Below are 56,777 nucleotides of genomic sequence, written 5' to 3' on the forward strand. Positions count from 1 at the left end.
GCGGCGACGTTGTCCAGCGGGTCCTCGTCCGGTCCGGTGCCGATCACGACGCCGACCAGCTCCTGGTCGACGGCCTGGGTGGCCGGGATCGTGAACCTGACCTCGGCCTCGCCGTCCGGCCCGAGCGTGCCGACCGGGCACTCCGGCAGGCAGCCGAACGCCGAACCGACGACCCGCACGTCCGTCAGCGTCGAGCCGGAACTGTTGAGCAGGTTGAAGGTCACGGCCACCTCGTCGCCGCCGACGAACGACGGCTGCGGGCTCGCCGACACCTTGAGCGAGAGCGATCCGGTGCGTTCCAGGACCTTCACGGTGACCTGGGACGTGAGCGCGCCGACCGCGGCGGTCACCACGTGCTCGCCGGCGGTGACACCGGTGGCCTCACCCGTCACGGCTTTCCGTTCACCGGGTGCGATCGTGCCGAGGTCAGCGCTCGCCGGGCCGCCTCCCAGACCTGGTGGCACGGTCACGGTCACCGTCGCGGGAGCCGGTGCGAAACCGGAGTTCGTGACAGCGACCTCGATGGTCGTCTTGCCGTTGAACGGAACCTCGGCCGGTGTCGCGGTGGTGGTCACCGCGAGCCGCGGAAGTCGTTGCACGGCGGGCTGGCTGCCGTTGCGGGTGAGGATCTGCGGGGTGCCGTTCACCACGGGCACGGTCCACAGATCCGCCGGCAGCTCCGAGTTCGAGGCCTGGAAGACGATCCTCGTGCCATCAGGCAGCCAGGCCGGGCTGCGCGGGCTGCCGATGTTCGCACCGCTCTGCACGACCACGCGGCCGCCGGTGCCGTCCGGGTTGACCACGCAGATGCGCTCGTCCTGGGTGATGGCAAGGCTCTTGCCGTCCGGTGACCACGCCGGGTCCTGGCTGAAGCTGTCGCGGCAGGGCTCCGCGAGGCGCCTGGACAGGTTGACCTGCGCGGAGTTGTCCGCCGCGACGAGCCAGACCTCGGGGCCCTCCGGTTCTTCTTCCGAGCGGACGGTGATGATCGCGGTGTCGGTGCCGGTGTTGCCCTGGGCGTCGGTCGCGGTGCAGGTGACCGTCGTGAAGCCGATCGGGAACTTCGTGCCGGACTGCGGTGTGCACGTCGGCGTGAGCGGCTGGCCCTGGCTGCCGGTCGCGGTGGCCTGGTAGGTGACCGTCGCACCGGAGTCGTTCGGTGTGGCCACCGCGGTCACGTCGTCCACGCGCACCAACGGTTTCACGAGGTCGCTGACCCGGACGGTGACGGTCTGGACGTGGCCGGGCCGGGGCTCGGTCTCGTTGTTGAGCAGGAACTCGATGGTGCATTTGAGAGTGCTGCCCGGCGTGGCGTTCGGCGCGACCGTGAACCTCTCGGCGAACTTCACGTCCTGACCGCTCGGGCCGGTGACCGGTCCGGGCGGTGTGAGCACGACACTGAGCCCCGGATCGCAGGTCGCTCTTGGGGCGACCTTGACGTCCAGGTCCTTGATGCCGTCGAGGACAGCGGTGCTGATCTCGCCCGGCTTGTGCTCGTCGAACGTCTGCAGCGAGCCGTCGGTGGCGTCGACGAACTTCCTGGCCTGCCCGAACTGGTTCAGGCCGCCGCTGTCGATGCCGACGAACCGGATGTTCTTGGCGTTCAACGCATCGATCGCACCCTGGACGGTGTCGGTCTTGTCCGGGGGCGTGACGTTCTCCGCGGTGCCCTCGTCGCCGATCACCACGACGACCCGGCTGGAGTCGGGCCGGAAGTCGAACTCGCCGGTCGCGGTCTTGATCAGCGCGTGGGCCCAGACCTCGGTCGACTCCTCGTTCCGGATGACGTTGACGTCCTTCTGCCAGTTGCCGACGGTGTCGGTGAGCTGGACGTGCCGGGTGAAGGTGCGCCCCGCGTTCTGCCAGCCGGCGTAGGACGCGATGCCGAACTGGGTCTCCGGCTGGAGCTTGGCGACCTCGGCGATGACGTCGGTGAGCGTCCTCTTGACGCTGTCGAGCTCACCGCTCATCGAGCCGCTGATGTCGATGAGGATCACGACGTCCGGCTTCGGCGGGATGCGCGGGGTCTTCACGACCTGCTCGAGGTCGAACGTGCTGCCCTGCCGGGCCGGGCGGTCGGTGTCGGGCTGCAGCGGCGGAGGCGGCAGGGTGATGTTGCTGGAACTGCGCCTGATCGCGATGGTCTTGCCGTCCGGTGACCAGTCCGGCTGGGTGTCGTCCGCGATGAGGTGCTCCGGGACCTCGATCTCGCCCAGTCTCACGCCGTCGGACACGCGGTAGATCTCGACGACGGAGTCGGAGCCGTCGCCGTTCGGGATCGAGGTGACGAGCGCGATCATCGTGCCGTCCGGGGACCACGCGGGTTGCGACTGCCTCAGTTCTTCCGTGTTGAGGCGCCTGGCGTTGGTGCCGTCGGCGTTCGCGATCATGACGTGCCGGTCGTCGACGTACGCGAGCTTGGTGCCGTCCAGCGAGAACGCCGGATCCCTTTGCAGGCGCGCGTTGTTCGTCAGGTTCGTGCGCGTGTTCCCGGTGCTGTCCACCTTGAAGATGTCGTCGTTGCTGGTGAAGCCGATGTTGAACGGCTCGGGTTGCGGTGTCGGCTGGGCCTGGGCGACCGGAACCGGTGTGGCGAGCAATGCCACGAGCAACAACGGAAGTGCGCGCACGGTCAATTCACCTGCTTCTCGAACAGTTCGATCTCGCTGATCACCGTGTCCGTGCTCTCGGTCGACGGGTAGGTGCCCGCGATGAGGATCTGGACCTGCCGGACGCCGTCGCCGTCCTTGATGGCGTGTTGCTGCTGCTCCGGCTTGTCGATGAGCTTGATGTCGTCGGTCTTGCCGGTGTCGAACACCAGCGTCAGGCGCTGCGGCCGCGCGGTGCCCAGGAACTTCTTCCCGTCGCCGCTGTGGATGATCATCCGCCGCAGGTCGGTGGCGTGGTCGAACGTGATGGTGAGCGCCGCGGTGTTCGGGTCGGTCTGGGCCGCCCAGAACGTGCTGGGGTCGTTGTCCATGGCCAGGCCCGCCGGGTGGTCGGGAAGCTCCCGCGTGGCCGAGATCGAGCTCTGCCGCACGGGCACGGGGTCGCCGAAGAGGCCGGCGACGGAGTCCTTGACCCCGATCACCTCGGTGTTGACGTTGCTGCGGAACCCTTCCGAGAACCCGTACAAGGTGGCGAACAGCAGCACGGCGAGCGCCAGCACCCAGCGGAAGGCCCTGCCGATGCCCTGACGGACCTGCGCCGCCCGGCTCGTGCGGCGGGGACGGCTGCCGCGTTCCCTGACCTTCGGGCCTCTCGTCGGCAGCCAGCGCTTCCACCAGGGACGTTTCTGCGTGACCGCGTCGTGCAGCGAGTGGCCGCAGACGCCGCAGAACTTCCTGGTGGGCACGTTGCCGGAGCCGCACTGGCCGCAGATCAGGTCACCGGGCTGGACCTGGCGTCTGGCGGTCTGCTGTGGACGGTGGTGCTGGGGTGGTTGCTGCGGAGCCGCGTCCGGGCGAACGGGCCCTGCCTGCACCTGGGCGCCGGTCCACTTCAGGAAGTCGCCGCAGTTGCCGCAGAACTCGGCGTTCGGCGCGTTGTGCTCCCCGCAGGTCTGACAGACGATCATGTGGTCACCTCGATGGTCGTGGCGACGTGGGCGGGCACCATCCGGCGCACCGCCGCGGTGATGCGCGCGCGGTCGACCGCGTCCGGGTTCGTCACCCTGATGCGGATCAGCACGTGCGCTGGTGAGCTGCCCGGGATCTGGCCCTGCGGGCGTTGTGAGACGCTCGTGCCGCCGCTGTCCGCGATGTCGACGCGGCCGCCGGTGAGGAGCCAGACGTGTTCGGCCAGGCCCCTTCTGGTGCCGCGGAACCGGTGCAGCCGCACGGCTCTGGCGACGAGCTCGCGACGTTGGGTGGCGGACCAGCTCTCGTCCAGGTCCAGCGCCACCCAGCCTGCCAGCCAGTCCACGAAGTCCGCCGGGGCCAAGCGCGGGTCGAGGTAGGCGGCGAAGCAGTCGAGGACGGTGAAGATCGGGGCGAGGACCTCGTCGAGGGCCTGGGTGAAGCGCTGGGTGAAGTCGTCGTCGACGTAGACCGCGGGCATGCGCTCGCCGAGTGGGTGCGGCGAGATGAGGTCGTCTACCGCACTACGCATCTCCGCACCTCGCCTCCGGCCGCCCGCTCGCGCCACTCATCGCCTGCCCCCTCATCACTCAGCTCCTCGCCACCCGAACCTGATGCCCGTATGAGAAGGCCAAGCCGTTCGGCGGCAAATCCACCCGCTGCACCGCCTGCCCCCGCTCCCCGGTCAGCAGATTCGCCGCGAACAACCGCACGTCCTCCACCAGCTCGACGCCCGGAATCCTTTGCAACACCGCGTAAACCTCCCCCGAATGCACCGGCCGCCCGAACGGCCAGCCCTCGCCGTCCGCACCTCCGCGGATCGGATCGAGGTAGTCCCCCAACGCGTCCATCGCCCTCGCGCGGACCGCCTCCGACGGCGTTCCCGTGCGAGCTTTGAGGTCCGCCACCACCGTGATCCCCTGGTAGAACGGCGGCTCCACACTCACCCTCGCACCAACGCACCTGCGGGCGTCGAGATGAGCGGCGATTCGTTCCAACGTCTCCTGATCGACCTGGAAGGCCTGGAAGTTCGGCTCCTCGTGCTCCGGAACCGCCGGCACCACCAGCACCCGTACGCCGTCGTCCCCCGGCGCGCACCGCACGCGCGCGACCTCCGGAGCGGCCTCTCGCGCGAGGATCTCGTAGTCCTCGGCCGTCACCGCCCGATCCCGCGTCCGCAGCGACAGCGGGCCTCTCAGCGCCGCGTCCTCCACCGACTCGCCGGCGACACCACCCCGGCCGGGCTTGCGGTTCGTCACGTTGCTCACGAACGGAACCGGGTCCCGTTGCACGGTCACGAGGTTGCGGGCGACGTTGCCGCGCAGCCCGCCACCCGTGCGGTACTCGGGCACCCGGATCGCCGCCGATTTCGCCGGCACTGCGCCGTAATGCCGCAGCGTCCCGCCCTGCTGGCGGACCGCCGGACCGAAGATGATCTGGCCCTCGATGTTGTCCAGCAGGAAGTGCCGGTCCTCCGGACCCGACTCGACGAAGGTCGGCACCTCGGTCCAGGTGTCCCAGCCGGCCGGGGTCGCGACCTCGACGGTGATCGGCGCGCCCGCGACGACCGGGGTGCGGGCGAGCGGGAAACGTTGGCCGGCAACGCCTTCCGAGACCCCGAGCGTTTCGTCCTTGACCACGTCGGCGTGCACGGCCTCGGTGGTGCCGCCGATGGTCGACGCCGTGACGTCGCGGATCTTCGGCGAGCGCTGGTAGAAGGGCTGACCCTGCCACAGTTCGGCGGCCCGGCACCGCAGCCAGCCTGCGCGCTGGCGGACCAGGATCGACGTGGTGTGGCCGGGCGGGACGTGCACGACGACGTCGCCGGCGGAGTTGAAGCCGCCATTGGTGAAGTGGTCGACCTCGCACGCGACCCAGCCCTCGCCGGTCCACGCCTCCCACACCCACGGCGGGTCGGCGGGGTTGATGCCCGAGCCCATCGGTTCGCAGTCGAAGCGCAGCAGCACCGCGCAACCGGGAACCGCTTGAGACAGCCCGAAGAGCACGGCGTCGCCGGCCGCTGGTTGCTCGCTGAACGCCTGCGGCTCCTTCGCGGCCTTGAGGTCGTCGGTGCGGTCGACGGGCTGGCCGTCCGCCGCGGCCGTGGCCAGGTGCGCGAGCTCGCAGGGCACGATCTTGAGCGGGCGGTCGACCGTGAAGACGACCGGGTCCTCGACACCCTTGCGCTGGGTCGCGACCTGGTTCCCCTGCGGCACCTCGACCGGAGCGTCCTGGGGTGCCGACAGCCAGTACGTGACGTCGACGCGGGCGGCGGTCGGTGCGAACAGCTCGACGCCGATGAGGTCGAGGAACTTGAGGTAGTGCAGCTGCGGCACGCGGTTCACCCGGTACATCAGCTCGTCGACCATGTGCGCGAACGCCTCGATCAGCGTGACGCCGGGGTCGGACACGTTGTGGTCCGTCCACTCCGGACAGTGCTGCTGGACGCGGCGCTTGGCCTCGTCGACGAGCTGCTGGAACCTCCGGTCGTCGAGGTTCGGCAAGGGAAGCGGCATCACGCACCGTCCTCGTGCGGCGGTATGACGTAGAACGGGAAGACGAGGTTGCGCGGGTCGTTGGTGTTGCGCAGGGTGTAGCGGATGTCGATCAGCAGGGTGCCGTTGTCGGCCTCGGCGAAGTCGATGATCACGTCGGTGAGGTCGATGCGCGGTTCCCAGCGCTCCAGCGACTGCCGCACCTCGTAGGCGATCTGCCCGGCCGTCGAGGAGTCGGCGGGCGCGAACACCAGGTCGTGGATCGCGCAGCCGAACTCGGGCCGCATCGGGCGTTCTCCCGGCGCGGTCGCGAGGATCAGCCGGATGCTCTCCACGATCTCGCGGTCGCCGTCGACGAGCGCCACCGAGCCCGTCGCGTCGGTGCGGACGGGAAAGCTGAGACCCCTGCCGATGAAGTCCATCACCCTCCTATCAGGACGGTCGGGCAGCCGGGCGGCAGGATCGGCGCGCCACAACCGCTCATGTCACCGACGCGCGCCGCGGGTTTGCCGCCGATCAGCACGGTCGGGCAGCCCGGGGGGATGATCGGCGTCGGAGGGTGCACGGCGGGCGGCGGGAACGAGCACGTGTGCATGTTCCCGACCGTCGCGGCGGGCAGACCGCCGATGAGCACGGTCGGGACACCGGGCGGCATGACGACGCCGGGGTGCCCGGTCATGTCTCCGACTCTTGCTGCGGGTGGCATGATGTCGTTCCTCTAGTTGATCTTGACGATGGAACCCTTGACGGTGAGAACACCGCTGGAGGTCACCTCGGTCTGCGCCTGGCCCGCGATCTTCACCTGGGCGCCTTCGGCTTTCAGTTCGGTCTGCGCCTTCACGGTCACCTTCTGGCCCTTGAGCTCCAGCGGCCCGGTGCCGGCGTCGACGGTGATGCCGTTCTGCGCCTTGACGTTGATGGTCTTGCCGCTGGTGATCTCGACGTTCTGCGACTTCTGGTCGAGCTTGACGACGAACTTCCCGTCACCGCTGGAGATCACGATTCCGTCGTCCTCGACGAACTCGACCTTGTGGCCCTTGCGACTCACGAACCCCCTGGCCGCGATCTCGCCGTTGGCGCCGTCGACCGGTGGCTTGCTCAGCTTCGGCGGCTTGTCCTTGCCGTTGTAGAGGCCGCCGAGCACGTACGGTGCGTCGAACTCGCCGTGCTCGAACCCGACCAGCACCTCGTCGCCGACCTCGGGAATGATCAGCGTGCCCCGGTCGGGCCCCGCGCCCTGTTGCACGGTCCTGGCCCACACGCTGGTCAGATCCGCCGACAACCAGGGGAACTTGACCTGAACCCGCCCGAGTTGCTTGGGGTCCTTGGCGTTCGTGACGACGGCGGGCACGAGTCCGTTGAGCGGCTTGGTGGTTGTGCCGTGGACGAGTCCGTAGAGCGAGCGTTCCTGCTTGCCCGACACCGTGAACTCCGTGGTGTAGCCGGTGTGTTCGGCGAACAGGTGTCTGGTGCTGGTCAGCGTGTACTTGCCCTGGAAGGGTTCGCCGACGTTCGCCAGCGTCACCGCCGTGCCCGCCTTGAGCTCGGGGTTTCCCCTTGCCACACCGGAGAGTTCGGCGCAGGAGCCGCCGAGCTGCGCGGCCAGTGCCTCCGCCGCGGTCTTGGCCTCGGCGTGCGTGCGGTAGGGCAGGCCGGCTTCGAGGTGGGGCGGCGCCTTGAACTTGGCCGCGAGCTCCTTCGGGTTCGCCTGCGGCACCTCCGTGCCCGCGGTGTTCGGCGTGGCGGTGGCGACGACCTCCTGCTTGTTCTCGAAGTCCCAGCCCCTGACCTGGACCTCCGGCACCTGGCCCGCGGTCGTGATGCCGGCCCGGAGCGCCACGAGGGTGCTGTGCATTTCCAGGACGAGCGGGTTCGACTTGGCCTTGGCGTTGGGTTTCGGTGCTGCGGTGGGTGGCTCCGGCAGTTTGAACTCGAGCTTGCCGTCCTTCACCGCGATCTGCGCGCCGACGGTCTTCGCCAGGCGGCTCAGGAACTCCCAGTCGCTGACGTTGTCCTGGCTGAGCTGGGTGTCCGGCCGGCCGCCGAAGCCCGGCACGTTGTCGATCGTGCCGGTCTTGATGTTCGCGCGTTCGGCGACCTTCTTGACGACGTCGCTGACCGTCATGTTCGGGTAGACCGCGACCCGCTTGCCGCGGAACAGCCGGTGCGCCTCGTCGTAGCCTCTGACTTCGGTGAACGTGCCCTGCCCGTCGAGCTCGACGCCGACGGCCGTGATCTCCCCGCTCATCAACGGTTTCGGCCCGCCGGGATCGGCCGTCTGGACCTTGATGGACGCTTTCGCGCCGATCTTGAAGCCACCCTTGGTGAGCACGACGTGGCCGGGATCGCGGAACCGCAGCACGAACATGTCCGGCAGGTTCCGGCTGTCGTCGACGAAGGCGTAGGTCAGCAGCAGCTTGACGTCGGCCGGTAGGGGTTGGTTCTCGACCTCGACGACGAGGTTGTTGGCGAAGCTCTCGTTAGCCATGCTGGATCTCCTCCAACGCCGGCACGAGGACGGTCGCACCGAGCTTGAGCCGCATCGGGTCGTCGATGTCGTTGGCCTCGGCGATGTGGCGCCACAGCTCCGGGTTGCCGTACGCCTGGTACGCCAAGGACTGCAGGCTGTCGCCGGCCGTGAGCGTGTGCGCGTCTCTCGCCGCCAGCGCGCCACTGGTCGGGTTCTGCCCGCCCGGTTCGCCACTCACCTCTTCGAGGTTGACCGTGCACACCGCCCGGACCGGCATGCCGCCGGGAGTGAAGAGCGTGTACTTGGCCGTGACGCTGGAGACGTAGCTCGGGAACCCGGTCGTGGTGCCCCACTTGAAGATGACCCACGGCGGACTGCCCTTGCCGTTCGTCCTGGAGTCCTTTGTGGGCACTGTCAGGTTGAACAGCTGCTCGACCATCTTGATCGTGGCGTCGCCCATGGTGTCCGTGGAGTCGATGAAGATCTCCAACGAGAGCTTCGCCGGCTCGGCCCCCTTGAACTCCGGCACCCCGCTCTTGGCCGCGTTGGGCTGAGCCTGCCGCTGCCACTTGGCGTTCTTGGCGAGCGTGAGCTCCTTGGGGTTGAACTGAAACTTGATCTTGTCCAGCTCCGCGCCCGGCTTCTGCAACCCACCCGGCTTGGGCGGCTCGTACGCCGTGATGACGGCGTGCTCCATCTTCTTGGCCGCGGTGCTCGCCCCCGCGCTGGTGAACGTGACAGTCATCGCGCGTCCAAGAACCCGTGGTGCGCCAGCTCAAGCGTCTCGGTCGCCACCTTGCTCTGCTCGGCACTGAGCTGCGGCCCGGTCCACCTGACCGGCACGACCTCAGCCAGCGACCAGCTCGCGATCGTCGTTCCTTCCAGCGTTTTGGCCTCGATGACGGCCGTTCGTCTTTTGATCCCCGCCGCCATGCCCGCGATCCAGCTCGTGATCTTCTGGCTGTCCCTGGTGACCGGCCTCGTGAGCTTCACGTTGGGGTACTTGATGCGCGTGGGCAACTGCCACACCATCCCGTTGTTGCCGCCCTCTTCACGCTGCTCGATGACGAACTCGCACCCGAGCCCCTCACAGCTGTTGAACGACCCCAGGTCGTCCTTGTCCACCTGCACGCTGAAGCAGACGGCAACGGCTTCCTCTGGCGCGGTCATGGCATGTCCTCACAGGTCGGTGAGCGCACCGCGGCGCTCACGGTCGAGCCACAGGTCGGCCTTGAGCCGTCGCAGCAGCGGGTCGTACAACTTCCGGAGGAGCTCTTCTGGGTTCTGCGCCGGTGCCTGCTGCGGCTGCGGCCCGGGTTGCGGCGGCTCGGGCTGGGCTTCGGCGCGCTGGACGGGTGCTTCGACGCGCTGGACGATCGGCGCTTCTGGCGTCTGTTGAACGGGTTCCGGGGTGCGGGCGACCAGAGGCAGCCTTCCGGCTTGGTGAAAGGTGGTGTGCGGGAGTGCAGGGGGCGTGAGGAGGGCCAGGGATCGCTGGGCGACCGCTTCCGGGCCTGGCGCGCTTCCTGTGGGGAAGGACATTGCCGAGCCGAAGTCGGAACGGGTTGCCGAACCGAGGCCGCTGGAACGCGCCAACAGACCACCGCTGAAGGGCGTCGTCGCGCCGCCGCCGGAAGGTCCCGGCAGGCCGCCGTTGGAGGGGGCTGAAAAGCCGCTGCCGGAAGGCGCCGTCGGTTGGGCGCCGGCACCCGACGCGAGGTTGCTCGGACCGGTCGCGGAGGCGTGGTCGGAGACCAGCTGGACGATCGGAGGGGAGGATCCGACGAGCCGTTGTGCAACGGGTTCGCCGAAACCGGCACTGGTGAGGGTGGTTCCGCCTGGCCGTTCGAAGGCTTCGGCGCCGGATGCGTGTGGCGTGGCGGTTCCGGGCCGCGCCACAACCGGAAGGTCTGGACCCGCACCGACCAACCGCTGTGCGGCGGACTCGCTGCGGCCGTCGCCAACCAGGCGCTGCACGGCGGACTCGTCCGAGCCTGAGCCGACCGTCCTCTGCACGGCAGGACCGTCACCGACCAGCCGCTGCACGACAGACTCACCGAAGCCGTTAGCTACCAGCCGTTGTACGGCGGGCTGGTCCGCACCGGAGCCGACCAGTCTCTGCACGTCGGGCCCCTCACCGACCGTGCTCTGCGCGGTGGACCCGCCGAGGCCGTGGCCGAGGAGCCCCTGCATGGCTGGACCGTCACCAACCAGCCGCTGCACGACGGGCCCGCTGGAGCCGTCACCAACCAGCCGTTGTGCGACAGGTCCACCGGAGCCGGCATCGACCAGCCGTTGTGCCGCGGGTTCGCCGAGGCCCGAACCAGTCGGGTCAGGAGACGGTGCGCCGAAGCCGGCAGCAGCCAGCCCGGACGGGGTGCCGAGGTCGGATCCGATCTGCTCACCAGGCACGGGAACGCCGCTGCCCACGGAGTCGGGCCGCGCCACGATCGGCAAACTGGGCGCGGCACCGACCAACCTCTGCGCCGTCGGAGAGGCGTCGGACTCCACCGCTCTCTGCACCGCAGGGCTGCTGGCCTCGATTGCCCGCTGCACCACCGGACCACCGTTCTCGATCGCCCGCTGCACCACCGGACCACCGGTCTCGATCGCCCGCTGCACCACCGGACCACCGTTCTTGGCCGCCCTCTGCATCGCCGGACCGCCGGTCTCGACCTCCCGCGGCACCACCGGACCCGCGGCCTCCACCGCGCGCTGAGCGACTGGACCGCCCGTTTCCCCCGCGCTCTGCAGTCCTGGACTGCCGGTGCCGCGTGGCCCGCGCACGACCGGCATAGCGGCCTGCCGCGCCACCTCCCCACCGAAGTCCACGGAACGCTGCACCGCATCAGCTCCGGCCTTCGAGGCACCGAGTCCACCGGACGCACCGACAGTGGACTCGCCAGCCTGTGGGCCTGAGCCGATCGCTGACCCGGCGAGGTCCGGCTCGGCGACGTCCAAGACCGTCACCGGCTCGGCGGAACCCGCTACCGGAGCCGACTCGTCGGCCGAGCTCGGACCGCTGGTCGCCGCGTCGGCTGAGCTCGGCGAGTTGCCGCCTCCGGCGGCGTCGGCTGAAGTCGGCTCGTTGAAGGCGGCCGGGGTCGGTTCGGCGGGTGCGGGGCCGGATTCGAGGCCGTGCCGCACCACCGGCATCCCCAGTCCCGGGGTCCGCGCAGCTGCGCTGTCCGCGAGCCGTTGAACCGCCGGCGAACCCGACCTCGCGGTCGAATCGGAACGGGCACCGGCCGTCAAGTCGGAGAACGGTCCCGCAGTCGTGCCAGGGTCCACAGCCCGCCGCGGCACAGACGTCGCGGAGGCACCGGGGTCGCTCGATCGCTGCAGCACCGGCGAAATCGGCTCGCCGAGGCCCAGCCTTCTCTGCCTCACGGGTGGGTCCGGAGAGACAGAAACCTCAGGCGCCGGAGCCTCGACGGCCTCCCCAACGGGAGCAGGCACGGGAGCGGCCTCCGGCTCAGCAGGCTCCACGAGCTCCACGGGATCAGCGACACTGCGCGACACCACGACAGAAGGCTCTACCGCCCGACGCGACACCACCGGACCGTCAGCGGAAGTGGAGGGCGCCTCCCACTCCGTCCGCCGGCCGTCAGACGGAACAGAAGTCGCCATGTCCGCGATCGAGCCGGAAGGCTCCAACGGCCCCACGGCATGCGCGAGCGGAGCGAGGAACGAAGGGTTCTGCCAGGCGGAGAGCTGGGACGAGAAGCCCGACACCGGATTCACCAGCGGATGCGGAGCGATCACCCGTTGGACAGGAGGCAACGTCCGCCAGTCAGCCCGCACAACGGGCAGAGGAACGGCAGCACGCCGTCGAAAGGGCCACACAGCAACGTCACCTCCCCGAACCAGAACCAAACCCAGGACCAAACCCAGAGCCAGAACCAGCCGAAACCCGAGTGTTGATGCGACCGATCTCCGACACGTACCGCAACCGCTCGGAGTGCTCCAAGTCCAAAATGGAGTCGAGCGACCAGTGGAAGTGGTAGGCGACGTACGCGACCTCCGAGTAGAGCCGGTCCGGCGCGTACGTCACGATTCCCCCAGGCGCCCACCCGCGATGTCGACCTCGAACCCGTGCCCGCAAGAGGGACACAACACACCGGACCGCGTGTGCCCCTCACTGTTGACCCGGCGATACATGTCCTGCAGGAACGCCAGATCAGAAGCGAACAGGTTCTCGATGATCCCCGCATGAACATCGGTGACATCACCAAGACGAACAACGACCCGCCCCAGCAACACCACCGTCAAGAACGCGGCGTTCTCGCGAACCCGGTCGTCCCGCAACGGAATCAGCTCATCGCGAGCAGTCGCCAACCGCATCACCCCGGACCGGTGCACGACACCAGAAGCGTCCACGTAACCGCGAGGAAGCTCGAAGGCGAACTCGGTCTGCATGACAGCAGCAGCAGAGCGTTTCACTCGACGTCCATTTCCTCATAGGTCACAACGAGCTTCTCGGTCAGCACCGAGGTGTCGCCGGCCTTCAAGGAGCCGATCTCCAACGACTTCGGCCACGCGTGCATGATCTTGTAGCGCTTGATGGGCTGGCCCTCGTAGTCGTAGACGACGACCACGCCGTTCTTGCGGGCGGCGCCCATCTTGCCGAACTGGGCGTCCTTCACCCACTTCTCGAAGGAGTTGTCGCCGGTCAGGCCTCGGGTGAACGTCACCTCGCCCGCCTTCTTGCGGCCGGGCAGCTTCTTCACGACGTACTTGCCGTCGGCCATGTTCTGCTTGAGCTCGATGACGTCCTGTTCCATCTTCAGGCCGGACACCTCGGAGATCTGCTTGATCGTGATGCCGTCGACCTCCAGGCCGAACGAGTGACCGACCGACGTGTCGAGATCGGGGAGTGCCATGTCGATGAACCGCCTTTACTCGTTGACCAGACTGGTGCCGCCCGAGATCTGGGCGAGCCGGAAGATGACGAACTCCGCGGGCTTCACCGGCGCCACGCCGACTTCGCACACGACCTGGCCGAGGTCGATGCCCTCCGCCGGGTTGGTCTCGCGGTCGCACTTGACGTAGAACGCCTCGTCCGGCGTGAGCCCGAACAACGCTCCCTTGCGCCACTCCATGACCAGGAACGCCGAAATGGTCCGGCGAATCCGCGCCCACAGAGCGTCGTCGTTCGGCTCGAACACGACCCACTGCGTACCGTCCATGATGGACTCTTCGAGGTAGTTGAAGAGCCGCCGCACGTTCAGGTAACGCCAGGCCGGATCTGACGACAACGTCCGCGCACCCCACACGCGAATCCCGCGACCGGTGAAGGCGCGGATGCAGTTCACGCCGATCGGGTTCAGCAGCTCCTGCTCGGCCTTGGTCAGCTGCGTCTGCAACGCCACGGCACCGCGCACGGTCTCGTTCGCCGGCGCCTTGTGCACGCCGCGCGAGGCGTCAGTCCGCGCCCACACACCGGCCATGTGGCCAGATGGCGGGACGAAGACGTTGTCGGACGAAGCGGGGTCGTAGACCTTGATCCACGGGTAGTACAAGGTCGCGTACTTCGAGTCGTAGCCCGCCTCGACCTGCTTCCAGTTCTTCACCTGGTCCGGTGAGAGGTCCGGCGGCGGGTCGAGGATCGCCATGCGGTCACCCATGAGCTCGCAGTGCGCGATCATCGCCGTCTGCACGGTCTTCACGGCCTCCAGCGTGATCAGCCCGCGCTGGTAGGAGCTCATCAGGTCGGGCACCGAGACCATCGTGATCTCGTCGATCGCTTCCAGGCCACCGAAACCGGTGCGGTCCGCGACGTCGCCCACGTAGTCGTCGGCCACCACCTTGCGCGGCACCGGCGGCGGCGTGGGAGCCTCGCGCAACGCCACGGAAGCCTTGTCCGGACGGGCGGACACGGCCCCGGAGACCTCCTCCAGCGTGATCACCTTGGAAGCGGCGTTCACGACGGTGACGGCGTTCTCCTTGCCGCGCTTGACCGAGACCTGGTGCGTCTCGACGACCTTGCCGTTGTCCTTGACCAGCAACGAGAAGCGGTCGTCCGGCTGGTTCTCCCCCGCCGGGTCGCCGACCTCGACGGACAACGAGCCCGCACCGAGCTCGCGGGCCGAGACCCGGTAGCCGCCCAGCTGTGCCTGCGCACCGGCGGGCAGAGCCTTCGTGGCCTTCTCACCACCGACGCGGACGACGTAGCAGTTGGTGCCACCGTTGAGGAAGTAGCCGTAGACGGCCAGCGGCAGGTAGCAGCCCTCGGCGAAGTCGCCGAACTTCTCGGTGTACTGCGCCCAGTTCGACACCAGCGTCGGAGTGTTGTACTCACCCTTGGCCGCGAACCCGACGAACGCGGCGACGGCGGTGCCCACGCCCTCGATCGGACGAGCACCTGCCTCCACCTCCTCGACGTACACGCCCGGCGAGAGATAGGTGGGCATCGACGGCCTCCCAAGTCGTACGGAACCCTGTGTCACACATGCTGCGATGACCTGGGAAAACCGAACACGACCGCGCGACGGTGCCGGAGGGAGCCGGTGACTGCCCGAAAGGGCAGCCACCCCTGAGGGGGATTTCCCACCCGTTCACCAAACCGCCAGCCAACGATCACCGCACGAGTCTCATTTGAGCCCTACCCTTCGCGACGGCCCACGTCCGCCCACCACTCCGAGGACAGGCATGTCACGTCGCAGGGCTCCGTTAGCCGTGCTCACCACGGTCGTCGTCACGGCGGCCACCCTCACCGCCTCCACGGCCGCGCAAGCAGCCACCACCACCTTCACCCCTGTCGCCGACACCTACGTCGACAACGCCGCCACCGGCACGAACTACGGCACGTCCGGCCAGCTCGGCATCGACAACTCGTCGGTCAAGCGGACGTTCCTCAAGTTCACCGTCTCCGGGATCAGCGGCACGGTCAGCAACGTCAAGCTGCGCGTCCACACCGACGACGTCGCCGGTGCGGAAAGCCCGAACGGCGGCACGTTCCGGTCCACGTCCAACGTCAGCTGGACGGAAACCGGTGTCACCTGGAACAACCAGCCCGCGATCGACGGCGCGACGCTCGGTTCGCTCGGGTCGGTCGTGCGCAACGCCTGGTACGAGGTCGACGTCACCAGCTACGTCACGGGCAACGGCACGTTCAGCATCGGCGTCACGTCGAGCAGCTCGGACGGCGCCGACTACGACTCGCGGGAGAGCGGTTCCAGCACCGCACCGCAGCTCGTGGTCACCAGCGGCACCACGCCACCGCCCGGCGATCCGGTGTTCGTCGGCGCCGGTGACATCGCGGACTCCGGTTCCGGTGACACCGCCACCGCCGCACTGCTGGACAACATCCAGGGCACGGTCTGGACGACGGGCGACAACGTCTATCCGGACGGGACCGCGAGCCAGTTCAACTCCTACTACGAGCCCACGTGGGGCCGGCACAAGGCGCGCACGCGGCCGTCGCCGGGCAACCACGACTACAACACCAGTGGCGCCACGGGGTACTACAACTACTTCGGGGCGCAGGCCGGACCGTCGGGACGGGGTTACTACTCCTACGACATCGGCAACTGGCACATCGTGTCGCTGAACTCCAACATCAGCATGTCCGCGGGCAGCGCGCAGGAGCAGTGGCTGCGGCAGGACCTGGCGGCCAGCACGAAGCCGTGCACCGCGGCGTACTGGCACCACCCGCTGTTCACCAGCGGTGCCAACCACGCGCCGTCGACGGCGACCAGGCCGTTGTTCCAGGCCCTGTACGACTACAACGCGGACGTGGTGCTGTTCGGCCACAACCACCAGTACGAGCGGTTCGCCCCGCAGAACCCCAGCGGCGGACTGGACACGGCACGTGGCATCCGGACGTTCGTCGCGGGCATGGGCGGCGCGGGCGCGTACGGCTTCGGCACGATCAAGCCGAACAGCGAGGCTCGCAACACCGGCACCCGCGGTGTGCTGAAGCTGACGCTGCACAGCAACAGCTTCGACTGGCAGTTCGTCCCCGAGGCGGGCAAGACCTACACCGACAGCGGCACCACCAACTGCCACTGACGGACTGCTGGAGGCCGATGATGTACCTGTCCACGATCGACAAACCCAAGTCAGCGAACTGGAAAGGGCTGAGCGGCAACGTCTTCGCGCTCGGCACGGTCAGTCTCATCACCGACGTCTCGTCGGAGATGGTGGCCGCGATCCTGCCGCTGTACCTGGTCATCGGCCTCCAGCTCAGCCCGGCCGCGTACGGGCTGATCGACGGCGTCTACACCGGCGCCACCACGTTGCTCAGACTGGCCGGCGGCTACCTCGCCGACCGCACGAACAAGCGCAAGGCCGTGGCGGGCTTCGGCTACGGGCTCTCCGCCGTGGCCAAGCTCGGCCTGCTCGCCGCGGGCAACTCCATGGCAGCGCTCGGCCTGGTGATCACCGCGGACCGCGCGGGCAAAGGCCTGCGCACCGCGCCACGCGACGCGTTGATCACGCTCTCCACCCCCAGCGGCGACCTGGGGCGCGCTTTCGGCGTGCACCGGGCCATGGACGGCATCGGCGCGTTCGCCGGTCCGCTCGTGGCCATGGCAGTGCTTGCGGCATCGGCACAGTCGTTCGACGCCGTGTTCGTCACCAGCTTCTGCATCGCGGCGTTCGGCGTGCTGGTCCTGGGCCTGTACGTGAAGGACCGCCCAGAACCGTTGCAGCGCAAGGAGCCCATCAAGCTCGCGCTCTTGAAGGACCCGGCCGTGCGCAAGATCGTGCTGGCCGCGTCGCTGCTGGGTCTGGTCACGATCGGCGACGGGTTCGTGTACCTGTTGCTGCAGAAGCGGGAGGGGCTGTCGTTCGGCTGGTTCCCGCTGCTCGCGGTCGGCACGAGCCTGGTCTACCTGCTGCTCGCCGCACCGCTGGGCGCACTCGCCGACCGCGTGGGCCGGCTCAAGGTCATGCTCGCGGGCTATGGCGCCCTGACCGTCGTCTACCTGCTGCTCCACGGCCCGATCGGCGGCTGGCCGCTGCTGGTCCTCGTGGTGCTGCTCTACGGCGTCTTCTACGCCTGCACGGACGGCGTGCTGATGGCGCTGGCGGGCCCGGTCCTGCCGGAACGCCTGCGCACCACCGGCATCGCGCTGATCCAAAGTGGACAGGCGCTCGCCTACCTGGGCTCGTCCGTGCTCTTCGGGCTCGCCTGGCAGTTCTGGAGCCCGGAGGCCGCGACCAGGATCGCCGCGGTCGCCGTGGTGCTCGCCCTCATCGCCACCGCCGCACTCCTGGGACGTCGCACCTCATGAAGAACCGCCTGCTGATCACCGTGCTCGCCGCCGTCCTCCTGGGCGGTGTCGCGATCGGCTACACCGTGCTGTCCGGCACCTCGCCACAAGAAGCCGCGCACTCCGTTCCCGTGGGCGACGGACCACGACTGACGGTTCTCAGCAACGGCAAGCTCTCCACGGTGTCCCGCAACGATCCGGCCGGGCCGCGCGAGGTCACCGAGCAGCGCTGCGACCGGGCCTACGAAGCCGCGGGCACGATCTCCTGCCTGCGCCCTGTCGGCGCTCTCAAGGCCGGTGAACTCGCCGTGCTGGACCACCAGCTCAAGGAACTGCGCACGATCCCGTTGACCGGCTTCCCGAACCGCACCCGCGTCTCCGCGAGCGGCCGGATGGTGGCCTGGACGTTGTTCGTCGACGGACACTCCTACGCCGCCAACGGGTTCTCCACCAGCACCGGCATCCTTGACACCAAGACGGGCACGCTGGTGCAGTCGCTGGAGGAGTTCTCGACCGAGGGCTCACTCCCAGTGGACGCGAACTTCTGGGGCGTCACGTTCACCAAGGACGACAACCGCTTCTACGCCACCATGTCCACGGGCCCGCACCGCTACCTGATCGAGGGCGACTTCGCGGCCCGCCGCTTCCGCCAGCTCACGGACAACGTCGAGTGCCCGTCGCTGTCCCCGGACGGCACCAGGATCGCCTACAAGGCCGCGGTGAACGGCGATCCGCAGCAGGGCTGGCGGGTCTCCGTGCTCGACCTCGCCACGCAGAAGATCACCCCGCTCGCCGAGACCCGCAGCGTCGACGACCAACCGGCCTGGCTGGACGACAAGACCGTCGCGTACGGGATCCAGCGCGACGACGGCCTCAACGACGTGTGGACCGTGCCGGCGGACGGCACCGGCACCGCGCAGGTCCTGGTTCCGGAGGCCAGCTCGCCCTCGCCGCAAGCCTGATCACTCCGCGGCTTCTTCCTCCTCTTCCGCGCGCTGCACAAACGTTTGCGCGGTCTCTTCCTCCTCCGGCGCCGCCTCACGCTGCACCGAAGCCTCACCGTGATCACCGTGGGAGCCGTGGTCCTCACACCGTTGAACAGCCGGAGCCGGCGCCGACATCACGCGGTCGGCGTTGGAAACGGCCTCGCGCTCGAACCGGTCCGACGGGTCGCTGACCTTCACCCCGCCACCGGTGTCGGTGCCGTCGACCGGACCGGACCGCTGCTGCACCACGTGCGTCAGCTCGTGCGCCAGCATGTGCTTGCCGGAGTCCGACGACGGGTCGTACTTGTCGCGCTGGAACACGATGTTCGACCCGACGGTGTAAGCCTGCGCGTTCACCGACTTCGCGGAGTCGTGCGCCGCCGAACCGGTGTGCACCCGCACGTCGGAGAAGTCGTGCCCGAAGCGGCCTTCCATGTCCTCGCGCACGTCGGCGGCCAGCGGCGAACCACCGCCCGACGAGACGACGTCGTGCACCGAGGAGCGCTCTTCCTCCACCACGGCGCCGACACCCGCGTTGCCCACCGCCCGTTGCAGGCCGAGCATGCCGGCGGGACCGAGCACGTCCGGACGACCGGCGACAGCCGCGCGGCCCATCAGGTCGGACTCCTCGTGCTGGATCCGATCACCCTTGGGGCGAACGGAAGTCTCCGATTCGAATTCGTGTCCGTGCATCTCTCCGCTCCCGCTGAAAGGCCTATCCGACCAACCGTTCGGTGGCCAGTTCGAAATAACGGCCGAACTCCCGCTCACCCACCAGCCGCCCGAGCTTGCGGTACTCCCGCGCGACGGCCCCGATCAGCTCGACCATGCCGACAACATGCCCCGCAGCAGCCGCCAGATACGCCGCCGTCACCGCCGCCGACCGGATGTGCCCGCCGGCCAGCTCGAACGACGCCGCCAGGAAGTCCAGATCCACATCGGACGATCGCGGCACCGCCCCGCCCAGGCAGCGGTCCCACAGCCCGCGCCGCAGCTCCGCGTCGGGCAGCGGGAAGTCGACGATCACGTCGATGCGCCGGGTGAACGCGTCGTCCAGGTTCGCCCGCAGGTTCGTCGCCAGCACCGCGATCCCGTCGAAGGACTCCATGCGCTGCAACAGGTACGCGCTCTCGATGTTCGCGTACCGGTCGTGCGCGTCACGGACCTCCGACCGCTTGCCGAAGATCGCGTCGGCCTCGTCGAACAGCAGCACGCCGTTCACCCCGGCCGCCTCGACGAAGATCCGCTCCAGGTTCTTCTCGGTCTCGCCGACGTACTTGTCCACCACCGTGGCGAGGTTGACCGTGTAGAGGTCGAGCCCGAGCGACGCCGCGATCACCTCGGCCGACATCGTCTTGCCGGTGCCCGAGTCGCCCGCGAACAACGCCGTCACACCACGTCCACGACCGCCGCCGGGCCGCATCCGCCACTCGTCGATCACCCGGTCCCGGTGCCGTGCACGGGCCGCCAGCTCCCGCAGCAACGACGTGATCGGCCCCGGCAGCACCAGATCCGGCCACGACACGGCCGGTTCGATCCGGCGCGCCAGCCGTTGCAGGCCACCCGCGTTCTGGCTGCGCGCCCCCGCCCGCAGGTGCGTGACGTCAACGAGCCCGTCATCGGCCAGCGCCGACACCGTGGCCGCGTTCGCCGCCCGGCTGATCTGCGTCGGCCCCAGCACGAAGTGCGCGGTCACCTCGGCCGGGTCGATCCCGTGCGCCAGCTTGCCGTCGAGCTCCGTGCGCCACAACGACACCCGCACGTCGAACGGCACCTGCACCGCCTCCTGCTGCAACGGCGGCACCCGCGTCCAGCGCGGCTCCCACGCCCCCGTCCCGTAGGCGATGACCGGAATCTCGTCGTGCAGCAACGGATCCAGCGTGAAGTCGGAGTCCACCGACCCGACGACGACCCCGGCCCCGCGCAGCAACGCCTCCCTGGTGACCGCCAACGCGTCCGTCATCCGCGCCGAATCCACCAGCAACGCCGGAAAGCCGGCCCCCGCGAGTGCCGCGACCGCCAGCTCCGTCGCTCCCCCACCGGGATGCTCGCGCAGGTAGACGAGCCGCACCCCGCGTTCGATGCCGCGGGCCAGCCGCTCCGCCCCCGGCATCGCCACCGGATCCCCCGGCAGAGTCACGAAATCGGCGAGCCGCGGATCCGGCCGGTCGTCACCGAGCAGGTGCGCGCCGACCCGGTCCGGCACCCGCAGCGACCGGCTCAGCAACGGCCGTTCCGCGTCCTCGACGACCACCAGCCCGCACCGGACCAGCGGACTGCCCTGGTCGAGCCGCGCCCGCCCGAGCGGCGAGGCCTCCGCGAGCCCGCACAACCGCAACGCCAGCCCCAACGTCGCCCGGCGCCGCGTCACGTCGTCGTTCAGGTACCCGTAAAACTGCTCGAACCTGCTGTCGACATCGGGTGCCAATGCGACGAGCAGCAACTCGACGTCCACTTCGGACAGTTGGGCAACCCGAGCCAGTCGCCCGAGCCGCCCTTCCGCCGTCGTCTCCGTGAACGGCGCGAACGGCTCCCTGCCCCCGTCCAGCAACGCCTCGATGACCTCGTCCGACAGGTAAAGCCCGCGAAACGGGTCATCCGGGTTCGGATCCGTCGCCCGCCGCGACGCCACGGCCATCCGGATCCGCCGCTCCAGCCCGGCCAGGCGCTCGAAGATCATTGCGCCACCCGGCGCATCGACACCCCGTCGCCGGACACGTCGTGCCGCACCCGATCGTCGCCGGTCTGCAGCCGCACGCCCTCGCGCGCCGGCGGCCCAGCGGTGATCTTGCGCCCGGACGACACCGGCGCCGACACCACGACGTCCAGCGACGGCTTCAGCTCACCGCCGAGCGCACTCCACACGTCCGCGAACGCCCGGTCCTCCGGCGGCGGCAACGCCACGGTCATCGGCACGGGCAGCGCGAGCTCTTCCAACGTGCCGCTGAGCAGCCCTGGCGGCACCGCGTCGTACCTGATGAACCCGCTCAGCAGATCCGACAGCAACCGGTGCTCGTCCTCCGGCCGCTGCGTCCACGCGGTGACCAGGTACGACAGCTTCATGTGCCGCGGCGGCAGATGACGAGCCGCCACCTGCCCCTGCGCGTCGTACTCGTTGAGCAACCCGCGCTGGCGGCGGCGCAGATCCTCGCGGATGTCGTAGAGGTAGATGTTGACCGTGGGCGCGTTGCGCCGCGCCGCCCAGTCCTTGGTCGGCGCCTCGAACGCGACGTCCAGGTCGGAACCGCGCAGCGCCTCGTCCCGCACCAGGCGGCGCAAAGCCTCGTCAACCTCGTGGATCACCCGTCCACGATCGCGCGCAGCGCCGTCGAGAACGACCAGCGCGCTGACGTCCCACCGGGCACGATCGGCTGCCCCAACGGGCAGCCAGACCGATCGCTTGCAGGATTGGGCAAGAGCGAGGCAGCATCGTTCTCCATTTTCCCTAGTCAGGCTGGTGTTATTGATTCATCACCGAAGACGAGAAGGAGAATCAGATGGGTGTCCAGCACGGCTTCCACGCCACCCTCACCGCACGGCCCGGCAAGGCAGACGAGGTCATCGAGTTCCTGCTCGACGCGCCGTCCCTGACCAACGACGACTGCGTGGTCTTCCTGGTCGGCCGCTCGACCACCGACCCCGACGTCGTCTACGTGACCGAGGGCTGGACGACTACGGAGGCCCACAGCACGTTCTTCGCGAGCGAGGAGGCCCAGAAGCTCGTCGCCAACCTGCAAACGCTGCTGGTCGGCGAGTCGAAGTACGTCGACGAGCTGCCCGTCGGCGGCAAGGCGGCGTTCTGATGAGCCGCCCCACCCTCGACCCCGAGCTCCGCGCACTCCTCGCGGACATGCCGCTGGGATCCGAGCTGACCCGCGAAATGCTGGCCCAGCTCAGGCAAATGCCCTCACAGCCGGTGAAGACCGAGGCCGAACGGCACGACGTGACCATCGGCGAGATCACCCTGACCGTCTTCCGCCCACCGGGCCTCACCGGCCCCGCGCCGTGCGTCTACTGGATCCACGGCGGCGGCATGGTGATGGGCGACCGCTTCTCCCAGATCGACATCCCGCTGCAGTGGCTGGAAGAGCTCGGCGTCGTCGTGGTCACCGTCGAACACCGGCTCGCTCCGGAGGCAACCGGCACGACCCTCGTCGACGACTGCTACGAAGGGTTGTTGTGGACGGTCGAGAACATCGACACCACCAAGCTCGTCGTGGCCGGCATCAGCGCCGGCGGCGGACTGGCCGCCGGAGTCACGCTGATGGCCCGCGACCGCAACGGCCCCGAGATCGCCGCGCAGGTGCTGATCTGCCCGATGCTGGACCACCGCAACAACACCACGTCCAGCAAGCAGTACTCCGGCGAACCCGGCGTGTGGACGCGCGAGATGAACGAGTTCGCCTGGCGTTCGGTACTCGGCGATCTCACGGACGTGCCCGGCCACGTGTCACCGGCGCTGGCCGACGACCTGTCCGGGCTGCCGCCGACCTACATCGACACCGGCACGGCGGAAGTGTTCCGGGACGAGGACGTCGACTACGCCACCCGGATCTGGGCGGCAGGTGGCAACGCCGAGCTGCACACGTGGGCAGGCGGGTTCCACGGCTTCGACGCGATCTTCCCCGACGCCGGGCTTTCCGTCGCGGCACGACGCACGCGCACCGACTGGCTCGCGCGAACGCTAGACGGGTAGAGGCCGCATCCGGTCCGGCATGTGGGCGCGCAACGTGTCGTGCAACAACGTCACCTCGTCCGCGTCCAGCATCACCGACCCGGTGGCGCAAGCCAGCACGGCCTCGCCGGTGCGTTGGTCAGGTACGTACCGCAGAGTCACATCCTGCTGGGCCGCATCCCGGACCGTGCACGACTCCGCCTGACGAATCGCGGTCAGCAGCTCCGACACCCGTTCGTACCCCAGCCGCGCGCTCCAGCGCAGCGCGGCCGGGGGACGAACGAACAACCGGAGGCCTCCTGCAGCACGGCGAACTTCGACGCACGTCAACACCGCGGCAACCTCCTAGCAACTTCTCACCAGCGAGAGTAGCCAGAAAGTCGCCGAGTCAGAGCCAGGTGTCACCCGTTCGGTTCACTGTTGACGTTCTCGCCGCCCACGAGGACGGCGATTCCCTCCACGCTGCGCGCAGAGCACGCAGCGTCTGGGCGGATTACCGCTTCCCCGCGCGGTGCCAGCACAAGTGCTGGTCTTACGTGCGCTCCACGGTCGTTTCGGCTCTCGGCGCGTCCCGCCGCGAGGATGTTGACAGCCGCGTTGACGTCCCGGTCGTGGTGGCTGCCGCAAAAGCAGGTCCACGATCGCACGCTCAGCGGCAGTTTGTCTTTGACGCGCCCGCAATGCGAGCAGGTCCGCGTGGACGGGAAGAACCGGTCCACCTTCAAGAAGGTCCGCCCGTGCCGAATGGCCTTGTACTCCAGCATCGCGGTAAAGCTGGACCAGCCAGCGTCGTGCACGGACTTGGCGAGCCTCGTGCGACCAAGACCGGTCACGCACAGGTCCTCGACGTACACCGCTTGGTTGTCGCGGATGATCGCCGTAGACAGCTTGTGCTGCCAGTCTCGCCGGGTGTCGGCCACCTTCGTGTGCGCGCGTGCCACCTCAAGGACGGCATTCTTGCGATTGTTGGAGCCCTTCTTTTTACGACTCACAGACTTCTGCAACTTACGTAGTCTGCGCGCCGCCTGGCGCAGAAACTTCGGCGCGGTGACCTTCGTGCCATCCGACAGCACCGCGAAATGCGCCAAGCCCAGGTCGATGCCCACCTCAGACTCGGCCAGCGGCAACGCCTCATCCTTGGTGCTCACTACAAACGACGCGAAATACCGGCCCGCCGCATCCTTGACGATCGTCACCGAGGACGGTGCGGCGGGCAGCTGGCGCAACCAGCGAACCGGGACGTCACCGATCTTCGGCAGCCGCAACCGTCCGTTGCCGAGCACCGCGAACCGGGCGTTGCGGGTGAATCGGATGGCCTACCGGTTGTCCTTGCGGGAACGGAAGCGCGGCAGCCCGACCTTGCGGCCCTTGCGTCTGCCCGCGGCCGAAGCGAAGAAGTAGCGGTACGCGGTGTTCAGGTCCGCCAACGCCTGCTGCAACACCACCGCCGACACCTCTCCCAGCCAGGCCCGCTCGGGCGTGGCCTTGGCCAAGGTGATGACCTGCTTGGACAGCTCGCCGTCCGAGGGATATGCGGCACCTTCCTGGTGTGCCTCCCGCGCGCACCCGAACGCCCGTGCCAGCGCGTCCCGCTGACCGGGCGTCGGGCAGACGCGAAAGTTGTACCGAAGCTGCACAATCCAATCGAATTCGGTTGGTCTCAGAGCTGATCTCTCAGGTGTCCACACCGGACACCACGCTCATCGACCTCTACTGGTAACAGGGCTTCTCGAACTTGAAGTCCTTTGCGGTCGAGCCGGTGAAGAAGTCCTCTACCAGCGTCACTCCGGTCGGAGCCGCGTCGTCCGGGCGGTAGATGAGTGACTGACGGAACAGGGCATCCTGCGCAGAAGCGGAGAAATTACCTGCACCCGAAGGGAGCATGCCCTCGTAGTCCACAGAGGTGAGCTGACGCACGGCGGCCAGCACACCGGCGCGCGTCAGGTCCTTGTTCGCCGCCGCCTTGTCCAGCGCCGCCTTCAACGGGTACGCCCACACCCAGCCCGCGGTGTAGCCGTCGTTCGGCGTCACGCCCGGAAGTGCCGCGCGCATCGCGGTGTGGCCGACGGACTCGGTCGCCCACGCCTTCCACGGCGCCGACTGCATGTACAGGGCCTTGATCGCGGGCGCGGCCGGCGACTTCAGCAGACCGGGGTTCCACGTCGGCGAGGTGCCGATGAACTTGCCCTTGTACCCGCGGGCGGCGGCCTGTCCGATGATCACGGCAGCGTCGGTCGGACCGGTCGTGAGCACCACCAGGTCGGGCTTCTTCGTCACGACGGCGTCGATCGCGCCGCCCTGGTTGTCCTGGCCGGACTGCGTGGTCACGTTGTCGAACGTCAGACCGCGCTTCTCCGCGGCGATGCGAGCGCCCGCCGCCGCGTCGTCGCCGTAGTCACCGGCGAGGTGCACGGCCATCACGGACTTCACGCCGAGCTTCTCGACCGCGTAGTCGACGGTGTTCATCGACTCGACGCAGTAGTTCGTGCCGGACTCCAGCACGACCTCCTCGTGGCCCCACAACGAGGTCCACGACGCGGGCACCGACACCATCTGGGTGCTCTCCAGGTCCGGCAGGATCGCGGCGGTCGTGGGAGAGCCCAGGGTCTGCGTCAGCGCCAGGATCTTGCCCTTGATCTCCTGGTAGACCTGGTTGTGGATCTGCGGGTTGTACTTGTTGTCCTTGACGTACGTGGTCACGTCGATCTCGTAGCCGCCGATGCCGCCGCGGTCGTTCACGCGCTTCCAGAACGCCTTCTGCGCGTCCGTGATCGGCACGGCCAGCGTCTTGAACGGGCCTTCGGTGAGGTCCGAGATGGTGCCCAGGTAGATGCAGCCCTTGGCCTTGTCGGTGGCCTGCGGACAGGCCTCCTTGGTGACACCGAAGTCGACCTTGGTGCCACCCGCGTCCTGCTGCGGTGCGGCGCCGTCCCCGCCTCGACACGAGGCAAGCGCCAGCATGCCTATGAAAACGAGAGCCAATCTCTTGCCAGACATGGGGATTCTCCTCAGTACGAGAACGGCCAGGTGCGCCAGTAGTTGCGGACACGCACCCAGATGCCGAACAACCCGCGTGGCTCGACGATCAGGAACACGATGATGAGCACGCCGTAGAGCACGGCCTCCAGCTGGAAGACCGTGAACGTCCCGGTCGCGTCACCACTGATGAACGGCAGCACCGCGGGCAGTTCCCTGGTGATGCGTGGCAGCAGCGTGATGAAGAGCGCGCCCATGATCGCGCCGGAGATGGTGCCCGCGCCGCCGATGAGCACCATCGCGATGTACTGCACTGACAACAACAGGTTGAACGAGCCCGGGTCGAAGAACCCGTTCACCACGAACAACAACGCGCCCGCGACACCCGCGTAGAACGAGGACACCGCGAACGCCAGCACCTTGTACCGGGTCAGGTCCACGCCGATGACCGACGCGGCCAGGTCCCGGTCCCGCACCGCCGCGAACGCCCGCCCTACCCGCGAGCGCACCAGGTTTCTCGCCAGCACAGCGAAAATCACCAGCAGCACGAACATCAGGAGATACAGCTGTTGTGCTGCTGTGAACATCGCGTTGTCCCGGTCCAGCCGCACCCCGAAGAGCTCCGGCACGGCAGCGGGCCGGCCGACGCCCGGCCCACCGGTCAGCGACGTCCACTCCCGGAACACGTGCTCTCCCAGGAAGACCAGTCCCAGCGTCACGATCGCGAGGTAGAGCCCCCGCAACCGCACCGCCACCGGCGCGACCAGCACGCCGAACAACGCGGCCACCAGACCTGAGGCCAGCAACCAGATCGGCAACGACGTGATGCCGAACCCGATCACCCGCCCGGTCTCCGAGCCGCTCAAAGCCGCGCCGGTGTACGCACCGATCGCGAGGAAGAACGCGTGCCCCAGCGAGACCTGGCCCGCGTAGCCCGTGACGATGTTCAGCCCGATCGCGCCGATCGCGGCCACGAACCCGGTCGCGAGCAGCTGCAGCAGGTCGTCCGTGATGAGAAACGGGACCACCAGAGCGAACACGACCAGGCCGCCGGACCACGCGCGTTTGGGACGCGTGTTCAGGAACGCCATGTCCTGTCCATAAGAGGTGTACAGCTCAGGACGACCCTTCACAGCCGTTCCACCTCCCTCTTGCCGAACAACCCGTACGGTCTGACCAGCAACACCAGCAGCATCAACGCGTACGGCGCGACCAGCCCGAAGTTCGGCCCGAGCCAAGGCGCGAAATCACCCTGGTACGTACCGAAAAGCGATTCGACGACGCCGACCGCGAGCCCGCCGACAACGGCGCCGCCCAACGATTCGAGTCCGCCGAGGATGATCGCGGGCAACGCCTTCAACGCCACGATCCACAGCTGCTGGTCGACACCCGCACCGGTCGCCACGAACACGCCGGCCAACGCCGCGAGCCCGCCGGCCAACGCCCACGACAGCGCGAACACCGACCCGACCGAGATGCCTTGCGCCAGCGCGACTTCCTGGTCGTAGGCGACGGCCCGCATCGCGAGCCCGATCCGTGAGTACCGGAAGAAGGCGAACAACGCGATCGTCACAACGGCGGTGGTCCCGATCATCACCAGGTACCGCTGCTGCACCTCGGCGCCCAAGAACGAAACCGTTGTCAGGCCCCAGGGATCGCCGACCTGTCGCACGTCCAGGCCGATGAACGCGTTCGTCACCACCCTGACCACGACGTCGACGCCGATCGTGATGATCGCGACGACGAACACCGGTTTGCCGACCATCGGCCGCAACACCGTGCGCTCCACACCCAACGCCAGCACCGCGATCAGCACGGCGGCCACGACCACGGCGCCGAAGAACGAGACCTCGGGCGCCAGGTACGAGACCAGCACCGCACCAGCCAGCATGAACGCGGGCTGCGCGAAGCTGATCACCTGCGTCGACTTGTAGATGATCACGAAGCCGAGCGCGAGCAACGAGTAAATCGATCCGTTGCCGAGGCCACGGATCAACGACTGGAGAAACTCATCCATACATGCTCTCCACGAGGTCGTCGAACATCTTGCCCAGCGCGGATCTCTTCACCTTCTGCGTCGCGGTCAGCTCGCCGTCCTCGTGGTCGAGCTCCTTGGGGAACATGCGGAACTTCTTGATCTGCTCGACGTTCGCGAACTTGCTGTTCACGTCCGTCACGATCTTCTGCACCAGCTCCAGGACCTCCGGCTTCTCCGACAGGTCCCGGTAGGTGGTGTAGGGGATCTTGCGCTGCTGCGCCCAGTGCCCGACCGTGTCGAGCTCGATGCCGATCAATGCCACCAGGTACGCCCGCTGGTCGCCGATCACCACGGCTTCCTTGATGTACGGGGAGGTCTTCAGGGCGTTCTCGATCTCGGACGGCGCGATGTTCTTGCCGCCCGCGGTGATGATGATGTCCTTCATCCGGTCGGTGATCTTCACGTGCGTGCCGTCGACCCACTCGCCGACGTCGCCGGTGTGCAACCACCCGTCGGTCACCACGCGCTGAGTGGCCTCGGGATCGCGCCAGTAGCCCGCGAACGTGCCGGCGTGCTTGGTGAGGATCTCGCCGGTCTCCTCGTCGATCCGCAGCTCCATGTCGCTCTGCGGTTCACCGACCGTGCCGACCTTGACCCGCCCAGGCCGGTTTCCCGTTGCCACGGCGGTGTTCTCGGTCATGCCGTAGACCTCGTGCATCGGCACCCCGATGCCCATGAAGAACTTCAGCACGTCCGGCGCGATCGGCGCCGCACCCGACGCGGCGTAGCGCACGTACCGCATGCCGATCCGGGCCTTCAGCGCGCGGAAGCAGAACAGCCAGCCCACGGCGTAGAGCAACCGGCTCGACGCGGTGTGCGTGCCACCGGTCCGCACGAGCGTCTCGCCGATCTTCTCCGCTCTCCGGAGCCAGAACCGGGTGACCGAGCGCTTGAGCCAGTCCGCGCTGGAGACGCCGATCGTGACGCCGGCCAGCACCTTCTCCCAGATGCGCGGTACGCCGAACAGGATCGTCGGCTGCACCTCGCGCAGGTTCGCCTGCACGGTCTCGATCGACTCGGCGAAGTGCACCTGCACCCCGGAAGCGGCGCTGAACCACGTGGTGAAGATGCGTTCGGCGACGTGGCACAGCGGCAGGTACGACAGCGTGACATCGGAGGAGGACGGCGGTGGCGAAGTGAAACCGCCGCCCTCCACCAGCACGTGGATGGCGAACTCGACGTTCGCCACGGTGAGCATCGCGCCCTTCGGCGGGCCCGTGGTGCCGGAGGTGTAGATCAACGTCATGACGTCGTCCGGCTCGATCTGCGCCATCCGCGCGGCGAGCTCGTCGCCGTGCTCGTCCCGGTAGACCGCTCCAAGTGCGAGGAAGTCGTCCCACCACAACAACTTCGGGTTGTCGTAGCGTCCTTTGATGCCGCGTGGCTCCAGGTAGACGATCCATTCCAGGTCGGGCGTGTCCTCCAGGACCAGCAACGCCTTGTCGACCTGTTCCTGGTCCTCTGCGATGAGGATCCGCGCGCCCGAGTGCGACAGCAGGTAGGCGACCTCGGAAGCCGGGTTCGTCGGATAGAGCCCGACGGTGATGCCACGCGCCGCGACCGTGCCGAGGTCCGCGTAGAGCCACTCGCGGCGGTTCTCGGAGTGGATCGCGACCCGGTCACCGGGCTGCAGCCCGAGGGCCAGCAGCGCGTCGCCGACCAGTTCGACGTTCGCCCAGTACCGCGCCCACGACACCTCCTGCCAGATGCCGAAGTCCTTGGCGCGCAACGCGATCTGGTTGGGAGTGTTGGCCGCGCGGTTCTTCACGCGGCTGACGACGGTGGTGGTCATGTCGTCACGCTCCTGTGCTGTTCGCCGAGGTAAGCGCGGATGACGTCCGGATCGGCCTGCACCTCGGCGGGCGTGCCGGTGCGGATCGGGCGGCCGAAGTCCATGACCATCACGCGGTCGGCGAGGTCCATGACGAGGCCCATGTCGTGCTCCACCATGATCATCGGAACGTTCAGCTCCTCGCGGACGTCGAGGATGAACCGGGCCATGTCCTCGGTCTCCTCGACGTTCATGCCCGCGACCGGCTCGTCGAGGAGCAACAACTTCGGCTCCATCGCGAGCGCCCGGCCCAGCTCGACGCGCTTCTGCACGCCGTAGGGCAGCAGGCCGACCGGGTACCGGCGCCACTGCTCCAGCTCCAGGAAGTCGATCACGTCCTCGACCGCCGAGCGGTTCTTCAGCTCCTCGTTGCGCGCTTTCCCCAGCCACAAGAACGCCGACAACGCGCCGTAGCGCATGTGGTTGTGGCGGCCGAGCATGAGGTTGTCGACCACGGTGAGGTGCGAGAACAGCTCGATGTTCTGGAACGTGCGAGACATCCCGCGAGCAGCGATCCGGTGCGGCCGCATGCCGATCAGGTCCTCGCCGTTGAACCGCACGGTGCCCTGCTGCGGCCGGTAGACGCCGCTCAGGACGTTGAAGATGGAGGTCTTCCCGGCGCCGTTGGGGCCGATGATCGCGAAGAGCTCGCCCTCCCCGACCTCGAACGACACCCCGTCGACGGCCACGACGCCCTCGAACGCGAGCCGGATGTTCTCGACGCTCAGGACAGCCATCGCTTCCTCCGCTTGTAGTGCTTGACCGCGCGGAACGAGGACGTGCCGAGGCCGAGGTAGAACTCGCGGATGTCGTCGTCGGCCAGCAGCGCCTCGGCCGGCTTGTCCATGACGACCTTGCCGGTCTCCAGCACGTAGCCGTGGTCGGCGATGGAGAGCGCCATGCTGGCGTTCTGCTCGACCAGCAGGACCGTGGTGCCCTGCTCGTTGATCTTCACGACGAGGTCGCGGATCTGCTGCACGAGCAACGGCGCGAGGCCGAGGCTCGGCTCGTCGAGCAGCAGGTATTCGGGTTCGGACATCAACGCCCGGCCGATCGACAGCATCTGCTGCTCGCCGCCGGACAGATAACCCGCGCTCTGTCTTCGCCGCTCTTCGAGTCGCGGGAAGAGCTCGTAGCAGCGCTCCAGGTTCTGCTTGAGGCGCTTGGGCCGGGCGTGGCCACCGACCTTGAGGTTCTCCTCGACGGTGAGCTCGGCGAGGATTCTGCGGCCCTCCAGGGCCTGTTTGATGCCTCTGTCGGCGATTTTCGCTGGTGAAAGACGGTGAATCGGTTCACCGTCGAGCGTGATCGAGCCCTTGGTGACCTTGCCGTCGTGCACGTCGAGGAGCCCGCTGAACGCCCTCATCAGGGTCGTTTTCCCAGCTCCGTTGGCTCCTAGCAGTGCGACGATCTTCCCCTGGGGCACCCGGAGGCTCACGCCGCGGAGCACCAGCATGACGTCGTCGTAGACAACCTCAAGGTTGTTCGCCTCGAGCACCGGCGCCTCCTCAGGGCCAGGAATGCCGATCATTATGACCTGGATCACGTCCGTTATGACTACCGTGCGCGATTTCGTGATGCGCAGGTCGCGATTGGTCCAGCACTCTCCGTGTCCGTCCAGAGTGGACCGAACACGATGTGTAACGAGCGGTGACCTGGGTAACCACCTGGTGACGACAACTCATGATGAGGAGGTTTCGTGACCACCATTGAAAAGTCGGTGGATGTCCACGTACCTGTGAGCACGGCTTACAACCAGTGGACCCAGTTCGAATCCTTCCCGGCGTTCATGGACGGCGTCGAGAAGATCGACCAGGTCACGCCGACCAGGACCCACTGGACCACGAAGATCGGTGGTGTCGTGCGCAAGTTCGACGCCGAGATCACCGAGCAGCACGCCGACGAGCGCGTCGCGTGGACCACGGTCGACGGACCACCGCAGGGTGGCGTGGTGACGTTCCACCGGCTCGACAACGACACGACTCGGGTCCACCTCCAGATGGAGTACGACCCCGAGACCTTCACCGAGAAGGCCGGAGCCGCGCTGGGCGTGGTCGGCCACCGCATCGAGGGCGACCTGAAGCGATTCAAGGAGTTCATCGAGAACCGAGGCACCGAGACCGGCGCCTGGCGTGGCGACGTCACGCCGCCGCCCCAGGTCTGATCAGGGTGCGCGTTGACGCCCGACCAACAGGAGGCGTTCGAGAGGCTCGCCCGCACCCCGCGTGACTCGGCGCGCTACTACGCGCTGCGGGACCGCTTGGTGCGCGAGTACCTCCCGCTCTCCCGCCACATCGCCCGCCGCTTCAGCGAACGCGGCGAGCCCATGGAAGACCTCGCCCAGGTGGCGGCGGTCGGGCTGATCAACGCCATCGACCGGTACGACGTGGGCCGGCAGACGGACTTCCTGTCCTATGCCGTGCCCACGATCACCGGCGAGGTTCGACGGCACTTCCGCGACCAGTGCTGGGCCGTGCGGGTGCCCCGCAGGTTGAAAGAGCTGTGCGACGCGATCGACGGCGCGTCCGCCGAACTGTCGCACCGGTCCGGGCGATCTCCCACTCCCTCCGAGATCGCCCGGCACCTGGGGGTCCCGCTGACAGACGTCTACGAGGGCCTGCGGATCGAGAAGAACGTCGACTTCGCACCCCTCGACTCCTTGGAGGAGAGCCTGGTCGACGACCCCGCGCTCGAGGGGGTCGAGATCCACGAGGCCCTGCAGCCGATGCTGCGGGGCCTTCCTCGCCGCGAGCGCACGATCGTGGTGCTGCGCTTCTTCGGCCGGCTGACCCAGACCGAGATCGCCCGCCGCGTGGGGATCTCCCAGATGCACGTGTCGCGTCTGCTCACCAAGTCGCTGGAGCAGCTGCGCAACGACCTGTTGGCGGACGAGTGAAATGGGCGAGCGGGAATGTCCGGTTTTCGCGATACTGGCCGCATGAACCGGTTGCGGTGGCCCCAGAAGCTGGCGATCAGCACTGGCGCCCTGCTCGTGGTGTGGGGGGTGGCCGGGTTCTTCGTGACCGGCTTCTCGTCCTTCGCCGGTGAGGCCGACACCTGGATCCTGTGGCTGCGGGTGAACCCGCTGCAGAACACCATCCACCTCGTCTTCGGTGCCGCGCTGCTCCTGTCGGCTCCCCGTCTGAAAGCGTTGAGCGGCACAGGCCTGCTGACGGCGGTGCTGTTCCTGGTGCTGTTCGGCCTCGGGCTCGCCCGGTACGACGACCAGGTCGTCAACTTCCTGAACGTGAACCCCGGCAGCAACGCGCTGCACCTGTTCACCGGGTTCGCGTCGCTGGCGGCGGCGCAGGGCGCCGCCTGGTGCCGGCAGTGCGACCGGGCAGCGGCCCTCAAAGCCGCCTGATCCGGCTAACCGGCTGAGCGTGCTCGCCGGGTGATCGTCAGCAGTGCGACACCTGACACCAGGCTCAGCAGACCGCCCAGCGCCAGCCAGCCGACGTCCGCGCCGGTCACGGCCAGAACCGGATCAGGGGTGCCGGTGTGCGGTGGTGCGGGCGCGGGCCCAGGTGCGGACGGTTCCGGCTCCCGCGGCTCCTCCGGCACCTCCACGTCGGGCTGTTCCGGTCCCTCGGTGACGTAGACGATGCGCGATTGGCTGCCGTTGTCATCCGCGTACACCTGGAACGTCTCCGGTCCCTTGAACGGGCCGACCACGCCGAAGTCGTAGAGATCGGCGAGGACATCCCGGAACTCGAAGAAGCCCTCCTCGTCGCTCACCGCGGTGACCACGACCTTGCCGGTGACCTGGCTGCGCAGGTACACCTTCACGCCGGGCTGCGGCACCGACTGCGGTGGTCCCAGCAGCGGGGGCATCGCCGTGATCCGGCGCAACTGGCAGACGACGCGGGAGGCCTTGGCGCCGGGAACACGGGTGAGGACGTTGACGTAGACCGATCCGCTCCCCCGCACACCGATCATGCAGGACGCTCGCATGGTCCCCAGCCGCACACCCTCGTCGTTGATCTCGTAGGTCACGTCGAACGTCCGGGTGGTTCGCGCGGGCATCGTCGTACCGCCGGGTTGGCCCAGTTCTCCCGCGCTGATCAGCTTTCCGCCGTGTGCCGAGCAGTCGCCGACGAGATCGACCACCGGGCCGGCGGCGCTGTTGGTCACGGTCACCTTCAGATGAGCGATGTCGCCTTTCGCGTACGCGGACTCCGTGAACTCCGCCGTGGCGGTGAGCACCCTGTTGACGTCGAAGGAACCGCGGATCAGGACATCCGGGTCGTCCACCTCGTCCACCACGACCGACGTGTAGGGGAAGTACCAGTCAGTCTCGTTGTAGACCTGAGTCGAGTACCGGCCGATCGGCAACCCGCGGAAGGCGAACCGGCCGGCGCTGTCGGTCACCGTCTCGAAGTCGGCGTACGGATGTCCTCCGGAGGTCCGGACCCTGAGGCCGGCGATGGCTTCACCGGGATCCATCGCCTTGCTGCCGTTGGCGTCGCCGTAGACGATCCCGGCGAAGTTGCCTCGCAGCACCTTCACGTCCGCGGTGATCGTGACCGCGTTGTCGGCGGGATTGGCCTCGGGCGTGTCGGAGGCGACCTCGACAGCGAGCGCGACCTTCCCCCCGGTGTCCGTCACGTACCCCGCGGCGTACCCCGACGCCGTCTCGCCGGGAGGCAGCGTCGACGCCTCCCAGTGCCAGTACTGGCTGTCCAGATTGCCGGTCGACGACACCCGCACGTTGAACGCGGTCGCGGTGCCTGCGTTGATCACCTCCGCACGCGCCACGATCTGCTCGTCCGCGGTGTAGGAGGACTTCTCGAAGGTGACCCTGAGCCTCAGGTCGGCCTTCTCCTCGACGGGTGCGGCCGGCACGGGCTGGGCGCTCGGCTCGGCGACCGGCTCTTCCGGCGCCGGTGCGGGCGTGTCGACCGGCTCTTCCGGCGCCGGTGCGGGCGTGTCGACCGGTGTCGGCGTCTCCACGGGTTCCGGTTCCGGCAGCGGTCTCTCCGGTTCGGGTTCCGGCGTGGCAGGTGCTGTGACGGCAGGTGTCTCGGCCGGCGGCGCCTCGTCCGCGTGTGCCGGTCCTGCCGACATGCCGAGAGACAGGACCACGCTCAGCAACAACGCTCCGGTGGAAGTCGATGATCGCGACATCCCTGAGCTCCCCTCGTCTGCGTTCCCGCGCGAACCCGCGGAAATCGGTTTGACTCCGAACCGAGCTTCTCCGTCCAGGGCCGTGCACACGAGATGCGCAGGGCCCGGGCAACTCGGCCCGAAAGTCCCGAGAGGGCCGGGCAGCTACTTCCGGAGGAGGTTCCGCACCGCTCGCTCCGGGTCGCCGTTGCCGATCACCTCACCGCTCTCGAACGCTTCGACCAGGCGTGGATCGACGTAGGACTTCCGCGTGACCGCCGCCGTGTTGCCCAGGTGTTCGGCCACGTCCTTCATCACCGCGCTGACCGCGCGTTTCGTCGGCTTCGGCTGTTCCGCGAACGCCTGGGCCGCCCGGACCGTGGCGTGCCAGGTGCGGAGGTCCTTCACGCTGAACTCGTCGCCGACCAGCTCGCGGAACCGTTCGTTGACGTCGTCGGCGGTGAGGTCGAAGACGCGGCAGTCCGGAGGCTTGTCCTTGAGCAGGGTCCGGACGGCTCGGGCCAGCTTCGGGTCGGTGATCTCCTCGTCGACCTCGACGCCGGACTTGGCGGGGAACCGGAACCTGACGCGGTCGCCTTTCACGCTGAGGTGTTCGCAGAGCAGGGTGGCGACGCCGTGCGTGCCGTTGTCCTCGACGTACTCCTCATGGCCGACGCGGAAGATGCCGAGGTCGAGCATGCGCAACGCGATGGCGAGCAACCGCTTGCGGCCGCGTGACTTCATGTCCGTCTCGATCTGCTCGCGGAACCGCCGCAGTTTCGGCGCGAGCTTGAGGACGCGGTCGAACTTCTCCGCGTCCCGGTCGGTGCGCCACTGCTCGTGGTAGAGGTACTGGCGCCGGCCCGCGTCGTCGTAGCCGAGGGCCTGGATGTGGCCGTTGGGGTGCGGACAGATCCACACCTCCCGCCACGCGGGCGGGATGACCAGGGCTTTCACCCTGGCGATCTCGTCCTTGGTGAGAGGCTTGCCGGTCGCGTCGGTGTAGCGGAAACCGCTGCCGTGGCGGTGGCGGGTCCAGCCGGATTTCGCCGGGTCGCTGCGGCGCAGTCTCATCTGGGCACCTCGTGGTTGATCAGCACGAAATGCGGGTACCCGCTCGCCGATGAATGACTACACGGTCGGTGTGGAACAAGAGTTCCTTCTTGTTGATCCCGAGTCGCGGCGGCCGGTAGCGCTGGCACCCCGGGTCAGGGAGATCTCGCGCGCACCCGGGGACCTCGACGTGCAGGGCGAGCTCACGCCGTTCCAGATCGAGATCGCCACCGGGATCACGCATTCCTTCGAAGAGCTCGACGAACAGGTGCGGCGTGCCCGGCGAGTGCTGGTCGAGGCCGCGGACGCCGCAGGGTGCCGGCTCGTGGCGACGGGCATGCCACCGATCGGGAAAGCAGGTCCTCCTCCGGGAACGGACGACCCCAGATATCACCAGATCGAGTACTCCCACCGAAGACTCGGATCGGGCAGGGTGCGTGCGGACTGCACGTCCACGTTGGTGTCTCGTCGAAGGCCGAAGCTCTGCACGCGTCCAACAAGCTGCGGACGTGGCTGCCGACGTTGCTCGCGCTGAGCGCGAACTCCCCGATCTACGAAGGCGAGGAGACCGGCTACGCGAGCTGGCGGTCGATGGTGTGGTCGCGCTGGCCGGTGAGCGGGCCGCCGCCGCACTGGGACGGTCCCGAGCACTACGACGAGACCGTCGACGCGATCATCTCGACGCAGGCGTTGCTGGACAAGGCGATGGTGTACTGGGACGTGAGGCCGTCGGCGGATCATCCGACGGTTGAGGTGCGCGTCGCGGACATTCCGCAACTCGCAACGGAAGTGATCGTTCTCGCGGAACTGATCCGAGCCCTCGTCGTATCGGAACCCTCCGAACAGCGGGTGGACGATTCCGTGCTGCGAGCGGCATATTGGCGGGCGTCGCGCGACGGGGTCGACGGACTGGCCGCCGATCCACACACCGGAAAACTCTCCCCCGCGTTCGACCGGGCACAAGAGCTCGTAGAGCACGTTGCGGTCGCGCTGCGCGATCGCGGCACTCTGTCTACTGTGGAGCGGCAGATGGACTGGTTGCGCCACAACGGCAGCGGTGCCGCTCGGCAACGACGGTGCCCGGACCCCGAGTCCCTTGTGGACGAGCTGATCGCCCGAACGCGTGAGGAAACCTGATGCGCCTCCCTGCTCCCCGCGGCCACATGAGCGCTGCTCTGGTCGCCGCACTCCGTCTCCAGCCGGAGCCACGCCCGGCGTTGCTCGTCAGCGGAGGCACCAGGGAGATCCATCTCGACGACGATCTGCAGCTGTCGCTGTGGATCTGCTACGAGCTGCGGATGCGCGGCTTCGACGACGTTCATCCGGCCTGGGAGGACCATCCCGCGCTTGCCCAGTTCCACACGGCCCTGGAGGCGCGCTGGGAAGAGGGCCTGCGTTCGTTGAGCGAGTCGACCCAGCCCGCGGTTCTCTCCGCTGAGGGACTGACCGAGCTGCGCAAGCACCACGCGTTCTGGCAGCCACGCCGCGAGATGCGCTCGGTGCTGCGCGACATCCAGGGCGACGCCTACGGCTCACGTTCCGAGCGCACACACTCCGTGCTCTTCACTGTGACGTTGCGCGACCTGGATCCCGCCGTCGGCGTGGACGAGATGCCCGCACCGACGTTGTCGCTGGCCAATGCGCTGTCGTTGTTCGGCCTGCACCAACGCCTGGTGGGCGCCCTGGTCGGTTTCCTGACCGCCGTCGACACCATCGGCGGCGACCCGTTCGCGCAACTGCTGCCCGTGCAATGCCCACCCGACGACGTACGCCTCGGCTTCACCGTCTGCCACGAGCTGCACGCCCGCCTGACCCAGCACGTCCACACCTCGCTCGCCGAGGGCCGCACCTCACTCCGGGGGCGGTGGCTGGTCTCGCAAGGGCGCGTTAACGTGGGGTGTTGACAGGCTTTGGCTTTGGAAGGAGAAAGCGTGCCCGACCCCACCGCTCTGGCCTCCGTGGTCGTCGACCGGATCGCGCCCGGCATCGTGGTGCTGCACGTGTCCGGCGAGCTCGACACCACCTCCAGCAGCGAGCTGACCACGCCTTTGGACGCCAACGTGGTTTCGGAGAACCGGGCTGTCGTCGTCGATCTCGGTGGTGTGAAGTTCCTCGGATCCGCCGGACTGGAAGCGCTGGTCCTCGGCCAGCAACGGGCCTCGCGGGTCGGCGTCGAGTTCGTCGTGGTGGCTTCCGGCCGCGCGGCTCTGCGTCCGATCGAGGCCACCGGCCTGGACACCGTGTTCACGATTCTGGGCTCGGTGGACGAGGCGGCGGAGCGCTACCGGTAATGCGGGCCAGTGCGCCGGGCTTCAGCCCGGTGGTGAAAGCTCGCGCGGGAGGCCAGTCACGGCTGAGTGTGTCTTAGTCCGGCCGGCTTGCTGCTCGATGTACTGGCGCAGTACGGAGATCGGGGCGCCGCCGACCGAACCGGCGAAGTAGGAGCCTGACCACAGGCGTTGTGTCCGCCAGTAGTGGCGGGCGAGTTCGGGGCACTCCTGCCGTATTCGGCGGGAGGAGACGCCCTTGAGGGAGTTGACCAGCTTCGAGATCGCGGCCTTGGGCAGAAGTTCACGAGCTGGTGCACGTGGTTGGCCTTGCCGTTGAACTCGGCCAGCTCGGTGTCGAAGTCGGCGCAGATCGCTCGCGTGATCTCCTCCAGCCGGGTCAGGTGCCGGTTGCTGAACACCGTGTGCCGGTACTTCGTCACGAAACCACCTGCGCGTGAAGCGCGAAACACGGTGTCGGCCAGTACGAACACCGGCTGGATCAGCCATGAAACCAAATAGGATAGTGCTGTGCAGTTGCGTTACAACTTCCGTGTCTACCCGGCGCCTGCCCAGCAGCATGCGTTGGCGCGGGCGTTCGGGTGTGCGCGGGTGGTGTTCAACGATGCGCTGCGCGCACGCCAGACCGCCCGTGAGAACGGCCGGCCACAGCTGTCGGACGGGGAGCTGTCCAAGCAGGTCATCACGCTGGCCGAGGCGACGCCGGAACGGGTGTGGCTGGGGTGAGGTGTCGGCGGTGGTGTTGCAGCAGGCGTTGGCGGACCTGAACACCGCGTACCGCAATTTCTTCGCCTCGGTCACAGGTAAACGCAAGGGCCGGAAGGTGGCGCCGCCGCGGTTCCGCTCCCGCAAGGACAACCGGCAGGCCATCCGGTTCACCCGCAACGCCCGGTTCACGGTGCTGGACAACGGGCGTTGCGGTTGCCGAAGATCGGTGACCTGGACGTGCGCTGGTCCCGTGAGCTGCCCGCCGAGCCGTCCTCGGTGACGATCGTGAAGGATCCGGCCGGGCGGTATTTCGCCTCGTTCGTCGTCACGACGAAGCAGAACGAGGCACTGCCGACGGTAGAGCCCGAGGTCGGCATCGACCTGGGTCTGACGCATTTCGCGGTGCTCTCGGACGGCACGAAGGTGGCGGCGCCGAGGTTCCTGCGTCAGGCCGCGCGCAGGCTGCGGCGGTTGCAGAAGTCGTTGAGCCGTAAGGTGAAGGGGTCGAACAACCGCAAGAAGGCCGTTGTCAGAGTCGCTCGGGCGCATGCGCAGGTGGCCGACACGCGGCGGGACTGGCAGCACAAGCTGTCCACGGCGATCATCCGCGACAACCAAGCGGTGTACGTCGAGGACCTGTGCGTGGCCGGCCTGAGTCGCACGAGGCTGGTGAAGTCGGTGCACGACGCGGGCTGGGCCGGCTTCACCGGCATGCTGGAGTACAAGGCGGCCCGATACGGACGCGTCTTCGCCCGGATCGACCGGTTCGCGCCCACGTCACAGACGTGCTCGCAGTGCGGGCGGATCGACGGGCCGAAGCCGCTGTCCGTGCGGTGGTGGACGTGCCTGTGCGGCAGCGTCCATGACCGGGACATCAACGCCGCGAAGAACGTGTTGGCCGCCGGGCAGGCGGACAACTCAAACGACCGCGGAGCGCAGGTAAGACCAGCATCCGTGCTGGCACCGCGCCGCGAAGCGGTAACCCACCCGGACGCCGCGCGGTCCACGCGCAGCGTGGAGGAAACCTCCGCCCTTACAGCGGAGAGGATGTCAATCGTCCTGAGTCACCACGGAAGAGGGCCCTGGGCGTCGAAATAGCCGCCCGTGGGCCCGTCCGGACCGATCTGCGCCATCCGCACGATGATCTCCGCACCCTGCTCGACCGTCTGCCGCCCGCTGCCGGCGTTCAGATCAGTCGCGGTGAACCCCGGCTCGACCGCGTTGATCCGCATCTTCGGATAGGCCTTCGCGTACTGCACCGTCACCATGTTCACCGCGGCCTTCGACACCGGATAGGCGACACCGGGATACCCGGTTCCGGCAGCGGCGGTGGCCAGCGAGGCCAGCCGGCTGCTGACGTTCACCACGACCGGCGCCTCAGAACGTTCGAGCAACGGCAGGAACGCGTGCAACACGCGCACCATCCCGAACAGGTTGACCTCGAACGTCTCCCTCATCAGGTCGGCGGTGACCGCGTCGGCCCCGACCACGCCGGAAGGTGTCCACTCGGGAGCGATGCCGGCGTTGTTGATCAGCACGTCCAACGACGGCACTGCGGCAGCCGCGGCCTCCACCGACTCATCAGACGTGACGTCGAGCTGGACGAACTGGGCGCCCGTGGCAGCGGCCGCCTCCTCCCCGCGCGCCACGTCGCGGCTGCCCAGGTACACCGTGTGACCGGCGAGAACGAGCCGGCGGGCGGTTTCGAGGCCGAGGCCCTTGTTGGCGCCGGTGATCAGCACAGAAGCCATGACACCAACCTACGACCTGGAGCGCGCTCCAGGTCAAAGGGTTAGTCCTGGCCGATGTCCTCGTACCAGAGCTCAGGCCGTTCGGCGATGAAGGACGTCATCAGCTCGATCAACGAAGGATCGTCGACGATCGTGATCCCGACACCGTTCTCGGCCAGCCAGTCGTGGCCGCCGTAGAACGTGGTCGCCTCGCCGATCAGCACGTTCGAGATACCGAACTGCCGCACCAACCCGCTGCAGTACCAGCAGGGCGAAAGTGTCGTGACCATCGTGGTGCCGCGGTAGCTGCGCTGGCGGCCGGCGTTGCGGAACGCCGAGGTCTCCGCGTGCATCGACGCGTCGCCGTCCTGCACGCGCCGGTTGTGGCCCCGGCCAAGCATTCGGCCGTCGCCGTCGAAGAGTGCCGCGCCGATGGGGATTCCGCCTTCGGCGAGTCCCATCCGCGCCTCTTCGACGGCGACGGCCAGCATGTCTGAAGCAGCAGCGGTCATACCGCTCAAACTACTTCGTCTTGTACAACTTGACCGTCATCGATGTGCCGGACTGGCGCACGACCCGAAGACCCACACCCACAGCTGGCAGCTTCACACCGGCGTTGGGCTGTTCGGCGAACCAGTACTGCTTGGTGTCGTCGAACACCGGCTGGGCCGCGGCGCCGCGAACGTAGGACGCCTTGCCGTTGACGTGCAACGTGAAGGAGTCCGACTTCTGCAGGCCGAACGGCGCGTCGTAGCCGCCGATCGTCGTGGACCAGCGCTGGCCCTCGATGTTGTACAGCGGCGCCGGGTTGGCGTCGATGGGCAGGATCAGGCCCTCACCGGGGTGTTCGCTGACGTTGTTGTCGAGGAACGAGGTGTTCCACAGCGACACGAGGAGCCCGTCCTGGTACGGGAAGTGCTCCACGAAGTCCGGCTTGTCCGGGAAGCTGTAGCGGTACGGGCCGGTCTTGTTGTACTTGCCGTACGACTGGTAGGTCCGGTTCGACGCGATGTAGAACTGGTCGAACGTCTTCGTTTCCTTGCCCTCGGTCGTGCGGAACCCGCGGGTGGTCCACTGTCCGGCCGTCTCGCCACCGTCCGTCAGCACCGGGGCGCCGTCGGCCGTGACCGTGATCTCGTCGGCGAAGAAGCCTTGCGGCGCAAGGGCACCGTCGGTCCGGTAGGCCAGGCGCAGCTTCGTGTTCTTGCCGGCGTAGGCGTTCAACGAAACATTCACGTCGACCCACTGACCGCCGGAGTTGCCGCTGATGGCGGGCGCGTCGGCCGAGTCTCGCGCGAACGGAGCTCCGTTCGCGGTGCCGTCGAGCTGTGTCCAGCTGCCGTCCTCATTGGACGCTTCGACGTAGAGGTAGTCGTAGTCCAGCTCGATGTCGTAGCGGGCCTTGAGCGACAGCGAGGCGGTGGTCTTGCCGCGCAGGTCGAGCGGCGCGGTCATGGAGTGGTCGAGGTCGTTGCCCTTCTCGCTCCACCACATCTTCTTGCCCGCGAAGGGCGCGCCGTAGTCGAACGACTTGGAGATGTCCGGCAGCACGACCACGAGGCCCTGGGCCTTGGCGGTGTTGTACTCGTGCGGGCCGAGTTCGAAGACGCGTTCCTGGCCGGCGACCGCGATCTCGTAGTCGAGCCAGCCGAGCTGCAGCTTGTCCCACGCGGAGAACTCGGGCGCGCGCTCGCCGGGTACCTCGCCGACGTCGGCGGCCCGGCTCTGCCCCATCACGGACCACCAGTTGACACCGTTCGAGCCGCCGGCGGTGTCGTAGTGGTCGGGCAGGCCGAGGTCGTGCCCGTACTCGTGCGCGAAGACGCTGACGCCACCGTTCTCGGGCTGCACGGTGTAGTCGCCGACCCAGATGCCGGTGTCGCCGATCTGCGCGCCGCCGAGCTTGTTGGTGCCGGGGCCGTTCACGTAGTTCTTGAACGCGTAGCCGCGGTGGCTCCAGAGGGCGTCCTCGCCCTGCCACGGGTCGCCGTCGGCCTGGTCACCGCCGGCGTGCACGATCTGGAAGTGGTCGACGTAGCCGTCGGCCTCGTTGAAGTCGCCGTCGGCGTCGTAGTCGTAGCGGTCCCACTCGTCGTACTGGGCGAGCTCCGCGCGGATCTGCTCGGTGGTCTTGCCCGCGGCCTTCTGGTCGGCGGCCCACTGGGTGACCGCGTCCTTGATCAGCTCACGTGAGTTGCTGCTGCAGATGTTGTCGGCGCAGGGGTAACCGTTGCTGCGGCCGTAGCGCGCCTCGTTGTAGCGGACCTTCACCCAGTCGGAGACGGTTCCGTTGACCGTGTACCTGCCACTCGACTGCTTGTCGTAGAAGTTCGCCACGGAGTTGGCGTCCTTCTTGCGGGAGAAGTACAGGTCCTGGAAGTACTGGCGGCTGAAGTCCGGGCGCCAGATCGTCGTGTTGTCGACGGCCCGGTTCGGCTCGGGGATCGCGTTGTGCAGCGGCCCGTCGAACCGCTGCGGACCCGGCGTGTTCGGGTTCGTGTCGCGGTCGGGGAAGTCGGGGTGCCGCTCGTTGCCGAACTCCGCCAGGATCACGAAGATCTTGTCGGTCTTCTCCCGCTTGAGCTCGACGTACTGGTCCTTGCCCTGCTTCGCGTTCTGCTTCTTGCCGACCTTCGCGACGGTGCTGGCGCCGCGCTTCTCCGTGGCGACCTCACCGGTCAGCACCTCGGAGAGCGCCTGCTGCTTCAACGCCCGCCGCTTGAGCTCCAGCTCGTGGGGCTGTTCGTCGGACTGCTGCGTGATCTGCGGTTCGGGCTGCTGCGCCGGTGTCGCGGTCGCGGGCGTGACCAGCCCCGCGGTGACGAGCGCGAGCGCCGCTGCTCCCGCCAAAACTCTTCGCACGGTCGTTCCCCTCTCGGAATCCGCACGGCACGCTACGTAGTTGACCGGTTGCTCAACACGTCCGAAAGTCTGGAGGTTCGACAATGCCGTCGACTCAGCTCGGTGTGAGCAGGCCCCCTCTCGACGTGGCCGATCTGCCACAGCCGGAGGAAGTCTTCAAGGTGCGGAAGCTGGGGCCACGCCAGGTGGTCCAGTTCGTCATCGGCCCGAGCCTGATCGCTTTGGGCATCTCGATCGGCAGCGGCGAGTGGCTGCTGGGCCCGCAGGCCGTCGGAAAGTTCGGTTTCGTCGGCATCGGCTGGGTCATCACGGTCTCGGCGCTGCTGCAGACGTTCTACAACGTGGAGATCGCCCGCTACGTCGTGGCGACCGGCGAGGTCCCGGTCGTCGGCTGGGGCCGCGTGCCGCCCGGCTGGAAGTTCTGAGTGCCGGTGTCGCTGCTGGTCTTCTACTTCGCGTTCATCTTCGGCGGCTGGGCGGCGGGCGCCGGGCAGGGCCTCTTCGCACTGATAGCGGGCCGCGGCTACCGGCCGGACGAGATCGAGTACGTCCGGCTGCTCGCGATCTTGTTGCTCGTCGTGGTCTTCCTGATCACCGCGGGTGCCCGCAAGGTGTCGCGCGCCCTGGAACTCACGAACTGGGTGCTCGTCGGCTCGCTGCTGTTGATCCTGATCGTCGTGACCCTGTCGATCGTGCCGTTCTCCGTGTGGTCGGAAGGAATCCGCGGCCTGGTGACACCCGCCGCGCCACCGTCCGGGATCACCGCGACGCAGCTGGGCGGCCTGGCCGGGTTCACCGCGCTGGCGTCCGGGCTGAACTGGTACGCGATGAACCACTACCGCGACAAGGGCTACGGCATGGGCTACCACGTCGGGTTCATCTCGGGCCTGCGCGGCGGCAAGCAGGAGCTGCGCCCGGTCGGAGTGACCTTTGAGGACACTCCGGCGAACGCTTCCCTCTGGCGCCGCTGGTACCGGCTGCTGCTGATCGACCAGTGGGCGGTGTTCTTCGTCGGCGCGATGCTCGGCATGCTGCTGCCGACCGTGCTGATGGCGCACGTCGTGGCGGTGTCCGGCCAGCAACCGACCGCGGCGAACGTGCCGACGTTCTCCGCCGAACAGCTCGGAATCCTGTACGGGCAGGGCATGTTCTACCTGATGCTGGTGGTGGGCGTGCTGGTGCTGTTCTCCACGCAGCTGGGCATCTTCGAGGCGCTGGTGCGCAACTTCACCGACGCGGCGCACGCGATCTCACCCCGGCTGCGGCAGCGGATCGAGGAGGACCCGCGCCGGTTCTACTACCCGTTCATGCTGCTGGTGCTGGTGATCATCGCCGGCGCCCTGCACCTCGCGCTGCCGGTGGGACTGGTGCAGATCTCGGCGAACATGTCGAACCTCGGCGCGCTGATGTTCCCGTTCGCGCTCATGTACCTGAACTCCCGGCTGCCACGACCGGCCCGGCCGCGGTGGTGGCACTACTTGATCCTGGTGTTGAACGTGGTGTTCTTCGGGTTCTTCTTCGTGAACTTCGTCTACGAGTTCTTCACGGGAGGCCCGCTGGTGCGGTTCTGACCGTCACCAGACCTCGAGGTACGGCGCCTTGAACACCGCGACCAGGTCCTCCTGGTCGTGCAGCAGGGGCTGGAGGGCGGCGATGTCGCCGTCGTACTCGAGGACGTAGTGGAACGGGGGCTTGTTGGGATCGACCAACAGGTTCCCGTCCTCGTCGGCGGTGTGCGTGCGGTCCTCCACCTCCTGACAGAGGTCTCGCACGTACTCCCGCAACGACGGCAGAGCCTCCGCGTGCGGGACGACGACCACGACCGCGCCGGCTGCCTCGGCGAGAGGCAGCTGGCGCGCCACCTCCTGGTCGCCAGGCGGCGCGAAGATCACCCAGGGCAGCGAGTGCCGCCACAGCAGGAACGGGTTGGTGTTCACCTCGACGTCCCACAGGGCTTCGTCGGCGAAGACGCCGAGCTCCGGGTCGTCGAGGAGTTCTTTCAGACGCGGCACGACCTCCGGCAGCACCTCGCCGTCGTACCGCGCGAGGTGGCCCAGACAGGTGAAGGCGAGCTGACCGAGCTTCGGGTGGCGGAGGAGACCGAGCAACGTTCGTTGCAGCTGTTCGCGTTCCGGGTCGTGCTGGGTGAGGGCGAGCATGGCGCGATACGAGTCGTCGCCCTGCTCACGAAGTTGCTCGTGCCACCGGACCACGCACTCCGCGAGCACGACCCCGGCTGCACGGTTCACCGCGTCCTGGAGGTCACCGGTCGCAGGCTCCCAGCCACCGCCGGGCACACGCACGATCACCTCGTCGTCCACCACCCCGACGAACGGATCACCGTCCCAGTCGACCACCACCCCGCCGAACATCTCGACCTCGGTCAACGGCCCGTACCCGGCCACCGCGGCCCGCACGCGCTCCAGCAGGCTCACTTCGGCGGCAGAGCTTCCACGAAATCGCGGCACCGCGCGATCCAGTCGTCCAGGACCTCGTCCTCGGACACAGCGGAGCCGTCGACGATCACCCAGCCCTTCATCGGCCGCCCGGTGAAGTCGAAGACCCGTGCCCCCGGCGCAGCGAGCGCGTCGGCCTGCGCCTCCGGTCCCACGCGTGCGATCAGGTCGTCGCCGATGACCCCGACCAGCATGTTTCCGTTCCAGAGGAACGCGATGCCCCCGAACATCTTCTTCTCGTTGATGCCGGGCAACCCGCCCAGCGCGGAGCCCAGGCGGTGGGCCAGGCCTTCGTCGTACGCCACACGCTGAATACTGTCTCAGCGAGTTGCCAGGCGCCTCTCAGTTTCGTGTGGCTTCATGGACATACAGGACATTAGGAGGCCATCTTGTTCGGGCTCGTCGGGTGGTTGCTCGGTTGGCTGTTGACGCTGTTCATCATCGTGATGATCGGCCGGATGATCGTGGACTGGGCCGTCACGCTGCAGGCTCGCGGCGACGGGGTCTACAAGGTGCGGCGGTTCGCGCACGCGGTGACCGAGCCGGTGATCTCGCCGGTGCGGCGGGTGTTGCCGCCGGTCCGGTTCGGCGGGTTCGGGTTGGACCTCGCGTTCACGGTCGTGTTCTTCGCGGCGCTCATCCTGCGTTCGATCGTGTGGTGAGGACGCCAGGGTTGAGCAGGCCGGATGGATCGAGCGCCGCCTTGGCTCCGGCCAGGGCCGCGCCGAACACGTCCGGGCGCTGCCGCAGATACCAGGGCAGGTGATCGCGGCCCACGGCGTGGTGGTGCGTGATCGTGCCGCCGTGCGCGATCAACGCCTCGGACACCGCGGCCTTGATCTCGTCCCACTGCGTGGTGAGGCTGCCCCAACGGCCCGGCGCGTAGATCCCGTAGTAGGGCGCGGGGCCGTCCGGGTAGACGTGGGTGAAGCGGCACGTGACGACTCCGATGCCGCAAACCTCTTGCAGCACACGGGTTCCCGCGGCCACGACGGCCGCGTGCAGGTCGAAGAACCGGTCCCAGGTGCAGGCCGTCTCGAACGTCTCGGTGATCATCCCGTGCTGCGCCATCGCGTCGCGCTGATAAGGCATGCGCAGGAACGACTTCCGCCACTGCTGAGCGGCGCCTTCCACAACCTCGCCGCCAGCGCACAGCTCCAACGCGCGAGCGAGCAGGGAATCAACCGGATGGTCGGCCGACTCGAACGCCAGCACCAGCACGGAAGTCGCGGAACCGGCGTTGAGGAACGCCTCCGCCGGGTCCAGCAGCCGGCAGTTCGCCGGGTACAGCCCGGACTGCGCGATCAGCCGGACAGCTTCAACCGCACGTTCGAAAGAAGCGAACCGCACCGAGGCCCCCGCGCGGAACGCCGGCGGTGACTGCAGCCGCATCCACGCCTCGGTGATCACGCCCAGAGTGCCCTCGGAACCCAGGAAGAGCCGGTCCGGCGACGGCCCCGCACCCGAACCCGGCAGCCGGCGCGACTCCGAGATCCCTGAAGGCGTGACGACCCGCAGCGACTCGGTCAGGTCGTCGATGTGCGTGTGGAGCGTGGCGTAGTGGCCGCCGGCGCGGGTCGCGAGCCAGCCGCCGAGCGTCGAGAACTCGAACGACTGCGGGAAGTGCCGCAGCGTCAACGAGTGCGGCTTGAGCTGGGCTTCGAGGTCCGGTCCCAGCACGCCGGCCTGGATGCGCGCCGCACGGCTGGTCGGGTCGACCTCCAGCACCTGGTCCAGATGCTGAAGATCAAGCGTGACGACACGGTCCAGCCCACGCGGCTCGACCCCGCCCACGACGGAAGTGCCGCCGCCGAACGGAATGACCGCGACGTCGTTCGAGCCGCACCAGTCGAGCACGTCGACGACGTCCTGCTCGGTGCGCGGGCGGGCGACGGCGTCGGGCAGCTCGCCGACGTCCCCGGCGAGGTTGCGGGTGACGTCGCGGTAGGCCTGGCCGCGGGCGTGGCGGAGCCGGTCGAGCGGGTCGGTCGAGTAGAGGTCGCCGGGTGGCTGGATCTTCGGCGGCGGCACGTCCAGCGCGGACGGGTCCGGCGCCTCGTGGAACGTCAGGTCCGCGTTCGGCAGGACCGCCCGGACCCGGTCGGCCAGCGCACGGCGTTCATCGGGGGTGACGGCGTCCTCGACGTTGCCCCAGCCCCACCACGACCTCGTTGTCATGGCGTGCAACCTATGCGAGACGACCGTGTTCCGTAACCCCTCACGACAAACCCGCCACCAACTCGCGGATCGCATAGCTACCGGCAGCAGTCGTCACGACCAGTCCCGCCGGATCGACCAGCACCGCGGACGGCGTGCCCCTCAGCTCGTACGCCGAACTCACCTCGTCGCTCTGCTGCACCAGCACCTCACCGACCTGATGCTCTCGGGCCAAGTCAGCGTCACCGATCACCAGCAGCGTGACCCTCCCGTCCAACCGCTCCCGCCACGAAGGCACCTCCGCAGCGATCCGCGAGCACGGCACACATCCAGTGCTCAGAAACAGCAACACCACCGGCAACCCGGGCGCCAGCGCGGTGTACAGGCCACCCCGCCCACCACCGGTGCTCGGCAGGTCGAAGATCGGCGCCGTCACCTGAACGACCTCCGCTGGTGCCTTCAACCGCCGCAGCTCCAACCCCTGCCACACCTGCACGGTCCCCAGAGCAACAACGACCGCCGTCGCCACCGCCCACTCGCCAGGCACCCCGAACGGCACGTCGCCACCAAACGCCGCGACCAGCACCAGAACAGCCAGAAACCCGTTGCGCACCAACGTAAAACCGCTAACAGCCCCCGAGGCGCCGAAACACGCGCAATCCGGCCGCCGCCCCAACCGCAGCAACCGCGCCACCAAAACCGAGAACACCGCCAAAAGCCCGAACGCCACCAGCCCGGCGACAAAAGCGGTCCACGGCAGCAGCACCGCGACAGCGACAACCAACTCGACCACCGGCAACGCCACCGCCACCGGCCGAACCCACCCGTCCGGCACCCCGAACGACGCCACCGCACGCCGCGTCCCGGCCAGGTCCCGCAGCTTCGCCACCGCCGCCCACCCGAACACCACCGCCGCCAACAGCCGCGCCGCCCACAACCCCAGCAATACCGTCACGGGCGCACACCTTTCCGGTAGAACGTTCCCCATGCACAACGAGGTCCACCGCAGCACGGTGCACGGCCACGTCGTCCAGGCCAACGAGATCGGCGAACTGCACCTGCACGGCACCGAGAAGCAGCACCCGCCGCTGACCTCGTGGCAGGACCGCCCCGAACTCACCGAGCAGCTCGAAGACCTCCTCCACGTCCAACGCGAAGCAGCGGAAACGCTCCCCTACCGCCTCCTCGGCGTGAAGCAACCGGAGCTGACCCGCGTCTACGTCCAGCAGAGCGTCCGCGGCACCGGCCAGCAAGATCGCCCCGTGCCGATCGGCGAAGCCCTGGCCCGCGGCAAGCACCTGCTGATCACCGGCGAACCCGGCGCCGGCAAGTCCACCCTCGGCCAGATGTACGTGCAGCGCCTGGCCACCGAGTGGCTCGAAACCAGCGCCGACCCGCCGACGTCCGAACCCGTGATGCCCCTGCGCATCCCGGCCAAGGCGCTGGCGGACGACCTGCCGTGGAGCGAACTCCTCGCCAACGCCGTGCGCGACCGCCGCCTCAACGCCACCCTCAAACCGGAGCTCTTCGCCAAACGCGCACTGGGCGCCCGCTGGCTGGTGTTCGTCGACGGTCTCGACGAGATCGCCGAACCGGAACGCCGCGACCGCGTGATCGACGCCCTGGTCAGCCGCATGCGCCGGGGCAGCGACCACCGCCTGGTGATCACCACCCGCCCGCTGCCGCCGGACGAGCTGCAGAAGCTGCACGGCCAGGACATCGACCTCTTCACGATCCAGCCGTTCGGCCCGGTGGAGCTGCAGGACTTCGCCTCCGCGTGGTTCCGCGCCCAGAACCCCACGAACTCCAAGGACCGCGCGGCCGAGTTCGTCAGCCAGGTCCACGACGGCCGCCTGCGCGAGCTCGTCCGCAATCCGCTGCTCGCCACGATCGCGGCCATCGCGAACACCCTGGAACCCCACCGCAAACTCCCGCACAACCGCGCGGACCTGTACGAGCGGTTCATGGGCTACCTGCTCGACGACAGGGCGAGCGGCCGCACCACCCTCGCCGAACTCCGCAAGGCCCACGCCGACGACCCTCAACGCGTCGAACAGATCGAGTGGCTCTACGAACGCCGCCAGGAACTCGTCGAACACCTGGCCGTGCAACGCCTGGAGTCCGAACGCCCACTGCTGGAGATCGCGTCGGACTGGGTCACGAGCCTCAAGGCGCACGCGGAGGACGTCCTGGCCGTCCTGGCCAGCACCGGGGTGTTCGTGCACGGCACCGGCGGGCTGAAGTTCCTGCACCACTCGTTCGCGGAGTTCCTCACCGCGCGGGTGCGGTCGGCGAGAATCCCCGCCGACTTCCCGAACCTCGACGAGTGGGTCGAACTGGGCACCCAACCGGCCCGCGAGACCTCGGTCCTGTTCACCTTCGCGTTGTGGGGCCGCAAACCCGGCCACGACCTCGACCTGGTGATCGAGCGACTGCTGGAGGGCGGCGTCAAACACGCCCTGCTGGCAGGCCGCCTGCTGGCCGAAGACGTCGCCATCACACCGGAACGCGCGGCTGAGGTGGTGGACCGGCTCGTCAAGCTGATGCTCGCCAACGGCGTCCGCGAGGTCCCGTGGCCCGAGGCCAGGAACATCGGCAGGGTGCTGGCCGGTCTCGACAACGAGTCCATCGCGCACCTGCTCGTCCCCAGGCTGCACACCATGCGCGACAACGACGATCTGCCGAGTGTCGTGCGGATCGGGTGCGCGGTGGCACTGGGGCACCTCGTCTCGCCTGAGCAGGCGGTGACGTGGTTGCAGGAATACGCGGACGTGCGGCACTCCGACGCGTTGAGCGCGATCGCGTCGGGGCTCGCGGAGATCGTGCCGAACGGCGCCGACCTCGCGGAGGAACTGGTGCTGCGGCTGGTGAAGACCACCGACAGCTATTCGCTCCACCTCTACGCGATGGACACGCTGAGGTTCGACGTCGAGCGCCGGGAGTCCGCACGGCACGTGCTGCGCGATGTCGTGCGGCGTCTGCGGTCCGACCGGTCGATCAGACAGGGCAGCCCGCACGTCCCTCATTCCGGCGCGCTCGCGAACACCAGCCCGTACAGCTGGCACACCCTCTGCCACCAGGCGTCGGTGCTGGGGTGCCAGGAAGAGGTGGTGTGGGTGGCGCAACAGATCCTCGCGCAGTCCTCTGTGGACCACGACAACTTCCGCAGCGCTGTCGGCGCCCTGCTGGCGCACGACCGGGAAGCAGTGGTCGATTCGCTCGTCGCCCGTGCCCGGTCGCTGACACCGGAGCACGTGCTGATCGTCGCCGAACACCTGACCGGCGACGTGATGATCGAACTCGCGCGCTCCGTACTCACCCGTCCGAGCGCGGACAACGACCAGTTCGTCCGCGCTTGCGAACTCCTGGGTCCCTACGAGCCCGGGGAGGTGCTGGAACTGGTCCTGGAGCGGAATTCGCTCCGCCCGGCCGATCCGATCCGACTCGCCGAACCGCTGATGCTCTCCGATCAGGAACTCGAAGACCTCGTTGGGCGGGCGGGGGTGTTCCGCGTGGACGGTGAGCGGTCGTTCCTGCCGCTGGTGACCGACCTGCTGACCGTGGGACTCGACGCGTACCAGGTCTACTCCGAGGTCGTCGACGGGCTGCCGGCGCAGCGCGCCGCGGCAGCCGCCGCGCTCTTCCAGGCCGGCCACTCCGATGAAGCCGGCCAGCTCGCAGGGAGCCTGCTCACCGAGCCGCTCGACGCCATGTCCGCAGCCGTGTGCCTCGACGGCATGATCACCAAGAAGGTCCCCAAGCAGGCGCAGAAGCTGTTCGACCACCTGCTCGTCGTAGTCGGGCAACACGACCCCGCAGTCGCCCGGCGCTTCGCTCCCGTTCTGCACCGGGTCGGACGCTCCGAGAAGGCGGCTGAGGTCGCCCTGGACGCTTTCCTGCGGTCGCTCGGCGGGCAGGAGGTGGACGACTGCGTGGCGACCGTGCTCGAGGTCAGCGGGTCCGCGCTGGCGGGCGTGATCGTGCAGAAGGTGCGTGAGTCGAACCTCAACGTGTGGCAGCGCATGGACATCGCGGACGTGTTCGTCAACGACGGTCTGCTCGACCACGCCGTGATGCTGTGGCTCGACGTCGTCAGAAGCCACGACCCGGAGGTCGCCAAGGGCGTCGAAGCAGCCGACAAACTGGTGAAAGTCGGCGAACGCGCGAAAGCGATCGAAGCCGCCTCGTACAACCGGGCGCTCACAGCCTGGCTGGAGGCCTAACCAGCTCCGAAGCACACAAACCCAACGGCCGCAGCATAAGCAGCGTCGTCGGCAGCAGCCCGCTGCACTGCGGCCAATGCTTCAGCCGGAGCCAACCCGGCGGCCAGCTTCTGGTGCAGCTCGACCATCACCGGCGCCGTGCCATCGGTCGGCACCGGCACCACGGGCGCGATCAACGTCCGGGTGCCCAACCCCAGAAGCGCCGCGGTGAATCCCATCAACTCGTCGCCAGGACGAACCGCGGACTGCCCGCTGTCACAAGCAGACAACACGACCAGAGTCGGTGGAGTGCGCAGCCGTTCGATGTCGTAGACGGTCAACGGCCCGTCAGCCAGCTCCAAAGCGCTGAACAGTGGGTTGTCGACGCGGAACGAACCGTGAGCCGCGATGTGCGCCAGCGCCGCACCGTCCATTGCGGACGCAACGGCGCTCACAGTCGCTTCCGAGTCAACGAGAACACGACCCGGCACGTGCGCGCTGATGGCCTTGATCTCGGCAGGGGCGGCAGCCATCCGCGGCCCGGCGGCCAGCACCGCTTCACCAGAAGCGTCGGCAACGGAGTGCGCCCGCAGCCACACCGCGGCCGACGGCGCGACCGTCACCTGGCGGTCCAGCACCGCCCACGGCAGGCCGTTCAGCGCGCCGGTCGGCACCACGACCAGCGGCCGTCCGTCAACACGAGAAGCCAAGGGCGCCAGCAACCGCTCAGACAGCAACGCAGCCGCGTGGGCAGCCGAAGATCGTGCCACGGCGAGGTTCGGCATCCCGGGCGGCAACGTCACCAGGCGGTGCAAAGCGAAGCGCAGCAACCGGATCTCGCGCACGACGCCGTCCACCGCGCCGAGCGAGTGCAGGGAGGCGCGGCCGTCGGCCAGCACCACCGCCATCAGCACACCCTCGTGCTCGACGAACTCGATCAGCGCGGACGTGCCCAGCGCCGCGCCCAGCGCGCCGACCGACGGCGGCTTGAACATCGCCACCCCGCCGGACATCTGCCGGGTGAGGTCGCGGACGCGTTGCTCGGCACGGACCAGCTTGGCGCGCAACGCTCCCGCGGGCTTCCCGGCCAGGATCGCCGACTCCACGTCCGAGGTCACCGCACGCAACGACGCCAGCGCGTCCTCAAGACGTGGATCGTCGGGCGGAGACACGGACTTCATCCGCAGCCCGCCCGCACGCCAGCTCTCGGTCCACGACAGCACCCGCGCGGCGTTCCCGGAAGCCACGGCGAGCCGCAGCCCTTCCAACGCCAACGCCTGCCCCTGCGCACCGGTCATGGCCCGCAACTCGGCCGCGCCCAGCGACACCCGGTACTCGTCGAGCAACCCGATCCCCCGGCGCAGCGCGGAAGACGTGCCGCGAACATCACCGGAAAGTTTGCGGCGCAACGCCTCGGCGTACCAGCCGCGCACCCGCAGACCGGCCGGGCCGCGCCTCCTGGAAGCAGCGGCCAGCGAGAACTCGATGACGGCACGCGCGCGATGGCCGAGATCGGCCGCGACCAGACCGGCGTCGATGCGAGCCTCCAAAGCAGGCAGCCGCCAGTCCATCGCGTCCAGCTCCGAAGCCACCCGGGACAACGCCAAACGCAACGGCCGCGAACGGTCACCGCGCAGCACAGCGGCGTGCAGCTCCAGGTAACGCGCACCCGCGGCCCAGAGCAGGCGTTGTTCGCGGCGGAACCGGCGACGGGCCTCGGCGGCGAAGGAGTTCGCAGCGTCCAGGTCGTTGTCCAGCAAGGCGATGCGGGCACGGAAGTACAGGGCCTCGGAGACGCCGAGCGGGCTCTTCAACGCCTTCAGCTCGGTGATCGCGCGGTCGGCCGCCACGCGCGCCTCGTCCACCAGCGGCACGGACACCAGCAGTTCCAGCCGGTTCACCAGCAGGGCGGGGCGTGGTACGTCCAGGCGGCGGTAGACCTCGTCGGCCTTGTCGAACCACGCCAGCGCGGCCGGCACGTCACCGTTGCGGGTGGCCATGATGCCCGCGTTCCAGTGCACGTCCGCGACACCGAGGTCCTGCCCCAGCTCGGCGAGCAGCGACGCGGCCCGGTCGAAGTCGGCCGACGCCTCACGCATGTCACCGACGTAGGCACGCACGAGGCCGCGGTTGTTGAAAGCGCGCGCCTCCACCATCTTGTCGCCCACGCGCCGGGCACCCGAGATGGCGGCGGTGTAGTCCCGCTGAGCTTCGTCGTAGTGGCACAGGTAGTGGAAGACGATGCCGCGAGCCTTGACGGCGGCCACCGCGTCGACATCGCTGAGCTCGGGCACCGCGAGGTCCAGCTCGCGCAGTGCGGCGCGGTGCCTTCCCATGTAGCCGAGGACCCACGCGAGGCCCACCCGTGAGATCGCGGCGAGTTGTGGCAACGACGCGTCGGTGGCGATGCGGATCGAACGGCGCAGGTGCCGCACCGAGCCGCTCAGGTCGTGCAGCTCGCGCAGAGCCAAGCCGATCGCGCGTTCCGCGATCGCCCATTCCGAACGATCATCCGTCGTGCGGAGCACCGCGCGGGCCATCTCGACGGCCGCACGAGGGTTGCGCTGCCTGGCCTCCAGCGCGTCCTCCGCACAAAAATCGGTCACGGCGTCACTTTATCGGGTGTGGTAGTTTGATCAAGCTCGGTCGGGGTGAGGAGTCACCGCTACTTTGTGAGGCCAAGGTGTCGAAAACGCCGGAACGTTCTGAGCTTTACGAAAGAGCATTTCAGCAGCTCATCGCCGAGGACAAGAACATCAGCTTCCACGCCGAACGCGGGCGTGAATTCCTTTATCGCCCCGGGCAGCTGCTGGTCGGCGCCGCCGACCGCGACCGGGTGATCGAAAAACTGCGGCAGAACAATATCGACGCCCGCCCCGGTGAGGGATTCGCCGGAATGGCCCGGCTGATCCTGCCGAACAACGCCGAAGACATTCCCAGGATCGTTCGCCTGTTGCGTGATCAACGAAACTGGCCGAACGAGCGGGTGCCTCTCGTGCAACCGCACCACCTGATCGTCGGCCACGGCGGCAACGTGATGGGCACGCCCGGCGACCGGCCGCGGCCCACCGACCCGGTCTCCGCGCCCAAGGCGGACGAACGCCACGCCGCGATCCGGGTCGGGATCATCGACACCGGCATCTCCCAGACCGCGGTCGGCGACCACTCGGACTGGTTCAAGAACCGCTACGCCTCCGAGGTCGACGACATCGACAAGGCCTTCACCCCCGGCGGCCAGTTCGCGTTGCAGGGCGGCCACGGCACGTTCGTCGCGGGCGTCATCCAGAGCGCCGCGCCGGGCGTCCAGTTCGACCCCGAGGTCGCGCTCGACCCGAACGGGTTCGGTGACGAGGAGACGCTCTGCCGCAAGATCGCGGAGCTGGGCAAGAAGAAGATCAACATCCTGAACCTCTCGCTCGGCTGCTACACAGAGGACGACGTGGCGTCCGAGCCTCTGCGCGTCACGCTGCAGAACCTGCCGGGCGACGTCGTCGTGGTCGCCTCCGCCGGCAACCGCGGCGACCAACGGCCGACCTGGCCCGCCGCGTTCTGCGGTGTCACGGCCGTCGCCGCGCTCGCGCAGAACAGGGACGGCTCGCTGATCCCCGCCTGCTACTCGAGCTTCGGCCACTGGGTGAACGCGTGCGCGGTCGGCAACCGGGCGTCCACGTACCTCAAGGGCGACTGGCAGCTGCCCGGCGAGCCCGCGCCGACGCCGTTCGCGCTGTGGGCGTACTGGGCGGGCACGTCGTTCTCCGCGCCGTGGATGAGCGGCCGGATCGCCGCCGTGATGGCTTCCGAGGGCATCACCGCAGCTCAGGCGCGTGACAAACTGCTGGCCGACGTGGAGTTCCACCCCGGCTACGGAGTTTTTGTCAAATAGTTGTATCTGGGGCGCAACCTGGGCCTCCGCAAGTTGTGACCGCAAGGAGTCGACGTGACCGCAGG

At 68.2% G+C, this 56,777-nt stretch carries 56 protein-coding genes and 2 pseudogenes (2 of these 58 running past the window's edge); 20 read left to right on the forward strand and 38 right to left on the reverse strand.

The genetic code is table 11. The annotated features are described in order from the left end of the window. The 14 genes and pseudogenes from LFM09_RS02490 to LFM09_RS02555 form a co-directional block, all read right to left on the reverse strand. Positions 1-2,630 carry the 5' portion of a VWA domain-containing protein gene (locus LFM09_RS02490; protein WP_414094560.1) on the reverse strand. The gene continues 331 nt to the left of window position 1, outside the view, so 2,630 of the gene's 2,961 nt are visible here — the first part of the coding sequence; it begins with the start codon at positions 2,628-2,630; its stop codon lies off the left edge, out of view. 2 nt (positions 2,631-2,632) lie between these two features. Continuing rightward, on the reverse strand, positions 2,633-3,577 hold the full coding sequence (locus LFM09_RS02495; protein ID WP_414094561.1) for an NADase-type glycan-binding domain-containing protein: 945 nt from the start codon (positions 3,575-3,577) through the stop codon (positions 2,633-2,635). Beyond that, complete coding sequence (locus tag LFM09_RS02500; protein ID WP_414094562.1) at positions 3,574-4,110, reverse strand: phage tail protein; 537 nt, start codon at positions 4,108-4,110, stop codon at positions 3,574-3,576. Before LFM09_RS02500 ends, LFM09_RS02495 begins: the two co-directional genes overlap by 4 nt. 58 nt (positions 4,111-4,168) lie before the next feature. Beyond that, positions 4,169-6,094, reverse strand: a complete 1,926-nt coding sequence (locus LFM09_RS02505; protein WP_414094563.1) for a putative baseplate assembly protein — start codon at positions 6,092-6,094, stop codon at positions 4,169-4,171. Then, positions 6,094-6,495, reverse strand: a complete 402-nt coding sequence (locus LFM09_RS02510) for a GPW/gp25 family protein (RefSeq protein ID WP_414094564.1) — start codon at positions 6,493-6,495, stop codon at positions 6,094-6,096. The genes LFM09_RS02505 and LFM09_RS02510 overlap by 1 nt, the downstream gene beginning before the upstream one ends. Next, a complete protein-coding gene (locus LFM09_RS02515) occupies positions 6,495-6,779 on the reverse strand; it encodes a PAAR domain-containing protein (protein WP_166052651.1) in 285 nt (94 codons plus the stop codon). Before LFM09_RS02515 ends, LFM09_RS02510 begins: the two co-directional genes overlap by 1 nt. Before the next feature lie 12 nt (positions 6,780-6,791). Then, positions 6,792-8,561 carry a VgrG-related protein gene (locus tag LFM09_RS02520; protein WP_414094565.1) on the reverse strand — a complete coding sequence of 590 codons (1,770 nt, stop codon included), beginning with the start codon at positions 8,559-8,561 and terminating at the stop codon, positions 6,792-6,794. Next, positions 8,554-9,288 carry a peptidase M23 gene (locus LFM09_RS02525; protein ID WP_414094566.1) on the reverse strand — a complete coding sequence of 245 codons (735 nt, stop codon included), beginning with the start codon at positions 9,286-9,288 and terminating at the stop codon, positions 8,554-8,556. Before LFM09_RS02525 ends, LFM09_RS02520 begins: the two co-directional genes overlap by 8 nt. Then, complete coding sequence (locus LFM09_RS02530) at positions 9,285-9,713, reverse strand: phage tail protein (RefSeq protein WP_414094567.1); 429 nt, start codon at positions 9,711-9,713, stop codon at positions 9,285-9,287. The genes LFM09_RS02525 and LFM09_RS02530 overlap by 4 nt, the downstream gene beginning before the upstream one ends. Before the next feature lie 9 nt (positions 9,714-9,722). Further along, positions 9,723-12,308 carry a hypothetical protein gene (locus tag LFM09_RS02535; protein WP_414094568.1) on the reverse strand — a complete coding sequence of 862 codons (2,586 nt, stop codon included), beginning with the start codon at positions 12,306-12,308 and terminating at the stop codon, positions 9,723-9,725. A 136-nt stretch (positions 12,309-12,444) separates the two neighbouring features. Then, positions 12,445-12,597: pseudogene (locus LFM09_RS02540) on the reverse strand (DUF6760 family protein); the annotation flags it as partial. After that, a complete protein-coding gene (locus LFM09_RS02545; protein WP_414094675.1) occupies positions 12,594-12,962 on the reverse strand; it encodes a hypothetical protein in 369 nt (122 codons plus the stop codon). The pseudogene LFM09_RS02540 and the gene LFM09_RS02545, both read right to left, overlap by 4 nt. A gap of 20 nt (positions 12,963-12,982) precedes the next feature. Next, a complete protein-coding gene (locus tag LFM09_RS02550) occupies positions 12,983-13,426 on the reverse strand; it encodes a phage tail protein (protein WP_414094569.1) in 444 nt (147 codons plus the stop codon). 15 nt (positions 13,427-13,441) lie between these two features. Next, positions 13,442-14,956, reverse strand: coding sequence for a phage tail sheath family protein (locus LFM09_RS02555; protein ID WP_414094570.1), 1,515 nt, complete (start codon positions 14,954-14,956; stop codon positions 13,442-13,444). A gap of 238 nt (positions 14,957-15,194) precedes the next feature. Here LFM09_RS02555 and LFM09_RS02560 point away from each other — a divergent pair, with 238 nt between their 5' ends. Genes LFM09_RS02560 through LFM09_RS02570 form a run of 3 tightly spaced genes read left to right on the forward strand, consistent with a single transcriptional unit; the run spans position 15,195 to position 18,723 of the window. Then, positions 15,195-16,556 carry a DNRLRE domain-containing protein gene (locus tag LFM09_RS02560; RefSeq protein ID WP_414094571.1) on the forward strand — a complete coding sequence of 454 codons (1,362 nt, stop codon included), beginning with the start codon at positions 15,195-15,197 and terminating at the stop codon, positions 16,554-16,556. Between the two features lie 20 nt (positions 16,557-16,576). Beyond that, a complete protein-coding gene (locus LFM09_RS02565) occupies positions 16,577-17,782 on the forward strand; it encodes an MFS transporter (protein ID WP_414094676.1) in 1,206 nt (401 codons plus the stop codon). Further along, a complete protein-coding gene (locus LFM09_RS02570) occupies positions 17,779-18,723 on the forward strand; it encodes a TolB family protein (protein ID WP_414094572.1) in 945 nt (314 codons plus the stop codon). Before LFM09_RS02565 ends, LFM09_RS02570 begins: the two co-directional genes overlap by 4 nt. Here the strand turns inward: LFM09_RS02570 and LFM09_RS02575 are convergent, their stop codons facing one another. Genes LFM09_RS02575 through LFM09_RS02585 form a run of 3 tightly spaced genes read right to left on the reverse strand, consistent with a single transcriptional unit; the run spans position 18,724 to position 22,050 of the window. Then, positions 18,724-19,440, reverse strand: coding sequence for a DUF4157 domain-containing protein (locus LFM09_RS02575; RefSeq protein ID WP_414094573.1), 717 nt, complete (start codon positions 19,438-19,440; stop codon positions 18,724-18,726). 22 nt (positions 19,441-19,462) lie between these two features. Beyond that, positions 19,463-21,427: an ATP-binding protein gene (locus LFM09_RS02580; RefSeq protein ID WP_414094574.1), complete on the reverse strand. Its 1,965-nt coding sequence runs from the start codon at positions 21,425-21,427 to the stop codon at positions 19,463-19,465. Beyond that, on the reverse strand, positions 21,424-22,050 hold the full coding sequence (locus tag LFM09_RS02585; RefSeq protein WP_414094575.1) for a DUF4255 domain-containing protein: 627 nt from the start codon (positions 22,048-22,050) through the stop codon (positions 21,424-21,426). Before LFM09_RS02585 ends, LFM09_RS02580 begins: the two co-directional genes overlap by 4 nt. 194 nt (positions 22,051-22,244) lie before the next feature. Here LFM09_RS02585 and LFM09_RS02590 point away from each other — a divergent pair, with 194 nt between their 5' ends. Together LFM09_RS02590 and LFM09_RS02595 are read left to right on the forward strand one after the other, a co-directional pair. Then, complete coding sequence (locus LFM09_RS02590; RefSeq protein WP_414094576.1) at positions 22,245-22,550, forward strand: putative quinol monooxygenase; 306 nt, start codon at positions 22,245-22,247, stop codon at positions 22,548-22,550. Next, positions 22,550-23,443 carry an alpha/beta hydrolase gene (locus tag LFM09_RS02595; RefSeq protein WP_414094577.1) on the forward strand — a complete coding sequence of 298 codons (894 nt, stop codon included), beginning with the start codon at positions 22,550-22,552 and terminating at the stop codon, positions 23,441-23,443. The genes LFM09_RS02590 and LFM09_RS02595 overlap by 1 nt, the downstream gene beginning before the upstream one ends. On the opposite strand, the gene LFM09_RS02600 is transcribed toward LFM09_RS02595, so the two are convergent. From LFM09_RS02600 to LFM09_RS02640, 9 genes are all read right to left on the reverse strand, one after another. Continuing rightward, positions 23,432-23,710: a hypothetical protein gene (locus LFM09_RS02600; protein WP_414094578.1), complete on the reverse strand. Its 279-nt coding sequence runs from the start codon at positions 23,708-23,710 to the stop codon at positions 23,432-23,434. The two genes, LFM09_RS02595 and LFM09_RS02600, sit on opposite strands and share 12 nt — an antisense overlap. Before the next feature lie 113 nt (positions 23,711-23,823). Continuing rightward, positions 23,824-24,705 (reverse strand): RNA-guided endonuclease InsQ/TnpB family protein, encoded by an 882-nt coding sequence (locus LFM09_RS02605; RefSeq protein ID WP_414094579.1) that lies wholly within the window; start codon positions 24,703-24,705, stop codon positions 23,824-23,826. Between the two features lie 33 nt (positions 24,706-24,738). Further along, complete coding sequence (locus LFM09_RS02610; protein WP_414094580.1) at positions 24,739-25,059, reverse strand: helix-turn-helix domain-containing protein; 321 nt, start codon at positions 25,057-25,059, stop codon at positions 24,739-24,741. 73 nt (positions 25,060-25,132) lie between these two features. After that, the gene (locus LFM09_RS02615) at positions 25,133-26,419 is read right to left on the reverse strand and encodes an ABC transporter substrate-binding protein (protein WP_414094581.1); all 1,287 of its coding nucleotides are present in this window, start codon (positions 26,417-26,419) and stop codon (positions 25,133-25,135) included. Positions 26,420-26,430: 11 nt separating this feature from the next. Continuing rightward, the gene (locus LFM09_RS02620; RefSeq protein WP_414094582.1) at positions 26,431-27,531 is read right to left on the reverse strand and encodes a branched-chain amino acid ABC transporter permease; all 1,101 of its coding nucleotides are present in this window, start codon (positions 27,529-27,531) and stop codon (positions 26,431-26,433) included. Next, on the reverse strand, positions 27,528-28,415 hold the full coding sequence (locus LFM09_RS02625) for a branched-chain amino acid ABC transporter permease (protein ID WP_414094583.1): 888 nt from the start codon (positions 28,413-28,415) through the stop codon (positions 27,528-27,530). The genes LFM09_RS02620 and LFM09_RS02625 overlap by 4 nt, the downstream gene beginning before the upstream one ends. After that, entirely contained in the window at positions 28,408-30,228 is a 1,821-nt protein-coding gene (locus LFM09_RS02630; RefSeq protein WP_414094584.1) for an AMP-dependent synthetase/ligase, read from the reverse strand. The genes LFM09_RS02625 and LFM09_RS02630 overlap by 8 nt, the downstream gene beginning before the upstream one ends. Continuing rightward, positions 30,225-31,004, reverse strand: coding sequence for an ABC transporter ATP-binding protein (locus LFM09_RS02635; protein WP_414094585.1), 780 nt, complete (start codon positions 31,002-31,004; stop codon positions 30,225-30,227). The genes LFM09_RS02630 and LFM09_RS02635 overlap by 4 nt, the downstream gene beginning before the upstream one ends. Further along, complete coding sequence (locus LFM09_RS02640; protein WP_414094586.1) at positions 30,992-31,813, reverse strand: ABC transporter ATP-binding protein; 822 nt, start codon at positions 31,811-31,813, stop codon at positions 30,992-30,994. The genes LFM09_RS02635 and LFM09_RS02640 overlap by 13 nt, the downstream gene beginning before the upstream one ends. A gap of 153 nt (positions 31,814-31,966) precedes the next feature. Between LFM09_RS02640 and LFM09_RS02645 the strand changes: the two genes are divergently transcribed. The 3 genes from LFM09_RS02645 to LFM09_RS02655 are packed head-to-tail and all read left to right on the forward strand — an operon-like array spanning position 31,967 to position 33,631. Then, positions 31,967-32,431, forward strand: a complete 465-nt coding sequence (locus tag LFM09_RS02645; protein ID WP_414094587.1) for an SRPBCC family protein — start codon at positions 31,967-31,969, stop codon at positions 32,429-32,431. A 12-nt stretch (positions 32,432-32,443) separates the two neighbouring features. After that, on the forward strand, positions 32,444-33,163 hold the full coding sequence (locus LFM09_RS02650) for a SigB/SigF/SigG family RNA polymerase sigma factor (protein ID WP_414094588.1): 720 nt from the start codon (positions 32,444-32,446) through the stop codon (positions 33,161-33,163). A gap of 42 nt (positions 33,164-33,205) precedes the next feature. Next, positions 33,206-33,631, forward strand: a complete 426-nt coding sequence (locus LFM09_RS02655) for a DUF4383 domain-containing protein (RefSeq protein ID WP_414094589.1) — start codon at positions 33,206-33,208, stop codon at positions 33,629-33,631. Between the two features lie 5 nt (positions 33,632-33,636). Here the strand turns inward: LFM09_RS02655 and LFM09_RS02660 are convergent, their stop codons facing one another. Both LFM09_RS02660 and LFM09_RS02665 read right to left on the reverse strand, forming a co-directional pair. After that, entirely contained in the window at positions 33,637-35,394 is a 1,758-nt protein-coding gene (locus LFM09_RS02660; protein WP_414094590.1) for a hypothetical protein, read from the reverse strand. Between the two features lie 144 nt (positions 35,395-35,538). Beyond that, positions 35,539-36,447, reverse strand: coding sequence for a DNA topoisomerase IB (locus LFM09_RS02665; RefSeq protein WP_414094591.1), 909 nt, complete (start codon positions 36,445-36,447; stop codon positions 35,539-35,541). 49 nt (positions 36,448-36,496) lie between these two features. Here LFM09_RS02665 and LFM09_RS02670 point away from each other — a divergent pair, with 49 nt between their 5' ends. The 4 genes from LFM09_RS02670 to LFM09_RS02685 are packed head-to-tail and all read left to right on the forward strand — an operon-like array spanning position 36,497 to position 38,717. Next, a complete protein-coding gene (locus tag LFM09_RS02670) occupies positions 36,497-36,961 on the forward strand; it encodes a glutamate-cysteine ligase family protein (protein WP_414094592.1) in 465 nt (154 codons plus the stop codon). Continuing rightward, a complete protein-coding gene (locus LFM09_RS02675; RefSeq protein WP_414094677.1) occupies positions 36,910-37,563 on the forward strand; it encodes a glutamate-cysteine ligase family protein in 654 nt (217 codons plus the stop codon). Before LFM09_RS02670 ends, LFM09_RS02675 begins: the two co-directional genes overlap by 52 nt. Continuing rightward, positions 37,563-38,330: an iron-containing redox enzyme family protein gene (locus LFM09_RS02680; protein WP_414094593.1), complete on the forward strand. Its 768-nt coding sequence runs from the start codon at positions 37,563-37,565 to the stop codon at positions 38,328-38,330. Before LFM09_RS02675 ends, LFM09_RS02680 begins: the two co-directional genes overlap by 1 nt. Before the next feature lie 27 nt (positions 38,331-38,357). Then, positions 38,358-38,717 (forward strand): STAS domain-containing protein, encoded by a 360-nt coding sequence (locus tag LFM09_RS02685; protein ID WP_414094594.1) that lies wholly within the window; start codon positions 38,358-38,360, stop codon positions 38,715-38,717. 21 nt (positions 38,718-38,738) lie between these two features. Here the strand turns inward: LFM09_RS02685 and tnpA are convergent. Beyond that, a pseudogene (gene tnpA, locus LFM09_RS02690) lies at positions 38,739-39,203 on the reverse strand (IS200/IS605 family transposase). Positions 39,204-39,224: 21 nt separating this feature from the next. Here tnpA and LFM09_RS02695 point away from each other — a divergent pair. Both LFM09_RS02695 and LFM09_RS02700 read left to right on the forward strand, forming a co-directional pair. Next, entirely contained in the window at positions 39,225-39,440 is a 216-nt protein-coding gene (locus tag LFM09_RS02695) for a helix-turn-helix domain-containing protein (protein ID WP_414094595.1), read from the forward strand. Positions 39,441-39,629: 189 nt separating this feature from the next. Further along, entirely contained in the window at positions 39,630-40,520 is an 891-nt protein-coding gene (locus LFM09_RS02700) for an RNA-guided endonuclease InsQ/TnpB family protein (protein WP_414094596.1), read from the forward strand. On the opposite strand, the gene LFM09_RS02705 is transcribed toward LFM09_RS02700, so the two are convergent. From LFM09_RS02705 to LFM09_RS02715, 3 genes are read right to left on the reverse strand one after another with little or no spacing between them, the layout of a single operon-like run. Then, complete coding sequence (locus LFM09_RS02705) at positions 40,487-41,173, reverse strand: SDR family NAD(P)-dependent oxidoreductase (RefSeq protein ID WP_414094597.1); 687 nt, start codon at positions 41,171-41,173, stop codon at positions 40,487-40,489. The genes LFM09_RS02700 and LFM09_RS02705 overlap by 34 nt on opposite strands. 41 nt (positions 41,174-41,214) lie before the next feature. After that, complete coding sequence (locus LFM09_RS02710; RefSeq protein WP_414094598.1) at positions 41,215-41,664, reverse strand: nucleoside deaminase; 450 nt, start codon at positions 41,662-41,664, stop codon at positions 41,215-41,217. A gap of 10 nt (positions 41,665-41,674) precedes the next feature. Continuing rightward, complete coding sequence (locus tag LFM09_RS02715) at positions 41,675-44,014, reverse strand: immune inhibitor A domain-containing protein (RefSeq protein ID WP_414094599.1); 2,340 nt, start codon at positions 44,012-44,014, stop codon at positions 41,675-41,677. A gap of 83 nt (positions 44,015-44,097) precedes the next feature. Here LFM09_RS02715 and LFM09_RS02720 point away from each other — a divergent pair, with 83 nt between their 5' ends. Continuing rightward, entirely contained in the window at positions 44,098-44,439 is a 342-nt protein-coding gene (locus LFM09_RS02720; RefSeq protein WP_414094600.1) for a hypothetical protein, read from the forward strand. After that, entirely contained in the window at positions 44,440-45,585 is a 1,146-nt protein-coding gene (locus LFM09_RS02725; protein ID WP_414094601.1) for an Nramp family divalent metal transporter, read from the forward strand. It begins immediately after the preceding gene. A gap of 3 nt (positions 45,586-45,588) precedes the next feature. On the opposite strand, the gene LFM09_RS02730 is transcribed toward LFM09_RS02725, so the two are convergent. Beyond that, entirely contained in the window at positions 45,589-46,449 is an 861-nt protein-coding gene (locus tag LFM09_RS02730; RefSeq protein ID WP_414094602.1) for a hypothetical protein, read from the reverse strand. Then, entirely contained in the window at positions 46,446-46,775 is a 330-nt protein-coding gene (locus LFM09_RS02735) for a TfoX/Sxy family protein (RefSeq protein WP_414094603.1), read from the reverse strand. Before LFM09_RS02735 ends, LFM09_RS02730 begins: the two co-directional genes overlap by 4 nt. A gap of 84 nt (positions 46,776-46,859) precedes the next feature. On the opposite strand from LFM09_RS02735, the gene LFM09_RS02740 reads away from it, so the two are divergent. Further along, positions 46,860-47,132, forward strand: coding sequence for a YggT family protein (locus tag LFM09_RS02740; protein WP_414094604.1), 273 nt, complete (start codon positions 46,860-46,862; stop codon positions 47,130-47,132). Here the strand turns inward: LFM09_RS02740 and LFM09_RS02745 are convergent. Together LFM09_RS02745 and LFM09_RS02750 are read right to left on the reverse strand one after the other, a co-directional pair. Continuing rightward, complete coding sequence (locus tag LFM09_RS02745) at positions 47,107-48,648, reverse strand: FAD-binding oxidoreductase (protein WP_414094605.1); 1,542 nt, start codon at positions 48,646-48,648, stop codon at positions 47,107-47,109. The two genes, LFM09_RS02740 and LFM09_RS02745, sit on opposite strands and share 26 nt — an antisense overlap. Before the next feature lie 40 nt (positions 48,649-48,688). Beyond that, on the reverse strand, positions 48,689-49,582 hold the full coding sequence (locus tag LFM09_RS02750; RefSeq protein WP_414094606.1) for a MauE/DoxX family redox-associated membrane protein: 894 nt from the start codon (positions 49,580-49,582) through the stop codon (positions 48,689-48,691). Between the two features lie 31 nt (positions 49,583-49,613). On the opposite strand from LFM09_RS02750, the gene LFM09_RS02755 reads away from it, so the two are divergent. Beyond that, positions 49,614-52,850 carry an NACHT domain-containing protein gene (locus LFM09_RS02755; protein ID WP_414094607.1) on the forward strand — a complete coding sequence of 1,079 codons (3,237 nt, stop codon included), beginning with the start codon at positions 49,614-49,616 and terminating at the stop codon, positions 52,848-52,850. Here LFM09_RS02755 and LFM09_RS02760 read toward each other — a convergent pair. Further along, complete coding sequence (locus LFM09_RS02760) at positions 52,847-55,435, reverse strand: CHAT domain-containing protein (RefSeq protein ID WP_414094608.1); 2,589 nt, start codon at positions 55,433-55,435, stop codon at positions 52,847-52,849. The genes LFM09_RS02755 and LFM09_RS02760 overlap by 4 nt on opposite strands. Positions 55,436-55,494: 59 nt before the next feature. Further along, on the reverse strand, positions 55,495-55,854 hold the full coding sequence (locus LFM09_RS02765; protein ID WP_414094609.1) for a hypothetical protein: 360 nt from the start codon (positions 55,852-55,854) through the stop codon (positions 55,495-55,497). Here LFM09_RS02765 and LFM09_RS02770 point away from each other — a divergent pair. Continuing rightward, entirely contained in the window at positions 55,825-56,712 is an 888-nt protein-coding gene (locus LFM09_RS02770; protein WP_414094610.1) for a S8 family peptidase, read from the forward strand. The genes LFM09_RS02765 and LFM09_RS02770 overlap by 30 nt on opposite strands. Positions 56,713-56,766: 54 nt before the next feature. Next, positions 56,767-56,777 carry the start of an RNA polymerase sigma factor gene (locus LFM09_RS02775; RefSeq protein WP_414094611.1) on the forward strand. 607 nt of this gene lie beyond the right edge of the window, so the window shows 11 of its 618 coding nt (coding positions 1-11); the start codon lies at positions 56,767-56,769; its stop codon lies beyond the right edge, outside the window.

This window comes from Lentzea alba (assembly GCF_047445655.1).
In the GTDB taxonomy this organism is placed as follows: Bacteria; Actinomycetota; Actinomycetes; order Mycobacteriales; family Pseudonocardiaceae; genus Lentzea; species Lentzea alba_A.

Coding starts and splice junctions, on each gene's coding strand:
- LFM09_RS02500 (WP_414094562.1), bottom strand. CDS start 4,110: ATGCGTAGTGCGGTAGACGACCTCATCTCGCCGCACCCACTCGGCGAG.
- LFM09_RS02575 (WP_414094573.1), bottom strand. CDS start 19,440: ATGCACGGACACGAATTCGAATCGGAGACTTCCGTTCGCCCCAAGGGT.
- LFM09_RS02505 (WP_414094563.1), bottom strand. CDS start 6,094: ATGCCGCTTCCCTTGCCGAACCTCGACGACCGGAGGTTCCAGCAGCTC.
- LFM09_RS02710 (WP_414094598.1), bottom strand. CDS start 41,664: ATGACCGCTGCTGCTTCAGACATGCTGGCCGTCGCCGTCGAAGAGGCG.
- LFM09_RS02665 (WP_414094591.1), bottom strand. CDS start 36,447: ATGAGACTGCGCCGCAGCGACCCGGCGAAATCCGGCTGGACCCGCCAC.
- LFM09_RS02590 (WP_414094576.1), top strand. CDS start 22,245: ATGGGTGTCCAGCACGGCTTCCACGCCACCCTCACCGCACGGCCCGGC.
- LFM09_RS02510 (WP_414094564.1), bottom strand. CDS start 6,495: ATGGACTTCATCGGCAGGGGTCTCAGCTTTCCCGTCCGCACCGACGCG.
- LFM09_RS02615 (WP_414094581.1), bottom strand. CDS start 26,419: ATGTCTGGCAAGAGATTGGCTCTCGTTTTCATAGGCATGCTGGCGCTT.
- LFM09_RS02560 (WP_414094571.1), top strand. CDS start 15,195: ATGTCACGTCGCAGGGCTCCGTTAGCCGTGCTCACCACGGTCGTCGTC.
- LFM09_RS02630 (WP_414094584.1), bottom strand. CDS start 30,228: ATGACCACCACCGTCGTCAGCCGCGTGAAGAACCGCGCGGCCAACACT.
- LFM09_RS02565 (WP_414094676.1), top strand. CDS start 16,577: ATGTACCTGTCCACGATCGACAAACCCAAGTCAGCGAACTGGAAAGGG.
- LFM09_RS02680 (WP_414094593.1), top strand. CDS start 37,563: ATGCGCCTCCCTGCTCCCCGCGGCCACATGAGCGCTGCTCTGGTCGCC.
- LFM09_RS02745 (WP_414094605.1), bottom strand. CDS start 48,648: ATGACAACGAGGTCGTGGTGGGGCTGGGGCAACGTCGAGGACGCCGTC.
- LFM09_RS02545 (WP_414094675.1), bottom strand. CDS start 12,962: ATGCAGACCGAGTTCGCCTTCGAGCTTCCTCGCGGTTACGTGGACGCT.
- LFM09_RS02570 (WP_414094572.1), top strand. CDS start 17,779: ATGAAGAACCGCCTGCTGATCACCGTGCTCGCCGCCGTCCTCCTGGGC.
- LFM09_RS02755 (WP_414094607.1), top strand. CDS start 49,614: ATGCACAACGAGGTCCACCGCAGCACGGTGCACGGCCACGTCGTCCAG.
- LFM09_RS02595 (WP_414094577.1), top strand. CDS start 22,550: ATGAGCCGCCCCACCCTCGACCCCGAGCTCCGCGCACTCCTCGCGGAC.
- LFM09_RS02720 (WP_414094600.1), top strand. CDS start 44,098: ATGCCGTCGACTCAGCTCGGTGTGAGCAGGCCCCCTCTCGACGTGGCC.
- LFM09_RS02625 (WP_414094583.1), bottom strand. CDS start 28,415: ATGGATGAGTTTCTCCAGTCGTTGATCCGTGGCCTCGGCAACGGATCG.
- LFM09_RS02550 (WP_414094569.1), bottom strand. CDS start 13,426: ATGGCACTCCCCGATCTCGACACGTCGGTCGGTCACTCGTTCGGCCTG.
- LFM09_RS02655 (WP_414094589.1), top strand. CDS start 33,206: ATGAACCGGTTGCGGTGGCCCCAGAAGCTGGCGATCAGCACTGGCGCC.
- LFM09_RS02495 (WP_414094561.1), bottom strand. CDS start 3,577: ATGATCGTCTGTCAGACCTGCGGGGAGCACAACGCGCCGAACGCCGAG.
- LFM09_RS02520 (WP_414094565.1), bottom strand. CDS start 8,561: ATGGCTAACGAGAGCTTCGCCAACAACCTCGTCGTCGAGGTCGAGAAC.
- LFM09_RS02660 (WP_414094590.1), bottom strand. CDS start 35,394: ATGTCGCGATCATCGACTTCCACCGGAGCGTTGTTGCTGAGCGTGGTC.
- LFM09_RS02555 (WP_414094570.1), bottom strand. CDS start 14,956: ATGCCCACCTATCTCTCGCCGGGCGTGTACGTCGAGGAGGTGGAGGCA.
- LFM09_RS02635 (WP_414094585.1), bottom strand. CDS start 31,004: ATGGCTGTCCTGAGCGTCGAGAACATCCGGCTCGCGTTCGAGGGCGTC.
- LFM09_RS02670 (WP_414094592.1), top strand. CDS start 36,497: ATGAATGACTACACGGTCGGTGTGGAACAAGAGTTCCTTCTTGTTGAT.
- LFM09_RS02530 (WP_414094567.1), bottom strand. CDS start 9,713: ATGACCGCGCCAGAGGAAGCCGTTGCCGTCTGCTTCAGCGTGCAGGTG.
- LFM09_RS02515 (WP_166052651.1), bottom strand. CDS start 6,779: ATGCCACCCGCAGCAAGAGTCGGAGACATGACCGGGCACCCCGGCGTC.
- LFM09_RS02580 (WP_414094574.1), bottom strand. CDS start 21,427: ATGATCTTCGAGCGCCTGGCCGGGCTGGAGCGGCGGATCCGGATGGCC.
- LFM09_RS02525 (WP_414094566.1), bottom strand. CDS start 9,288: ATGACTGTCACGTTCACCAGCGCGGGGGCGAGCACCGCGGCCAAGAAG.
- LFM09_RS02705 (WP_414094597.1), bottom strand. CDS start 41,173: ATGGCTTCTGTGCTGATCACCGGCGCCAACAAGGGCCTCGGCCTCGAA.